Here is a 56548-nt window from a genome sequence, read left to right on the forward strand (position 1 = left end):
GACGTCGAAGGACTCCGGCGGCTCCGGGGCGACGGCCGCGCCGAAGGTCTCCGGGGCGGCGCAGAAGTCCGGGGACTCCCGGCGCGCCGCCCAGCTCGCCCGGCAGCGGGCCGCCATGGACACCGCCCGCCGGAAGCGGCTGCGGGACGCCGACCCCCACCGCCTCGGCCTGCGCCGGTCCGTGCTCGCCGAGGCGGGCGTCGCCGTCGTCCTGCTCGCCGTCACCACCGTGCTGACCCAGACCGAGCCCGGACGCACCGAGCAGGAAGCGCAGGCCGCCGGCCGGTCCTCCGTTGCCTCGTCCGCCGCGGCGTCGGGCGCCGTGACCCTGGACATGCCCTTCGACACCGGAAGCGCGAACGGCAAGGGCGTCGTACGGGTCGAGCTCGCCCCCGCCCGGGTCGGCGACAACGACCTGCACCTCTATGTCGAGGACCCCGACGGCCGTGCCGTCGACCTCCCCGAGGTCAAGATCGCCTTCACGCTGGAGGCCAAGGACCTCGGCCCCCTGCCCGTCGTCCCCGAACACATCACCACCGGACACTGGTCGGCGAGCGGAGTGCAGCTTCCGATGGCCGGCGACTGGAAGGTCGCCGTCACCGTCCGCACGTCCGACATCGACCAGGTGACCATCTCCAAGAACGCGCAGATCGGCTGAACCGCAACATGGCTGACCAGTCCACCCCGGAGACCCGCATCCCAGAGGCGACGCCCGGGGCATCCGCCGGGCCCGGCCCGTACGACGCCGGCGACGCCGAGCCGCGTGGGGGCATCTCACGGCGGCGGCTCCTCGGCACCGCCGGTGCCACCGGGCTCGCGCTCGGCGCGGCGGGCGGCGCCGTGGGGTACGCCGCCGCTCCCTCCTCCGCGGCCACGCCGCTCACCACGGTGGGCAGCGCGCAGGTGATGTTTCACGGGAAACATCAGCCCGGCATCACCACCCCGATGCAGGCCCGCGGGCACGTCGTCGCCTTCGACCTGAAGCCGGGCGCCGGGCGCAAGGAGGCCGCCGCACTGCTCCGCCGCTGGTCCGACACCGCCCGGCGGCTGATGGCCGGCGAACCGGCCGGAACCGGTGACACGGGCGTCGCGCTGGACGCCGGGCCGTCCTCCCTGGCCATCACCTTCGGCTTCGGCCACAGCTTCTTCGGCCGGACCGGGTTGGACGGTCAGCGCCCGGCCGCCCTCGACCCCCTGCCCGACTTCTCCTCGGACCACCTCGACAAGGCCCGCAGCAACGGTGACCTGTGGGTGCAGATCGGTGCCGACGACGCCCTGGTCGCCTTCCACGCGCTGCGCGCGATCCAGCGGGACGCCGGGGCGGCCGCGCGCATCCGCTGGCAGATGAACGGCTTCAACCGCTCACCCGGCGCCACCGCCCACCCCATGACCACCCGCAACCTCATGGGCCAGGTCGACGGCACCCGCAACCCCAAGCCGGCCGACGCCGGCTTCGAGGAGCGGATCTTCGTGCCCGAGAAGGGCGAGCCCGCGTGGATGGCGAACGGCTCCTACGTCGTCGTGCGCCGGATCCGCATGCTCCTCGACGACTGGGAGCGACTCTCCGCCAAGGCCCAGGAGGACGTCATCGGACGCCGCAAGTCCGACGGCGCCCCCCTGTCCGGAGGCACCGAGACGACCGAGATGGACCTCGAGAAAACGGACGGGTCCGGCAAGCTGGTCGTCCCGATCAACGCGCACGCCCGCATCACCCGTCCCGACCAGAACGGCGGCGCCACCCTGCTCCGCCGCCCGTTCTCGTACCACGACGGCTTCGGCACCGACGGCGTCCCCGACGCGGGCCTCCTCTTCATCTGCTGGCAGGCCGACCCCCTGCGCGGCTTCGTGCCGGTGCAGCGCAAGCTGGACCGCGGGGACGCGCTGTCGCGGTTCGTCCGGCACGAGGCCAGTGGCCTGTTCGCCGTCCCGGGCGGGGCCGCGGAGGGCGAGTACGTGGGGCAGCGACTGCTGGAGGGATGATCCGTCGCCCCGACGGGTCATCCCGTGGGGTGGCGGGCCAGGGAAGCGTGCTGGGCTTACGGCGAGGCCACTAAGGTGAGGCTCATGCCCGCCAGTTACGCGTATCTCGGTCCCGAAGGCACGTTCACCGAAGTCGCCCTGCGCACACTTCCCGAGACGGCGACCCGGGAACTGGTCCCCTACGTGTCCGTCCAGTCGGCGCTCGACGCCGTCCGCGTCGGCGAGGCCGAGGCCGCGTTCGTGCCGATCGAGAACTCCGTCGAGGGCGGCATCACCACCACCCTCGACGAGCTGGTCGCCGGTCAGCCCCTGATGATCTACCGCGAGGTGCTGCTGTCCATCACCTTCGCGCTGCTGGTCCGCCCCGGCACGAAGCTGTCGGACATCAAGACGGTCACCGCCCACCCGGCCGCCCAGCCCCAGGTGCGCAACTGGCTCAAGGCGCACCTGCCGGACGTGGCCTGGGAGTCGGCCGCCTCCAACGCCGACGGTGCCCGCCTCGTGCAGGAGGGCCGGTACGACGCCGCCTTCGCCGGCGAGTTCGCCGCCGAGCGGTACGGCCTCGAGGTCCTCGAGTCCCAGATCCACGACGCGGAGAACGCCCAGACGCGGTTCGTGCTCGTGGGCCGCCCCGCCCGGCCCGCGGCGCCCACCGGTGCGGACAAGACGTCCGTCGTCCTCTGGCAGCGCGACGACCACCCCGGCGGGCTGCGCGATCTGCTGGGCGAGTTCGCCACCCGGGGCATCAACCTCATGCTGCTCCAGTCCCGCCCCACCGGCGCCGGCATCGGCAACTACTGCTTCTGCGTCGACGCCGAGGGGCACATCTCCGACCGACGGGTGGCCGAAGCTCTGATGGGCCTGAAGAGGATCTGCCTCCAGGTGCGCTACCTGGGCTCGTATCCGCGTGCGGAGGTCGATGCGGCGGATCTGGCGCCGCTGCGGCGGGGAACCTCGGACGAGGAGTTCACCGCGGCGGCCGACTGGGTGGCGCGGTGCCAGGACGGCCGGTTCTGACCCGTCGTACCTGCCGATTTTCGTTATCCACAGAAGTTATCCACAGGCCCACTTCTCGACCTGGGGACAAGTCGACAACGAAGCACCCTTCGGTCGACAAATCACCCTACGGGCACCCACTTCGTCCACAGGGGGTCAAGTCACCCCTCGTTCACCTGTTTCTTGCCCTCCTCCCTCCGGAGTGCCCCCTTTCCACTCGAAAGTGCGCACGCAGGGAGTTTGGCGCGGGAAATTCTCGTCCCGCATGCCCACACATGCCCGATTAGGAATGATCACTTCCGGAGTCCACAGAACTTTCGCACAGGCTGTGGATAACTTTCCCCGACCCGCACCCCCTGTGGACAGACGAATCCCCAAGTGCCCTTCAGCGCAAGGAAGTCGGGTCAACCCGGCACCCGCCGCCTGCATCGTTCCAGGGAATGAGACGCCCTTTATTGACAGATGCGGCAGGAGGGAGCACAAGGCACCATTTCCCCCCTGTCCGAGCGCGCGGAACGCGGTCGGCAATAGTGAGTCGTGAGCCGTCACCGCGCACCGGTAGCCTTGACCGCGTGATTGACCTTCGCCTGCTCCGTGAGGACCCCGACCGTGTGCGTGCGTCGCAGCGCGCCCGTGGAGAGGACGTCGCGCTCGTCGACTCCCTCCTGTCTGCCGACGAACGGCGCAGGTCGTCCGGCGTCCGCTTCGACGAGCTGCGCGCCGAGCAGAAGGGCCTCGGCAAGCTCATCGGCAAGGCCACCGGAGACGAGAAGGCCGAGCTGCTGCAGCGCGCGAGCCGGCTCGCCGCCGACGTCAAGGCCGCCGACGCCGATCGCGACGCCGCCGACGCCGACACCCAGGAGCTGCTCCAGCGGCTCGGCAACCTCGTCCACCCCGACGTACCCGTCGGCGGCGAGGAGGACTTCGTCACGCTGGAGACGCACGGCACGCACCGCGACTTCGCGGCCGAGGGCTTCGAGCCCCGCGACCACCTGGAGCTGGGCCAGCTGCTCGGCGCCATCGACGTCGAGCGCGGCGCCAAGGTGTCCGGCTCGCGCTTCTACTTCCTGACCGGCGTCGGCGCGCTCCTGGAGCTCGCCCTCGTCAACGCGGCGATCGCCCAGGCGACGGCGGCCGGCTTCACGCCGATGCTGACCCCCGCGCTGGTGCGCCCGCAGTCCATGGCCGGCACCGGCTTCCTCGGCCAGGCCGCCCAGGACGTCTACCACCTCGACAAGGACGACCTGTACCTGGTCGGCACGTCCGAGGTGCCGCTCGCCGCGTACCACATGGACGAGATCCTCGACGCCTCCCGGCTTCCGCTGCGCTACGCCGGCTTCTCGCCCTGCTTCCGCCGCGAGGCGGGCTCGCACGGCAAGGACACCCGGGGCATCTTCCGCGTGCACCAGTTCGACAAGGTCGAGATGTTCTCCTACGTCCTCCCCGAGGACTCGCAGGCGGAGCACCAGCGCCTGCTGGAGTGGGAGAAGCAGTGGCTGACGTCGCTCGAGCTGCCCTTCCGCGTCATCGACGTCGCCTCCGCCGACCTGGGCGCCTCCGCCTCGCGCAAGTTCGACTGCGAGGCGTGGATCCCGACCCAGGGCAAGTACCGCGAGCTGACCTCGACCTCGGACTGCACCGAGTTCCAGTCCCGCCGCCTGTCGATCCGCGTCCGCGAGGACAAGAAGGTGCGCCCGCTGGCGACGCTCAACGGCACCCTGTGCGCCGTACCGCGCACGATCGTGGCGATCCTGGAGAACCACCAGCAGGCCGACGGCTCGGTGCGCGTGCCCGAGGTGCTGCGCCCGTACCTGGGCGGCCGGGAGGTCCTGGAGCCGGTGGCCAAGTGAGCGACACCGGTTCCGCCGGGGGGTTCCCCTACCGGCTGATCGCGACCGACCTCGACGGCACGCTGCTGCGCAGCGACGACTCGATCTCGCAGCGCACCCGTGAGGCGCTCGCCGCGGCCACCGCGGCGGGCGCGGCCCACATCGTGGTCACCGGCCGCGCGGTGCCGTGGACCCGCCACATACTCGACGACCTCGGGTACGACGGGCTGGCCGTCTGCGGGCAGGGCGCGCAGGTCTACCACGCCGGGGAGCACCGGCTGCTGACCTCGGTGACGCTGGACCGGCAGCTGGCCGGGGTGGCGCTGGCGAAGATCGAGGCGGAGACCGGCCCGCTGTACCTGGCGGCGAGCCGCGACGGGCTGGACGGCGACGTGCTGGTCGGCCCGGGGTACGCGGTCGGGGGCGACCTTCCGGCGGTGCCGTTCACCGATGCCTCGGACCTGTGGTCGGCACCGTTGAACAAGATCTACATCCAGCACCCGACCCTGTCGGACGACGAGCTGGCCGAGGCGGCCCGGCAGACCGCGGGCGGCTTCGTCACGGTCACCATGGCGGGTGCGGGCGTCGTCGAGCTCCTCCCGCTCGGCCTGTCGAAGGCCACCGGGCTGTCGCTGGCGGCGCGCCGGCTCGGTCTCAAGGCGGCGGACACGATCGCCTTCGGCGACATGCCCAACGACATCCCGATGTTCGGCTGGGCCGCCCGGGGCGTGGCGATGGCCAACGCCCACGCGGAGCTGAAGGCCGTGGCCGACGAGGTGACGTACTCGAACGACGAGGACGGGATCGCCGCGGTGCTGGAGCGGCTGGCGCTCTGACGGCCCGGGCGGTGGGCCACGGTGGACCCGTGCGGTGGCCGGCTGCGCCATGACGGCGCGGTGCCATGACGGCTCGATGCCGTCACGGCCCGGTGGCACGGTCCGGCCGGCGCCGGTGTCCCCTCGGCCGGCCCACGCGAGGCTCTCGCGTGCTCGAAGCGGCCGCCCGTGCGCCGGCGCCGGCCGGCCTCGTGCACGCATCACACTGCCGCCCCGGCACACCGGACGCCACCGAATAAGGCGTCCCGGCCCCGGTGTACCCGGGGCCGGGACGAACGCACCGTCAGGACCGGGGCCCGGTCACTCCTCCCCGGCGAGCGTCAGCGACCGCAGCTTCCGGCCCGCGTACCAGGTCGCGAGCACGGTGACCGCGACCAGCAGCACCGTCGCGGTCGGCAGCCCCACGTCGGAGGTCACCAGGTTCCCGTCGGCGACCTTCTGCGCCACGGCCAGCGACCACTGCTGGACGCTCAGGGTGCGGGCGCCGGGCACGAGGGAGCCGAACAGGGCCTCCCAGACGAGGGCGTAGACGAGCCCGAAGACCACCGCGTGCCGGGACACCGTGCCGAGCAGCAGGAAGAGCGCGGCGTAGGCGATGGAGGCGACCAGCGCGGCGATCGTGTAGGCGACGGCGACCTGCTGGCCGTTGCCGTTGAGGATCAGGCCGGCGAGCAGCGTGGGCACGGCGGAGAACACCATGGTCACGGCGACGGCGACGATCAGCTTGGTGAAGATGATCGTCGGCCGCTTGACGGGCTTGGACAGCAGGTACACGACCGAGCCGTCGTCGATCTCGGGGCCGATGGCTCCGGTGCCGGCGATGACGCCGATGATCGGCACCATGGTGGCGAGCGCGAACCCGCCGAGCACGTCGGAGGCCGTCTGGTCGTCGGCTCCGGCGAGGGCCCGCACCGCCACGGCGATGACGAGCAGCAGCAGGGGGAGGGCCCCGAGGATGAGGGCCCGGCGGCGGCCGAGCAGGGCCCGGTAGGTGAGCCGGGCGACTGTGGGGTCGTACATTCTTCGGCCTCCTACGCCGCGACGAGATACGAGAAGACGGACTCGAGGGACTCGTCGGACGGCGAGACCGTGAGCAGCCGGATGCCGTGGTCGCGGGCGACCCGGGGCAGCAGGGCCGTGAACCGGCCGAAGTCGACGGCCTGGACGCGCAGCGCGCCCTCGGCGAGGTCGACCTCGATGCCGGACGTCGACGGGTCGGCGATCAGCGCCGCCGCGAGGGCCCGGTCGTCGCTGGAGCGCACCAGGTAGCGGTGCGGCCGGTCGGTCATCAGGCGGCGGATCCTGCGGAAGTCGCCGCTGGCCGCGTGGCGTCCGGCGACGATCACCTCGATGTGCCGGGCGAGCTGTTCGACCTCTTCGAGGATGTGCGAGGAGAACAGCACCGTGCGGCCCTCGTCGCCCATGCGGCGCAGCAGGTCCATCAGCTGCATGCGCTGGCGCGGGTCCATGCCGTTGAACGGCTCGTCGAGCAGGAGCAGGGAGGGCTGGTGGACGAGGGCGGACGCCATCTTCACGCGCTGCCGCATGCCCTTGGAGTACGTGGCGATCCTGCGGTCCTGCGCGTACTCCATCTCGACCGTGGCGAGGGCCTGCTGGGCGGCCTTGGCACCCAGGCCGTGGAGTTCGGCGTTGGCGAGGACGAACTCGCGGCCGGTGAGGAAGTCGTACATCGCCTCGCGTTCGGGGACGATGCCGATGTGCCGGTAGATGGTCTCGTTGCGCCAGACCTGCTGCCCGTCGAGGGTGACGGTGCCGGTGGAGGGGGCGAGGAAGCCGCCCATCATGTTGATGAGGGTGGACTTCCCGGCTCCGTTGGGGCCGAGCAGGCCGGTGACGCCGGGGCCGATCGTCATCGTGATGTCGTTGACGGCGACCACGTTGCCGAACCAGCGGGAGACGCGGTCGATGGAGAGAGTGCTCATGGGCGCAGCCCGTTCCTCGTGAGGGTGGTGGCGGCCGACGGGTGGGGCGTGGTCACAGTCCCACCTTCTTGTAACGGCGCATCAGGAGCCCGTACGCACCGGCGATCAGACCCAGGGTGACGAGGAGGTAGACCGCGCCCTCCGCGGTGCCGGGGCCGGTCCCGCCGGGGAAGGAGGACGTGGCGCCCAGGAAGGCGGACTGCACGCCGTCGATGAGGGTGATCGGCGAGAACAGGCCGATCCAGGCGATGGAGCCGGAGCTGTCCTGGACTTCCGCGATGGCCTGGAGGGTGGAGACCGCGCCGTAGGTGATGGTCAGGACGGCGATGACGGCGGCGATGCCGAAGCCGCGGCGCGGCGTGACCGAGGCGATGACCAGGCCGAGGCCGGCGAAGAGCAGCGAGAGCAGTGCCACGGAGACGAGTCCCTGTGCGAATCCCTTGGTCTGGTCGGCGAAGTCGAGCTTGGCGAGCAGGGCGCCCACGTACAGCACCAGCAGGGGGGCGGCGGTGAGGAGGAAGAGCGCCGAGGCCAGGGCCGCGTACTTGGCGCGGACGTAGTCGGCGGTCTCGATGGGCCGTGAGAAGTAGAGCGGCACTGTCTTGAAGCGCAGGTCGCGCGAGACCGACTGGGGTGCCTGGGAGGCGACGTAGAGGCTGATGACGGCCTGGAGGACGATCGCGTAGCGCGTGTAGTCCAGGGGCAGGTCGTCGGCCTTGGTGGCGACGGCGACGGCGACCATGATGCCGGCGGGCAGGCACATCACCACGAACAGGAGCATCGGCAGGACCTTGGACTTGGCCGAGCGGCCGAGGCCGTAGGCGCCGCGCAGGGACTGCGAGTACAGGGAGCGGCGGGCGTAGGCGCGGCCGAGGCGGGGGCCGTCGTAGCTGCGGTAGCCGATGTTGTGGATGCGGGTCTGGTCGCCCGGCCCCGTGGCGGGTGCCGGCAGGGGCTGTTCAGTTGCCATGGCCGACCTCCTCCTTCCGTGCTGCGTCGCTGTCCTTGAAGACCTCCGAGATGTGGTGCCTGCGCTGCTCCATGCGCACCAGGCCCAGGCCGAGGTCCGCGATGACGTCCCGGACGAGGTCGTACGTCTCCTCGCCCGACGCGCTGAGCAGCAGGGTGTGGCCGGCGCCGGGAAGGCCGCTGCCGTCCTCGGTGGTCACCCCGCGCGCGTGGAGCGCGTCGCGCGCCGCGCGGGTGCCGTCGGGGTGCTCGTCGGTGTCGGTGACCTCGATGGCGAGGGTCGTCGTGGTCTGGGTGAAGTCGGTGGTGGAGCTGGAGCGCAGCAGCTTGCCGCCGTCGACGACGACCACGTGGTCGCAGGTGCGTTCCAGTTCGCCGAGCAGGTGGGAGGTGACGAGGACCGAGATGCCGAAGTCGGTGTGGACGCGGCGGATGAGGCCGAGCATCTCGTCGCGGCCGACCGGGTCGAGGCCGTTGGTCGGCTCGTCCAGGAAGACCAGTTGCGGGTCGTGGACGAGGGCCTGCGCGAGCTTCACGCGCTGCTTCATGCCGGTCGAGTAGCCGCCGATGGGGCGGTAGCGCTCCTCGTACAGCCCCACGTGGCGCAGTGTGTCGGCGGTCCGTTCCCGCGCGGCGGTCGGGGGCAGGCCGGACATGCGCGCCATGTGGACGACGAACTCGGTGGCCGAGACGTCGGGCGGCAGGCAGTCGTGTTCCGGCATGTAGCCGACCCGCTCGCGGATGTCGGCGCCCTGCGTGGCGACGTCGAGTCCGAGCACCCGGGCCCGGCCCTCGGTGGCGGGGGACAGACCCAGCAGGATCTTGATCAGGGTGGACTTGCCGGCGCCGTTGGCGCCCACGAGTCCGGTCACACCGGGTCCGATGTCCACGGAGAGCCGGTCGAGCGCGGTCACCCGGGGGAACCGCTTGCTCAGGCTTTCGGTCGCGATCACAGTCACATCCACGACGGTAGTGACGCCCGACACGCCGGTCGTCAGACCGGAGAGCCGTCTTCGGGTCAGACTCGAGTAGTACCCGCCCGTAGGGGATGCGGTACCTGAGGGTCACGGCCCGGGTTCCGGGGGCCGCGCCCCGGCCCTATTGACGCCGGGTCTAACAACTGGGAGATTCGGCGGCGTCACGGACGGGGATCTCCTGGTCGTCACCGACTCCGCGGGTCCCGGGAGAAGAGCCGTTCGTCCGGACGACGATCTGCCGCACGTGCGGCGCTGGGCGGAGGAGAGATGACGGTTCCGGACGGAGCACGGGAGCGCCGGGTGCGCTCGGGCGATGTCGAGCTGTGCGTGGCCGAGCTGGGTGACCCGGGGCAGCCGACGGTCGTCCTGGTACACGGTTACCCGGACAGCAAGGAGGTCTGGTCCGAGGTGGCCGCCCGCCTCGCCGGCCGGTTCCACGTGGTGCTCTACGACGTCCGGGGCCACGGCCGGTCCAGCGCGCCGAGCCCGCTGCGCGGCGGGTTCACGCTGGAGAAGCTGACGGACGACTTCCTGGCCGTTGCGGACGCGGTCAGCCCCGGCCGGCCCGTGCACCTGGTGGGTCACGACTGGGGCTCCGTGCAGGCGTGGGAGTTCGTCACGGTCAGGCGCACCGAGGGCCGCATCGCGTCCTTCACCTCGATGTCGGGGCCGTCCCTCGACCATTTCGGCCACTGGATCGGCCGGCGGGTCAGGCGGCCCACCCCGCGCCGCGTGGGCCAGCTCCTCGGCCAGGGCGCCAAGTCCTGGTACGTCTACCTGCTGCACACACCGGTCCTGCCCGAACTGGCCTGGCGCGGCCCGCTCGGCAAGCGCTGGCCGGGAATCCTGCGGCGCGTGGAGAAGGTGCCCGGCGGGGACTACCCGACCGCGTCCCTGCCGTCGGACGCCGCGCACGGAGCCTGGCTGTACCGGGACAACGTCCGGCCGCGGCTGCGGCACCCGCGCGAGGACGCCTACGCGCACGTGCCCGTCCAGCTCGTCACGCCCCTCGGCGACGCGTTCCTCTCGGAGCGGCTCTACGACGAACTGGAACGGTGGGCGCCGCGGCTGACCCGCCGCACCCTGCCCGCCAAGCACTGGGTGCCGCGCACCCGGCCCGACCGGCTCGCGGACTGGATCACGGAGTTCGTCACCGAGGTCGAGGGCGGACGGACCGGGGCGACGGCGGGCGGCAGGCACGCCGACCGCTTCGGCGGTCAGCTGGTCCTGGTCACGGGCGCGGGCAGCGGCATCGGCCGGGCGACGGCGTTCGCGTTCGCCGAGGCCGGCGCTCGCGTGGTGGCCGTCGACCGGGACGCCGCGTCCGCGGCCCGCACCGCGGAGCAGTCACGGCTGCTCGGCGCCCGGCAGGCCTGGGCGGAAACCGCCGACGTGTCCGACGAGCAGTCCATGGAGAAGCTCGCTGCCAGGGTCGCCGCGGAGTACGGCGTGGTGGACGTCCTCGTGAACAACGCCGGGATCGGCCTGTCGGGCTCCTTCTTCGACACCACGCCGGAGGACTGGAAGAAGGTCCTCGACGTCAACCTGTGGGGCGTGATCCACGGGTGCCGCCTCTTCGGCCGGCAGATGGCGGAGCGGGGACAGGGCGGCCACATCGTGAACACCGCCTCGGCGGCCGCCTTCCTGCCCTCCAGGGTGCTGCCCGCCTACAGCACGTCCAAGGCGGCCGTGCTGATGCTCAGCGAGTGTCTGCGTGCCGAACTGGCCGGGCAGGGGATCGGCGTCACGGCGATCTGCCCGGGCCTCGTCAACACCAACATCACCTCGACGGCGCGCTTCGCCGGGGTCGACGCGAGCGAGGAGAGGCGACGGCGGCAGCGCACCGCCCGGTGGTACGGGAAGCGCAACTACCCGCCGGAGAAGGTCGCCGCCGCGATACTTGAGGCCGTGGTGCACGACCGGGCCGTCGTCCCGGTCACACCCGAGGCACGCGGCGCCCACCTCGCGTCCCGCTACCTGCCGGGGGCGTTGCGCAGGCTCGCCCGGGTGTCGCCGCCGCTGTAACCGCCGCGGGAGCGTCCCCACGGGCCTGCGGACACCCTCGTACGGCCGTGGACCGCACCTCGGGCGGCAAAACCGTTCGCGCGACACGTGCCGCTCTCGGCACGCTGGTCGCATGGACGAAGAACAAAGGGACGACAGACGCACCGTGCGGGTGTCCAAGTACCTGTCGAAGCATCTACGGCACCAGCCGGACCGCATCGGGCTCACCCTCGACGAGGCCGGCTGGGTCGAGATCGAGGCGCTGCTCGCCGCGGCGGCCGCGCACGGCTTCCGCTTCACCCGGCAGGAGCTGGACCACGTGGTCGCCACCAACGACAAGCGGCGGTTCGCCGTCGAGGGCACCCGCATCCGGGCCAGCCAGGGCCACAGCGTCGACGTGGAGCTCGGACTGCCCGCGGCGGAACCGCCGGCGTATCTCCACCACGGGACCGTGGCCCGCGCCCTCGACGCGATCCGGGCCGAGGGCCTGCGCCCCATGAACCGGAACCACGTGCATCTCTCACCGGACCGGGAGACCGCCACCCGGGTCGGCGCCCGACGCGGCAGGCCGGTCGTCCTGTCGGTGGACGCCGCCGCCATGCACCACGACGGCCACGTCTTCCACGTCAGCGCGAACGGGGTCTGGCTGACCAAGGCCGTGCCTCCGCGCTATCTGCGTTTCCCCGGCCCGCACTGACACCATCCGATCGCGAGGTGGGGGACCAGTCGCACACGGTGACGCCGACGACCGTTTCACGTGAAACAGGGACCGGCCGCATAGGCTCGGAGGCATGAGCCTTCGCTTGAGCACTGTGATCCTTCCGTACCGCCGCTGGCACGAAGGCGGCCGTTCGGCCTGGACCCGGGCCGAGCAGCTCGGTTTCCACACCGCGTACACCTACGACCACCTGTCCTGGCGGAGCTTCCGTGACGGGCCGTGGTTCGGTGCCGTGCCGACGCTCACGGCGGCCGCCGCCGTGACCGAGCGCCTGCGTCTGGGCACCCTGGTCACCTCGCCGAACTTCCGGCACCCGGTGACGCTGGCCAAGGAGCTCATCTCCCTCGACGACATCTCCGGCGGCCGCATCACGCTCGGCATAGGAGCGGGCGGCACCGGCTTCGACGCCACCGCGCTCGGCCAGGAGCCGTGGACGCCGCGTGAGCGGGCCGACCGGTTCGGCGAGTTCCTCCCGCTGCTCGACCGGCTGCTCACCGAGGACGCCGTGTCGTACGAGGGCGACTTCTACTCGGCCCACGAGGCGCGCAACATCCCGGGCTGCGTCCAGCGGCCCCGGCTGCCGTTCGCGGTGGCCGCGACCGGCCCGCGAGGCGTGCGGCTCGCCACGCAGTACGGGCAGGCATGGGTGACCACCGGTGATCCGAAGCTGTACGAGAACGGCACCCCCGAGCAGTCGGACCGGGCGCTGCGAGCCCAGGCCGACAAGCTGGCCGACGCCTGCGCGGCGATCGGCCGTGAGGTCAGCGAGCTCGACAAGGTCCTGCTCAGCGGCTTCACCCCGGACCGCAGCCGTCCGCTGGAGTCCGTGGACGCCTTCGTCGACTTCGCCGGCCGCCACCGCGACCTGGGCTTCACCGAGCTCGTCGTCCACTGGCCCATCCCGGACTCGGACTTCACGGCGGACGAGAAGATCTTCGAGCGGATCGCCATGGAGGCCCCGGCGCAGTTGCAGGGATGAGAGCCGTGGCTCACAGATGTGCGGACTCCCGCACGGGCGTGCGGGCATATGCGTGACAATGGCCGGGTGACCTCAGCGACCCGACAGCCCGAGACCCCGGCCGCCGCCGTGCGCCCGCGACTGATCGCCACCGACCTGGACGGCACGCTGCTGCGCGACGACAAGTCGGTCTCCCCGCGCACGGTCGCGGCACTGGCGGCCGCCGAGAAGGCGGGGATCGAGGTCTTCTTCGTCACCGGCCGCCCCGCCCGCTGGATGGACGTCGTCAGCGAGCACGTCCACGGACACGGCCTCGCCATCTGCGGCAACGGCGCGGCCGTGGTCGACCTGCACGGCGGCCCCGGTGCCCATCGTTTCGTGAAGGTCCGGGAGCTGGCCCGCGAGAACGCGCTGGACGCCGTACGGCTGCTGCGCGACGCGGCCCCCGGCACGGTGTACGCGGTGGAGCAGACCTACGGCTTCCATCAGGAGCCGGCGTACCCGAAGCTGCATATCGAGGTGCCCGACACCCTCGCGCCCGCCGAGGAACTGCTGGCGCCGGGGGTCGACGGGGCCGAGCCGGTCCTCAAGATCCTGGCCTTCCATCCTGAACTGGAGCCCGACGCCTTCCTCACGCTGGCCCGCCTCGCCATCGGCGACCGCGCCAACGTCACCCGGTCCAGCCCCAGTGCCCTGCTGGAGATCAGCGGCCCGGAGGTCTCCAAGGCCAGCACGCTGGCCCTGTGCTGCGCCGAGCGCGGCATCTCGCACGAGGAGGTCGTCGCCTTCGGCGACATGCCGAACGACGTCGAGATGCTCACCTGGGCGGGGCGCTCGTACGCCATGGGCAACGCGCACCCGGAAGTGATCGCCGCCGCCTCGGGCCGGACGGTCGCCAACAACGACGACGGGGTCGCGGTGGTGGTGGAGCGCATCCTGGCGCAGACCCTGTGACGAGCGGGGCCCGTACGGGACCGCCGGCCGGCCCCTTCAGAGCGGCACCCCGTGCTCTTTCAGCCACGGCACCGGGTCCACGGCCGAGCCCGGCTCCGGTGTGACCCGCACCTCGAAGTGCAGGTGCGGCCCGGTGGAGTTGCCGGTGCTGCCCGACTGCCCGATCCACCGCCCCGGTCCGACCCGCTCGCCCCGGCGGACCGAGACGGCGGCGAGATGGGCGTACTGCGTGCAGTAGCCCCCCGGGTGCCGCACGACGACCTGCATGCCGAAGGCGCCTCCGCACGTCACCCTCACCACCCGGCCCTCGCCGACCGACCGCACCGGCGACCCGACCGGCACGGCGAAGTCCTGCCCGGTGTGGCGGTTCGCCCACCGCGCACCGCCGCTGCCGAAGGACGCCGACAGTCGGTACGTCTCCACCGGTGCGACCCACGCCCGCGAGGAGCGCGGCTCCGGCTGGTCCAGGCGGACCGCGCCGGGGCAGGAGCCGTCCGCCACCGACGCGTTCGCCTCCCCCGCCGGCCGGGACCGTGCCGCCAGCAGCTTGTGCTCGATCGTCTTCCTGAGGGCCGCCAGCTCACCGTTCCGTCTCTCCAGTGCCTGCCGGGCCGCGGTCGCCCGGGCCTCTTCGGCGGCGAACCGGGCCTCGGCCCGCCGGCTCCGGCCGAGGGCCCTGTCCACGGCCAGGTCGGCCCGTCGCAGCGCGTGCCGACCGCGCATCAGCTCGTCCGGGTCGTCGGCGAGGACCATCCGCGCGGTGAGCGGGAGGCCGCCTCCACCGCGGTACTGGGCGCGGGCGATGCTGCCCAGGTCCTCGTGCACGGCGACGACCTCCTGGCGTTGCCGGTCGAGCAGTTCGTCGTAGTGCCGGGCCCTGGACCGCTGCGCCTCGGCCTCGCGCCGGCCCCGCTCGTACTGTTCGGTGGCCTTGGCGGCCTCCTCGTACAGCCGTGCCACCCGCGCCGCGGCGGCGGTGCCGGACCCGCCGCTCCCGTCGGTGGCTCCGGCCGGACCGGTGGCGAGTACGGCGAGTGCGCACAGCACCACCGGGACGAGCAGCGGACGGCGGCGAGGTGAGAGCATGGCAGCGATCGTGGCCCGGACACGGGCGCGCGATCCCGTCCGTGTCGTACGGGAGGGGGACCGATTGCTGCACACGGCCCAGTGCCGTTGCTGCACACGGGTCAGCGCGCGCCTGACGGCTCCTCAGTACGGTGCCTCCCACAGCACCGTCGTCCCGTGGCCGTCCGCTTCCGGGCCGGGTCCGACGCGGCTCGCGCCACCGAGCGTCTCGGCGCGGCGCTCCAGATTGCGCAGGCCACTGCGCCTGCCGTCCTCGGGGATGCCGACCCCGTCGTCCGCGACGGTCAGCCGGACGCCCGGCCGCCCGTCCGGCAGCGTCACCTCCGCGTCGACGACCACGTCGATCCGCGTGGCCCGGGCGTGCCGGAAGGCGTTGGACAGCGCCTCGCGCAGGGCGGCGACGAGGTTCTTGCCGGTCAGGTCGCCGACCGCGCCGTCGACCGGGCCGACGAAGCGGTACGAGGGGGTGAAGCCCAACGGCGCGGACGCCATGGTGATCTCCCGCAGCACCTGGGCGCGCAGCCCCGCGGGAGCCTCGGCGGGCTGCTGCAGCGCGAAGATCGCCGAGCGGATCTCCTGAATGGTCACGTCGAGTTCGCCGACGGCCCTGCCCACTCCGTCGCGCACCTCGGGCACGAGCGGTCCGCGCTGGGCGCTCTCCAGCATCATGCCCGTGGCGAACAGCCGCTGGATGACGAGGTCGTGCAGGTCACGGGCGATGCGGTCACGGTCCTCGTACACGGCGAGCCGCTCCCGGTCCCGCTGCGCGTCGGCCATCATCAGTGCCAGCGCGGCCTGTGCGGCGAACTGGCCGCCGAGCGCGCGCTCCGTCCGCGTGAACGGGTGCCCTCCCCGCGCCCGGGGCATGACCAGGCTGCCGAGGATCCGTCCGTGGCTGCACAGCGGCAGGAGCATGATCGGTCCGTAGGCCCGCACCGGCCCGGTGTCCAGTCGCGGGTCGGTGGCCGCGTCGTCGACGAACACGGCTCGCCCGGCACGGAGTTCTGCGATCACCCCGTTGTCCGGCGGGACGACCGTGCCCAGCGCGTCCGTGGGGCGCGGCGCCGCGACGGCCGCGATCTCCATGCCTCCCCCGTCGGCGGTCAGCAGCACGATTCCGGCAGCCGCCCCGGAGAGCCGGCGGGCCTGTTCGGCGACGACCTGGAGGGCGTCGTCGGTGTCGCCGCCGGACAGCAGCGCGGTGGTCACGGCGACCGAGCCGTCGATCCACCGCTCCCGCTGCTGCGCGGACTCGTACAGCCGCGCGTTGCTGATGGCGATGCCCGCCTCCGTGGCGAGGACGCGGACCATGGCCAGGTCGTAGTCGTCGAACGACTCGGCGTCCCGCTTGTCCGTCACGTAGAGGTTGCCGAAGATCTCCCCCTGCACACGGATGGGCACCCCGAGGAAGCTGCGCATCGGCGGGTGGTGCTCGGGGAAGCCGCAGGAGCGCGGATCGCCGGTCAGGTCCGTGAGCCGGACCGGCTCGGGGTCGCGGACGAGGGCGCCCAGCAGGCCCTTGCGGCCGTCGGGCAGGTGCCCGATCCGGCGGACGGTCGCCTCGTCGATGCCGTGGTGCACGAAGTCGGCGAGACCGTCGCCGTCCTCCGCGACGACGCCGATGGCCGCGTACCGGGCGTCCGCGAGCTCGGCCGCGGTCTCGCAGATCCGGTTCAGCGTGGAGTGCAGCTCCAGCCCGGTGCCCACCGACCGCATCGCCTCCAGCAGCTTCGGCACGCGCGCCAGGAGCTCGGCCGACACTCCGTCGCGGGAAGGCGGACGGCCGGGGGACGGGGCTGCGGACATGAACCGAGCCTAATCAGACGGTTTTATTCAGGAAAGTCGGAATAGCAGCATTTTTTGCGCACTGTCCCGCCGTCACCGCGCTCCGACCAGCAGCTCCGACGCCGCCTCCCGCTCGGTCATCGTCCGCAGCGGCCCCTCCACGGCCGCCAGCTCCGCGTAGGTGCCGCGCTGTACGACCCGGCCGCCGTCCAGCACCACCACCTCGTCCACCGCGTCCAGACCCGCCAGCCGGTGCGTGATGAGCAGGGTCGTCCGGCCCTCGGTGGCGGCCAGCAGATCGGCGGTGAGCGCGTCGGCGGTCGGCAGGTCGAGGTGCTCGGCCGGCTCGTCGAGCACGAGTACGGGGAAGTCGGCGAGCAGCGCCCGGGCCAGGGCCAGCCGCTGCCGCTGACCGCCGGACAGCCGTGCCCCGTGCTCTCCGACCAAGGTGTCCAGGCCGTCGGGCAGGCCCTCGGCCCAGTCCAGCAGGCGGGCCCGCGCCAGCGCGGCGCGCAGCTCCCGCTCCGTGGCGTCCTTCCTGGCCAGCAGCAAGTTCTCGCGCACCGAGCTGTCGAAGAGGTGCGCGTCCTGCGCACACAGTCCGACGAGCCGCCGCACGTCGTCGCCGGCCAGGGCGGTGGCGTCCGCACCGGCCAGTGTGTAGGAACCCCCGTCGGAATCCAGGAACCGCAGCAGCACCTGGGCCAGCGTCGTCTTGCCGGATCCGGACGGCCCGACCACGGCGACGCGGCGGCCCTCCGCCAGCGTCAGATCGAGTCCCGCGAGGGCGTCCCGGTCCTGCCCCGGGTGGCGCGCGGTCAGCCCCTCGAGGACGACCGGGAACGGTGACGCGGGCGCTGCCTGCGGCCGCTCCGGTTCACGTACGGGCTCCGGCGCGTCGAGGACTTCGTACACCCGCTCGGCACTCCTGCGCACGCGTTGGCGGTACTGCACGGCCGACGGCAGCCCGAGGACCGCCTCGAACGCGGTCGGCGGCGTGAGGACCACGACGGCCACGGCCACTCCGGCGAGCCGGCCGTCGGCCACGGCCTGCACGCCGGTGAGCGCGGCGCCGGCGACGGTCAGACCGGAGATCAGGGCGACGAGGCCGTCGCCCAGCGCGGTGGCCGTGGCCGCGCGCGAGGCGATCCGGGTGAGCGTGCCGTCGGCCCGACGCGCCTCGGCGGCCCGCCCCGGCAGGGCGCCGGCGACGGTCAGTTCGGCGGTGCCGGTGAGCAGGTCGGTCACCCGGGTGGCCAGCACGCCGCGAGCGGGGGCCAGCCTGGATTCGGCCCACCGTGCGACGGCCCCGGTGATCAGTGGGACGCCGGCTCCGGCCGCGAGCAGTCCGGCGGCGAGCACGGCTCCGGCCTCAGGAAGCAGCCAGGCCGTGAAGCCGACCGACACGGCGGAGACGGCCACGGCGGTCGCGGCGGGCAGCAGCCAGCGCAGCCAGTAGTCCTGCAACGCGTCGACGTCCGCGACGAGCCGGGACAGGAGGTCGCCCCGCCGGCTGCGGCGCAGGCCCGCGGGCGCCAGCCGCTCCAGCCGCCGGTAGACGGCGACCCGGGTGTCGGCCAGCATCCGCAGCACGGCGTCGTGCGAGACGAGCCGCTCGGCGTAGCGGAACACCGCCCGCCCGATCCCGAAGGCGCGCGTCGCCGTGACGGCCACCATCAGATACAGCACCGGCGGCTGCTGCGAAGCCCGCGAGATGAGCCACCCGGAGGTGGCCATGAGTCCCACGGCGCTGCCGAGGGCGAGGCTGCCGAGGAGCAGCGCGAGGCCGAGGCGCCCGCGCCGGGCGGCGGACATCGCGCGCACCCTGGCGAGGACGCCGGCCGGAGAGCCCGGCACCGCGTCCGGCGTGCCCGGGCCGTCGGCCGGAGCCGGAGCAGTGGCACCCGGCGTCGCCTCGGCCGGGCGCTCCGCCACGGGCCCCGGGACCCCGGCGACCGTCGGGGCGGACGCGGGTTCGTCCAGGCGCACCACGCGGTCGGCCACCTCCAGCAGGGCCGGCCGGTGCACCACCAGCAGTACGGTCCGTCCGGCCGCCAGCCTGCGCACGGCGGCCACGACCTCGGCCTCCGTCGCCCCGTCCAGGGCGGCCGTCGGCTCGTCGAGCAGCAGCACCGGCCGGTCCGCGAGGAACGCCCGCGCCAGTGCGAGCCGCTGCCGCTGCCCGGCGGACAGCCCGGAGCCGTCCTCGCCGAGCACGGTGTCCGTTCCCTCCGGCAGCGCGTCCACGAACTCCAGCGCGCCGGCGTCGCCCAGCGCCCGCCGCACGGCCCTGTCGTCCGCCTCGGGACGGGCCAGCCGTACGTTCTCGGCGACGGTGCCCGCGAACAGGTGCGGACGCTGCGGGACCCAGGCGACGCGGGCGTGCCACTGCTCCGGGTCGAGGCCGGCGAGATCGGTCCCGCCGATCGTGATCCGCCCGCGGGACGGACGGACGAAGCCGAGGAGAGCGTGGAGGAGCGTCGACTTGCCCGCTCCGCTCGGTCCGACGAGCGCCACCGTCTCGCCCGACCGGACGACGAGGTCCACGTCCGCCACGGCGTCCGCGGCGCGCCCGGGGTAGCGCACGGTCACGCCTTCGAAGGACAGGGCCCCGGCCGCCGGCACCGGCCCGCTCCCGGGTGCCCGCGCGGGCGTCTCCAGCACCGAGAAGATCTCCTCGGCGGCGGCCAGCCCTTCGGCCGCCGCGTGGTACTGCGCCCCCACCTGCCGCAGGGGCAGGTAGGCCTCGGGCGCGAGCACGAGCACGACCAGGCCGTCGTACAGGGCCATGTCGCCGTGGACGAGCCTCATGCCGATGGTCACGGCGACGAGCGCCACCGAGAGCGTGGCGAGCAGTTCCAGGGCGAAGGACGACAGAAAGGCGATCCGCAGGGTCCGCACGGTGGCCTGCCGGTACTCACCGGTGATGCGTTTGATCGACTCGGCCTGCGCCTTGGCCCGTCCGAACACCTTCAGCGTCGGCAGTCCCGCGACCACGTCCAGGAAGTGCCCGGAGAGCCGGGACAGCAGCCGCCACTGCCGGTCCATCCGCGCCTGCGTGGCCCAGCCGATCAGCATCATGAAGACCGGGATGAGCGGCAGGGTGGCGACGATGATGGCCGCCGAGACCCAGTCCTCGGTGACGATCCGGGCCAGCACCGCCACCGGCACGACCACCGCCAGACCCAGCTGCGGCAGGTAGCGCGAGAAGTAGTCGTCGAGGGCGTCGACACCCCGGGTGGCCAGGGTGACGAGCGATCCGGTGCGCTGTCCGCCAAGCCAGCCGGGTCCGAGCGCGGTCGCCCGCTCCAGCAGCCGGCCCCGCAGCTCCGACTTCACGGCCGCACTCGCCCGGTGGGCGGCCAGCTCGGTGAGCCAGCCGACCAGAGCCCGGCCGCAGGCGACGGCCACCAGGAGCAGCAGTGGGGTGCGGAGTTCGGCGGCCGTCATGCCGTGCTGGAAGGCGCCCACCACCGTTTCCGCGATGAGCATCGCCTGGGCGACGACCAACCCGGCCCCGACGCCCCCCAGGACGACGACCGCCGCCAGGAAGAGCCGGGTGGCACGGGCGTACCGCAGCAGCCGTGGATCGATCGGTTTCACGTGAAACACACCCTGCCGGAGTCAGTGCGCGGGTTCGGCGATGTGCTGGGTGCCGATCCGCTTGCGGAACACCCAGTACGTCCACCCCTGGTAGAGGAGGACGACCGGCGTGGCGATCACGGCCAGCCAGGTCATGATCTTCAGCGTGTAGGGGCTGGACGAGGCGTTGGTGACGGTGAGGCCCCAGTCCGCGTCGAGCGTGGACGGCATGACGTTCGGAAAGAGCGTCAGGAAGAGCATCGCCACGGCGGCCACGATGGTGATGCCGGACAGCGCGAACGCCCATCCCTCGCGGCCCGCCTGATTCGCCGCCAGCGCGACGACCAGTGAGGCGACGGCCACCACCAGCGCGACCAGGCTCTTGCCGTCGCCGCTGTGGGCCTGCGTCCACAGCAGGAAGGCGAGCGTCGGCACCGCGGTGACGATACCCAGCCTCATTGCCAGGGCCCGCGCCCGTTCGCGGATCTCCCCGACGGTCTTGAGCGCGGTGAACACCGTTCCGTGGAAGGTGAACAGGGTCAGCGTGACCAGGCCGCCGAGGAGGGCGTACGGATTCAGCAGGTCCCAGACACTGCCGACGTACTCCAGGTCACGGTCGATCTTCACCCCGTGGACGATGTTGCCGAAGGCGACGCCCCACAGGAACGCCGGGATCAGCGAGGTCCAGAAGATCGCGTTCTCCCAGTTGCGCTGCCAGCGCTCCTCGGGCCGCTTCACCCGGTACTCGAAGGCGACACCCCGGACGATCAGGCAGAGCAGGATGACCAGCAGGGGCAGGTAGAAGCCGGAGAAGAGGGTGGCGTACCACTCGGGGAAGGCGGCGAAGGTCGCACCGCCGGCCGTCAGCAGCCACACCTCGTTGCCGTCCCAGACAGGGCCGATGGTGTTGATCAGCACCCGCTTCTCGGCCCGGTCACGGGCGAGCAGCCTGGTGAGCACGCCGACCCCGAAGTCGAAGCCCTCCAGGAAGAAGTAGCCGGTCCACAGGACGGCGATCAGGACGAACCAGACGTCGTGAAGTTCCATGACTGTGCAGCTCCCTCGGCCTAGTAGGAGAAGGCCATCGGCTTGTCGGCGTCACGGGAGTCGCCGCCGATCTTCGTGGGCGGGTTGAGGTCGGCCTCGGTGAGCTCGGGCGGACCGGCCTTGACGTACTTCACCAGCAGCTTGACCTCGATGACGGCCAGGACGGCGTAGAGCAGGGTGAAGGCGATCATCGATGTGAGGACCTCGGTCGTGGAGACGCCGGGGGAGACCGCGTCGCGGGTCTGGAACAGGCCGTAGACGACCCACGGCTGCCGGCCCATCTCGGTGAAGATCCAGCCCCAGGAGTTGGCGATCAGCGGGAAGGCCATCGTCCAGACCGCCGCCAGCCAGTACAGCCGGGAGAACTTCGACCCGAGCGGCTTCTTCAGCAGCACCAGATGGGGCACCTCGTCGTCACCGGTCCTCCAGGCCGCCGGCAGCATGAACCTCTTCCGGGTCAGCCAGAGCCCCAGCAGACCGAGCGAGAACGAGGCCATACCGAAGCCGATCATCCACCGGAAGCCCCAGTAGGCGACTGGGACGATGGGCTTGTAGTCGCCGGGCCCGAACTTCTGCTGCTCGGCCTTGTTGGTGTCGTTGATGCCGGGCACGTACGAGTCGAAGTCGCTGTGGGCGAGGAAGGACAGCAGGCCGGGGACCTCCAAGGCGACCTCGTTGTGGCCCTTGTCGACGTCGCCGTAGGCGAAGACCGAGAAGGGCGCCGGCTTCTCGCCGTCCCACAGGGCCTCGGCGGCGGCCATCTTCATCGGCTGCTGCTCGTACATGACCTTGCCGAGGGTGTCGCCGCTGACGGCGGTGAGCAGGCCGCCGACGGCCAGGGTGACCAGGCCGAGCCGCAGCGAGGTCCGCATGACGGGGATGTGCTTCTTGCGCATCAGGTGGAAGGCGGCGATGCCCACCATGAAGGCGCCACCGGTCAGGAAGGCGGCCGAGAAGCTGTGGAAGACCTGGTTGAGCGTGGTGTTCTGGGTGAGCACCTGCCAGAAGTCGGTGAGCTCGGCGCGGCCCTTCTCCTCGTTGATCCGGTAGCCGACGGGGTGCTGCATCCAGGAGTTGGCGGCGAGGATGAAGTACGCCGACAGCAGCGTGCCGATCGAGACCATCCATATGCAGGCCAGGTGGATCTTCTTCGGCAGCTTGTCCCAGCCGAAGATCCACAGGCCGATGAAGGTCGACTCGAAGAAGAAGGCGATCAGCGCCTCGAACGCGAGCGGTGCGCCGAAGATGTCACCGACGAAGCGGGAGTAGTCGGACCAGTTCATGCCGAACTGGAACTCCTGCACGATGCCGGTGACGACACCCATGGCGATGTTGATCAGGAAGAGCTTGCCCCAGAACTTCGTCGCCCTGAGGTACTTCTCCTTCTCCGTACGCACCCAGGCGGTCTGCAGCCCGGCTGTGAGAGCGGCCAGGGAGATCGTCAGCGGTACGAAGAGGAAGTGGTAGACGGTCGTGATGCCGAACTGCCATCGCGCCAGTGTCTCCGGCGCCAAAGCCATGTCCACGTCGTCGGCCTCCTTGCATCGCCGCGGTTCAGGCAGTTTGTGCGTGTCTGGGCCACCGATCCCGGGACCAAACAGACGAGCTTGTGAACGCGTTCACATTCACAAGCAATTATGACCTACAGCTTTTCGACACCGGAAGGGGGGTCGGGTGTGACGTCAACCCCCCGCCCACGACCCACCCGCGCGCCGTCGGCCGGCGACGGTGCGCGAGGTCGCCCCGGTACGCGCGGAGGCGGTGGACGCCAAGCGTCCACCGCCTCCATGGAAGTCCGACGTCCGCCTTCGGTCCGCCTTCCGGCGAACGCCTGACGTCGTCGCGTCGTCAGATCTCCTTGCGGAACCCTTCCGTCACCTTCAGGAAGATGTCGTTCGCCTCGCTCTCCCCGACCGTCACCCGCACACCCTCACCCGGGAACGGACGCACGACCACGCCGGCCCGCTCGCACGCCTCCGCGAAGGCCACCGTGCGCTCCCCCAGACGCAGCCACACGAAGTTGGCCTGGGTCTCCGGCACCCTCCAGCCCTGCCCGCGCAGGGCGTCGACCACACGGATGCGCTCGCAGACCAGCGAGCCGACCCTGCCGATCAGCTCGTCCTCGGCCCGCAACGAGGCGATCGCCGCCTCCTGGGCGATCTGGCTCACCCCGAAGGGCACGGCCGTCTTGCGCAGCGCCGCCGCCACCGGCTCGTGGGCGATCGCGAAACCGACCCGCAGCCCGGCGAGACCGTACGCCTTGGAGAAGGTCCGCAGCACGCAGACGTTGGGCCGCTCCCGGTAGAGCTCGACGCCGTCGGGCACCTCGGGGTCGCGGATGAACTCGCGGTAGGCCTCGTCGAGGACCACGAGGACGTCACTCGGCACACGGTCGAGGAAGCGCTCCAGCTCGGCCCGCCGCACCACCGTGCCCGTCGGGTTGTTGGGGTTGCAGACGAAGATCAGCCGCGTCCGGTCGGTGATCGCGGCGGCCATGGCGTCCAGATCGTGCACGTCGCCCGGCGTCAGCGGCACCTTCACGGACGTCGCACCGCTGATCTGCGTGATGATCGGGTACGCCTCGAAGGAGCGCCAGGCGTAGATCACCTCGTCGCCGGGACCGGAGGTCGCCTGGAGCAGCTGCTGCGCCACACCGACCGACCCCGTACCGGTGGCCAGGTGGGAGACAGGGACGCCGAACCGTTCCGACAGCTCGTTCATCAGACCCGTGCAGGCCATGTCCGGGTACCGGTTGAAGGACGAGGCCGCGGCCGCGACCGTCTCCATCACACCCGGCAGCGGCGGGTACGGGTTCTCGTTGGAGGACAGCTTGTAGGCCACCGGCCCGTCCGCCGCGGCGGGCTTGCCCGGCTTGTAGGTGGGAACTCCCTCCAGCTCGGCGCGCAGCTTGGGGCTCGTCTCGCTCACCGCAGTCCTCCTCGTGACCTACCACCGGCATCGAATACTCCTCACCTTAAGAGGATTCGGCGCCGCTGCGAATAGGTGCGGCCCGACCTCATCCGTCACACCGGCATCAGTGGTATCGGGGCACGAAGGCGCACGATTCGGGGGGCGCGCTGCACATATATCTACGCGCCGGTGGCTCGCTCCGTGGCGCGCATCCCTCGTGCAGGTGAGTTGAGACCTCTTCGCAACATCGACCGGTCGGCAGGCCCCCGCTCGCCGACACGCAAGGTATTGGGCTGAGGGCGGCCAACTTCCTTGTTTTCGCAGGCGGTTAGGTTTCCATGATCATGCAGAAACGTGCCTGTCAACGCGTGCATATGCATCCGCCCTACCCCACCGCATGAGCCCTACTATCGGCTCGCCATGACAGCAGCAGGGAAGCACCAGGTGAGCCGCGCGGAAACCTCACGTCGAGGCAGCCGGCCGGGCCGGGCGGGTATCAGAGACGTGGCCGCCGCCGCCGGAGTATCCATCACGACCGTCTCCGACGCCCTCAACGGCAAGGGCCGTCTCCCGGATGCCACCCGGCGCCATGTACGCGAGGTGGCCGACCGGCTGGGCTACCGGCCGTCGGCCGCCGCCCGTACGCTGCGCACCGGCAAGTCGGGGCTCATCGGCCTGACCGTGACGACGTACGGGAATGAACCTTTCACCTTCACCGAGTTCGCGTACTTCGCCGAGATGGCGCGCGCCGCCACCTCCGCCGCGCTCGCCCGCGGCTACGCCCTCGTCATCCTCCCGGCGACCTCCCGCCACGACGTGTGGTCCAACGTCGCGCTGGACGGCACGGTCGTCATCGACCCCTCCGACCAGGATCCGGTCGTCAGCGAACTGGTCCGCCAGGGCTTACCGGTCGTCTCCGACGGCCGCCCGGCCGGCGCGCTTCCCGTGACCGCCTGGGTCGACAACGACCACGAGGCCGCCGTGCTCGGCATCCTCGACCACCTGGCCACCGCCGGCGCCCGCCGGATCGGCCTGCTCACCGGCACCACGACCGACACGTACACCCACCTGTCGACCACCGCCTACCTGCACTGGTGCGAGCGCGTCGGACAGGACCCGGTCTACGAGGCCTACCCGGCACACGACCCGTGCGCCGGGGCGGTGGCCGCCGACCGGCTGCTCGCCCGGCCCGACCGGCCCGACGCCGTGTACGGCCTGTTCGACCCGAACGGCACCGACCTGCTGGCCGCCGCCCGCCGCTACGGACTGCGCGTCCCGGAGGACCTGCTGCTGGTCTGCTGCAGCGAGTCCACGGTGTACGCCAGCACCGAGCCACCCATCACCACGCTGTCGCTGAAGCCACGCCGCATCGGCACGGCTGTCGTCCAGCTCCTCATCGACGCGATCGAGGGGCTCGACTCGGACCGGACGGTCGAGCAGGTGATACCGACGGAGCTGATGGTGCGGACGTCCTCGCAGCGCCGTCCGCCCCGGACGACGGTCAGCCCGCCGCGGTCACCCGAGCGCGAGTAGCGGCCGGGCCGCCCGGAGCGCGGCCCCGACCGGAGGAAAACAGGCCGGACGGTACCCGATCGGTGAAGATCACGCCGACGTCACGGACGGGCGAAGCCCGGCCCAATCGGGGCGAAAGACGCGGTGAACCGGGCTCCTGCTCCGATTCACCACCCCTGGGTCATCACACAGAGCGATCCGCATTCCTATGATGGGCCCACACACCGCGGGCCGCTGCGACCAGGCAGTCCGAAGCGGTGCAGATGCGGCGCGATGGTGGAGGGGTCGATGACTCAGGGGGCCGGTCAGGGACCCGAGGTGGAGCGGACGGCGACGGTGCGCGACTTCCGGGTGCCCGCGTACGTCCACGAGGCCGCTCCGTACGCCGCCCCCGTCCCGCACGCGGGCGAGGCCGCTCCCCCTTCCGGGAAGGGGTACGAGGAGGGCTATCCCGAGGGATACACACCCACTCAGCGCGATCTGCCGGTCATCCGTAGGGGTGACACGGTGCAGGTGACCGTCGACCCCGAGCAGGCCCCCGCGGCGCAGCCCGCCACGGGCCAGGGACCGCTGTTCGTCGTCGGCGACGTGCACGGCTACCTGGACCAGCTGATCGCCGCCCTCCAGGAGAAGGGCCTCGTCGACTCCGCCGGCCAGTGGTGCGCGGGCACCTCCCGCCTGTGGTTCCTCGGTGACTTCACCGACCGCGGCCCGGACGGCATCGGTGTCATCGACCTGGTGATGCGGCTGTCCGCCGAGGCCGCCGCGGCCGGCGGCTACTGCAAGGCGCTGATGGGCAACCACGAACTGCTGCTGCTCGGCGCCAAGCGGTTCGGCGACACCCCCGTCAACTCCGGCGCGGGAACCGCCACCTTCCAGGCGGCCTGGCTGCTGAACGGCGGCCAGAAGACCGACATGGACCGGCTCCAGGACCACCACCTGCAGTGGATGTCCCGCCTCGACGCGCTCGAAGAGGTCGACGGGCACCTGCTCGTCCACTCGGACACCACCACCTACCTCGACTACGGCCGCTCGATCGAGGAGGTCAACGACACCGTCCGCGAGACGCTCACGCGCAACGACGCGGAAGAGGTGTGGGACCTGTTCCGCAAGTTCACCAAGCGCTTCTCCTTCCGCGACGAGGGCGGTGCCGACGCCGTGCGCTCACTGCTGGACACCTACGGCGGCACCCGCATCGTCCACGGCCACAGCCCCATCCCCTACCTCCTGGGCGAGGTCGGCTCCGAGGACGGCGAGGACGACACCCGCACCGCCGTCGAGGGTCCCCACGTCTACGCGGACGGGCTGGCCATCGCGATGGACGGCGGTGTGACCATGGCCGGAAAGCTGCTGGTCCAGCAACTCCCACTGGACGCCTGACCGTTCGCGAGGCCGCCGTCGTCCCGGCGGCGGGCCCGCGGCTCGGCACCCAATTTCCGGAAACCCCCTGTCACCGCGCGCCGTCACCGCTCTACCATCGGCTTATCCGTAGCAGGCTCCCCTCCGTTTCTGCCCGACGGCTCGTTGGCATGCGAGCCCCAAGCCCTACGGAGCATCGGGGGATGCACATGAACAGCGTTCCGCAGCATCTGTCGAACGAGGACCGCCAGGAGTACGAGCGGATCCTCGGCGAGGCGCTGCGCTCCGCACCACACCGCCCGGAACTGGCCGCTGTCGGTCAGCGGCTCAACGCCGAACAACTGCGCACCATGGCACTCGACGCCACCGCACTGATCACGGCGGCGGCCGGCACCGAGTACCAGCACTATGTGAAGGTCCGCGAGGAACTGCGCCGTCCGGCGCCGGCCGCCCCGTCGTCCGCGCGCGGCTCCGGCTCCGACGAGCCGGGTACGGGCGCGCTGGGTCTCGCCGCCACCGTGGGGGAGGCCGCGGAGGCCGCCGGCGCGGGCGCCGGCGCGGTCGTCGCTGTCCTGGCGCCCGTCCTGGCGGGCACCGCCGCGGCGATCTTCCTGCTCGTCGGCTACGTCCTGAGGATGGTCGCCCCGGGGCAGGCGTTCGCGCGGACCATGCTCACCACGGGGTGGGTGTTCGGCGGTGTGGCCGCCGTCGCCATCCTCGTCGCGGGCGTGGGGCTGCTGCTCACCGCGCTGCGCAACCGGCCCTCCGCCGAGTCCGGCCGCTACGGCGAACTCGACGGGGAGGTGGCCCGGGCCAGGGAGGCATGGCACGACGCCCTGCTCGAACGCGGCATCCTGCCGTTCCTGCGGGAGGCGCTCACCGACCCGGACGCGGCGGTCGCTCTGCACCCTACGGGGCCGGCGCCCGTGAGCCGGATGCCGCACCTCGGCTACGACCGCCCGGGGTTCACGAGTCCCGGCGACGACCGGGAGGGCCCGCGCCCGAGCTACTCGAGCCCGGACTACAGCAGCCCGGACTTCGGCGGCCCGGAACACCGACCGGAGTAGCCACCGGCCGGGGCGGGCACGTCAGAGGATGCCCGCCCGGCCGGCGGCTGCGATCCAGGACGGGAACTCGGACAGCAGGCGGTCGTACAGCTCCTGGTCGGGGACGGTGCCGATGTCGTCCACGGCGAAGAAGCCGACGTTGTCCACGCGGCGGCCGGGCAGGGTGTCGAACCGCTCGAGCACCCCGTAGTTGGACCGGCCGAGCCCCACGAACTGCCAGAAGACCGGTTCCTCCACCGCCTCCCGCAGCTCCCGCTCGATCTCGTCGTTGCGGTAGACACCGCCGTCGGAGAAGAACAGCACCAGGGTCGGCGCCTGTGCCGGGTTGTCCCGGACGAAGGCCCGGACCTCGGCGATCACCTTCTGCTCCTCGTTCTGGATGCCGACCGCCCGCATGTCGACCTGGTCGTCGTGGAGCCCCTTCTTCCGTCCCCGGCGGAAGAGGCCCACCTCGCCCACCCGCACGTGCAGCCGCAGCCACTCGGGGAGGTCGCCCAGTGTCAGGTCGGGCAGCCGTGCCGGGTTCGAGGCGAAGGTCCAGGCCTGCATCTCACCGTCGTCGTCGAGCTGTGCGGCGACGGCGGCCATGCGTTCCACCACGTCCGCCACCACGCCCTTGGAGTAGAGGAAGGACATGGACCCGGAGGCGTCGAGGACCAGGACGACGCGTGCCGTGACACCGGTGGCGCCGTGTTTGCTCAGGCTGACCGCGACCTGCTCCTTGCGCAGGGACAGCCGCTTGCGCATGTCGACGGGGAGGCGCTCCTCCCCCTTGGTGAGCCGGGGCCCGGGCACCGCCGGAGGGGCCGCCGGTGCGGGCGGCACCGTGGGTGCCGCCGCCGGTGGAGCCTGACGCGGGGTTCCGGCGTGCGGTGCGGGAGGCAGGGGGGTGGAGGGTGCCGCGGCGGTCGGGGCGTCGTCGACCGTGATGCCGAAGTCGGTGGCCAGCCCCGCGAGACCGGCGGCGTAGCCCTGCCCGACCGCCCGGAACTTCCACTTCCCCTGGCGCAGGTACAGCTCGCCGCCGACCAGCGCGGTCTCGGTGCCGGCCGCCATGTCGAAGTGCGCCAGCCCGGCCCCGGTGGCGGCGTCCAGCAGCCGCAGTGACAGCCCCGGCACCTGGCCGAACGTCCCGCCGTCGGAGGAGGCGCACAGGACGATGCGCTCGACGGCGGGCTCCAGCGCGCGCAGGTCCACCTCGACGGTGTCGGTCGTGACACCGGAACCGGACCCGCTCTCCTTGCCCAGGTGCCGCACCGCCCCGGACGCGTGCCGGGGCTGGTTGTAGAAGACGAAGTCGCCGTCGTCCCGTACGCGTCCGGCCGAGGTGAGCAGCAGCGCGGAGGCGTCCACCTCGGGCACACCGGCGCCGGCGGACCAGCTGAGTGCGACCCGCACCGCGGGGGAGTCGACGGCGACATTGGCGCCCTTGCTCAGGGATGTGGCTGTCATGGGCCCAGTCTGCCGAGGCGCGCTCCCCGGCGGGAGGGGGCGGGCCCCGTGCTCCGTCCCTTCTCCCGCTCGCCCGGTTCCCCGCCGGGTACCAGACGCTGCAGCTCGGCACCGGTGGTGTACAGGGCGACCAGCAGCGGCCGCAGGGACCGGCCCGCCTCCGTCAGGTCGTAGCGGGTGCGTACGGGAAAGCCCGGCAGCCGTTCCGCGGTCACCAGGGCCCTCTCCCGCAGCGCCGTGAGGCGTTGGCTGAGCACCTTCGCCGACAGTTCGGGCAGCAGCGTCCGCAGCTCCGTGAAGCCGCGGGGGCCGCCCATCAGCTCGCGGAGCACCAGGGTGGTCCAGCGGCCCGAGACCGCCGCGAGGGCGGCCTCCACGGGGCAGCCGGCCTCGGGGCGGCGGGTGCGACCCCGCGCATCGGGCACCAACTCCTCGTCCCAGGCGTGGCTTTCCGTTTGGTGACCTGCGCTGACGGGCTGTTCGCTTGTCACATGACACATCCCACCAGTGTGCCGCCGGCCACCAGCGCGGCCGAGCTTCCACACGTCTTCGCGCGAGCCTTCAACACCTTCGACCCGCAGGTCCTGGACCAGGTCTACGAGCCCGGAGCCGGCTTCGTCCCCGAACCCGGCCGGCTGGTCACCGGGACGGGCCGGATACGGGCCAACGACGAGTTCCTCCGGCTGCGCGTCCCGATCCGGGTGGCGCCCCGGCACACCTACGTCGTCGGCGATCTGGCCCTGCTGATCGTCGACTTCGCCATCGACGGCGTCGCCGCCCACGGCGGCCACGTCCACATCGAGGGCACCGCGACCGACGTGGCCCGTCGCGGGCCCGACGGCTGCTGGCGCTACGCGATCGACAACCCGTTCGGAGTGGCGACCGCGCCCGAGGCGGCCCCGGCGCCCCGCTGAGCCGGGCGGCCCCGGCGAGGGACCGCCCGGCGTGGAGCCGGTGACGGAGGTTCAGTCGGCCAGCGGGAGGTACACCCGGTTCCCGGCGGCGGCGAACTCCTTCGACTTCTGCAGCATGCCCTCGGCGATCTCGTCGGGAGAGGCGCCTTCGGCGGCCGCCCCGCCGAACCGCTCGTTGATGCTCTGGCTGATCTTCATGGAGCAGAACTTCGGTCCGCACATGGAGCAGAAGTGGGCCGTCTTGGCGGGCTCGGCCGGCAGTGTCTCGTCGTGAAACTCCCGCGCCGTGTCCGGGTCGAGAGCCAGGTTGAACTGGTCCTCCCACCGGAACTCGAACCGGGCGTCCGACAGGGCGTCGTCCCACTCCTGTGCGCCCGGATGTCCCTTGGCGAGGTCGGCGGCGTGGGCAGCGATCTTGTAGGTGATGACGCCGGTCTTGACGTCGTCGCGGTTGGGCAGGCCCAGGTGCTCCTTGGGCGTGACGTAGCAGAGCATGGCCGTGCCCCACCAGGCGATCATCGCGGCACCGATGCCGGAGGTGATGTGGTCGTACGCCGGTGCGACGTCCGTCGTCAGCGGGCCGAGTGTGTAGAACGGAGCTTCGTCGCAGATCTCCTGCTGAAGCTCGATGTTCTCCTTGATCTTGTGCATCGGGACGTGCCCCGGGCCCTCGATCATGGTCTGCACGTCGAACCGTTTGGCGGTCCGGTTGAGCTCCCCGAGCGTGCGCAACTCGGCGAACTGCGCCTCGTCGTTGGCGTCCGCGATCGATCCCGGCCGCAGGCCGTCGCCGAGGGAGTACGTGACGTCGTAGGCGGCGAGGATCTCGCAGAGCTCCTCGAAGTTCTCGTACAGGAACGACTCCTTGTGGTGCGCCAGGCACCAGGCGGCCATGATCGAACCGCCGCGCGAGACGATGCCGGTCTTGCGGTTCGCGGTCAGCGGCACGTAGGCCAGGCGCACGCCCGCATGGACGGTCATGTAGTCCACACCCTGCTCGGCCTGCTCGATCACCGTGTCCTTGTAGACCTCCCAGGTCAGTTCCTCGGCCTTGCCGTCGACCTTCTCCAGGGCCTGGTAGAGCGGCACGGTGCCGATGGGCACGGGGGAGTTGCGCAGCACCCACTCGCGGGTGGTGTGGATGTTGCGACCGGTGGAGAGGTCCATGACCGTGTCGGCGCCCCAGCGGGTCGCCCAGGTCATCTTCTCGACCTCCTCCTCGATGGAGGACGTCACCGCCGAGTTGCCGATGTTGGCGTTCACCTTCACCAGGAACCGCTTGCCGATGATCATCGGCTCGATCTCCGGATGATTGACGTTGGCCGGCAGCACGGCCCGGCCCGCGGCGATCTCCTCACGGACCACCTCTGGCGCGACGTTCTCCCGGATGGCGACGTACTCCATCTCGGGCGTGATCTCGCCCCGGCGGGCGTACGCGAGCTGCGTCACCGCCGTGCCGCGGCCGCGGCGCGGCTGACGCGGGCGCCCGGGGAAGACCGCGTCCAGATTGCGCAGGCCTCCGCGTGGCGAGGTGTGCTTGATCCCGTCGTCCTCGGGCCTGACGGGCCGGCCCGCGTATTCCTCCGTGTCGCCACGGGCGACGATCCAGTTCTCCCGCAGTGCCGGCAACCCCCGGCGGACGTCGGTGTCGACGAGCGGATCGGTGTACGGGCCCGACGTGTCGTAGAGCGTGACCGACTGCCCGTTGGTGAGGTGCACCTGGCGGACCGGCACCCGCAGGTCGGGGCGCGAACCCTCGACGTACGCCTTGTGCCAGCCGATGGACTTCCCGGTCTCCGCGGACTCCGCCTCGGCGGAGTGCTGGGTGGAGACAGGCGTGCGTGCGTCCTTGATGGTCATGAGACCTACTCCCTACGCCGGCATTACCCGGTAACAGGTTCAGCGGTCGACGCAGCCGTTTCCGTCCGGCGATGCCTCGTGGTCAACATCACTCGACTTCGGTGATGTTTCCCGTGAAACATCGCTGGGACGGAGGTCAGCGCCCTCTCAGCCCGGTGCTCCGAGCTCCCGCGTGTACAAAGGTGCCCCCACGCTAGCGTCGATTCGGGCGCGGTGAACAGGGGGCCCCTCTCGTTCTTGCGATGATCGGTCGGTGACCACGACCCAGCAGCCCCCCTACCCGCCGCACGAACCCCGCCGCGGCCCGGGCGCGCCGTCGGGCGACGGGCGTGTACACGACCCTGCCCCCGGTGGGGAGCACTCCGGCAGCGGCGGGCACGGCGGCAGTGGGGGGCACGCACACGGACACGGACACGGGCCCGCGGCTCCCGTCTCGCGGCATCTGCGGAAGGTCATCGCGGCGGTCCTCATCCCCTTCGCCGCCGCGGTGCTGGTCGGGCTCGCCGTGCTCTGGCCGGGCGGCGCGCCACCGCACGAACGCACCGGGGTCGGCTTCGACCGGCAGACGCAAGAGGCCACGGTCACCAAGGTGGACAGGCTGAGCTGCCAGTCCGTCAACGCGTCGGGGGGCGTCCCGACCGGCGACACCTCCACCGCGGAGGGCTCCTCCGCGGCGCAGCAGGCGAAGGGCGACTGCAAGCGGGCGACGATCCGCGTCGACACCGGCGGGGACAAGGGCCGCACCTTCCAGGAGATCGTGCAGCCGGACCAGACACGCCAGTTGCACGAGGGCCAGAAGGTGGTCGTCGCCTACGAACCCTCCGCGCCGAGGGACCTGCAGTACTCGGTGACCGACATCGACCGCGGCTTTCCGATGGCCCTGCTCGCCGGCATCTTCGCGCTGGCCGTCGTGGTCGTCGGCCGGCTGCGGGGTCTGATGGCCCTGGTCTCGCTGGCCATCAGCTTCGTGCTGCTGAACTTCTTCATCCTGCCCGCCATCCTGCAAGGCTCGAATCCCCTGCTGGTGGCGGTGATCGGGTCCAGCGCCATCATGCTGATCGCGCTGTATCTGTGCCACGGGCTGTCGGCGCGGACCTCCGTGGCGGTGCTCGGCACCCTGGTCTCCCTGCTGCTGATCGGTGTCCTGGGGTCGCTGTTCATCGGCTGGGCGGCGCTCACCGGCAACACCGACGACAACACCGGCCTGATCCACGGCCTGTATCCGTCGATCGACATGAGCGGCCTGCTCCTCGCCGGGGTCATCATCGGTTCGCTCGGTGTCCTCGACGACGTGACGGTCACCCAGACGTCGGCTGTCTGGGAGCTGCACGAGGCCAATCCGACGATGGGCTGGCGCGGCCTGTACCGCGCGGGCATCCGCATCGGCCGCGACCACATCGCCTCCGTCGTCAACACCCTCGTCCTCGCGTACGCGGGCGCCGCGCTGCCGCTGCTGCTGCTCTTCTCGATCGCGCAGAGCAGCGTGGGGACGGTCGCCAACAGCGAGCTGGTCGCGGAGGAGATCGTGCGCACGCTGGTGGGCTCGATCGGCCTGGTGGCGTCCGTGCCGGTCACCACCGCCCTCGCGGCCCTGGTCGTCTCGGCCGACCGTCCGGCGGGGCTTACGGCCGGGCAGAGCGCGGGGGCGGCGGACACGGGCCGGGCGCCGGCGCGGGGCGGGCGGGGCCGCCGCCGCAAGCGCTGAACCGCCCGTGGGCCCACTCTCTGCAGGTGGGCCCACTCGCAGTCCGTGAACCTGTTCGTACCTAGCCGGCCCGCGCCTGAAGAAGCGTTCCTGCACAGGCGGACAACCCACCGAGGCGTCGAGCCACCGACCGGGGGCCGCCGGAACGGTTCAGCCCGCGCTCTGCTCTTCCGCGAGGATGCGGTCCAGGGCCTCGTCGAGGTGGGCGTCGAAGTCGGCGAGGGCGCCCTCCTGCCCCAGCGGCACCAGCTTGTCGGTCCGGTCGAGGAAGGCCACCAGCGGCGCCGCCGAAGAACGGAACAGCGCCTGGTCACTGCCCACCTGAAGGCGGATCAGCACCTCGGCCGGCGGGCCGGGGTCGACGGGTGCGATGCGCACGTCGCCGTCGCCGCACGGCGTACCCACCCCGTCGACCAGCAACTCCCGTCCGAAGGCCCAGGTCACCGGGGCATCGCCGGGCAGATGGAAGGTCAGCCGCACCGCGTAGGGATCACAGGTCTGGTAGCGCAGCTCCACCGGGATGCGGAAAGAGAGCTCCTCCGACACGAGAAAGCTCATCATGACCTCTGCCTGTACGGACTCGCCCATCGCCTACCCCGTCATTCGCCGTCGACTGTCCGGGAATCAAACCTCTAACACTGGTGGCATCTTGCTCAACGTACACACCAGATCACAAGGAGTGAGTTTTCAGATACTGATAGAGAGCGCGAGCGACCCCAGGAACCGTCCCATCTCGCCCTGCAGTCGCTGCGCCGCGGGCAGCAGCCGGTCGGCCTGGTGGGCGGGCAGCGAGAGGGCCATCGTCGCGGCCGTGGTGCCCATGGTGATCGGAATCGCCGCGCAGACCGTCCCCAGGGCGTATTCCTGGCGCTCGGTGACCGGCGTCATCCGCCGGGTGCGTTCCAGTCGTTTCATCAGACCGACCTCGTCCCGCACCGTGTACGGCGTCACGGGGTTCACCGGATAGCGGTCGAGGTGATCACGGCGGGCGGCCTCGTCCAGCTGTGACAGCAGGCATTGCCCGATGGCGTGCGCGTGCCCGGTCTCGCGGAAGTCCGCCCACTCCTCCACCGCGGGATTGCCCGGGGTGTCGGAGACGCACAGGATCTCGATCTCGCCGTCGCGGTACATGGCGTAGTAGACGGGCACGCCGATCGCGTCGCGCCAGCGCGCCAGTGCGTCGACGACCGTGCTGCGACGTTTCTGCTCGGCCCCGCTGCTGCTCAGCCGCTCGGCCGCCTCCCCGAGGAAGAACAGGCCCTTCTCGCGGCGCAGATATCCCTCGTGCACGAGGGTGCGCAGCAGGTGGTACGCCGTGGGCAGCGCCAGCCTCGTCTCCCGGGCCAGCTGCTTCGCGGGGGCTCCGTACTCGTGCTCCGCGACGCACTCCAACAGGCGCATCGCGCGCTGCACCGAGCCGATGAGGGTGACCGCGGGCGGCGGCGCGGCCGCGGCGGGGGGTGTCCGGGGTGCCGAGCGGGGCTGCACGGGCAGTGCGTGCGGCGGTACGAATGCGGTGTCGGCCGTGGCCAAGGGTCACTCCCGGAACGCGAGGGGGCAGCCCGTGCGGGGAGACACGGGTGGGGTACGCCGCTCGCGGGGTCGCCCCCGCGTGGAGTTCCGGACTCTAACCGCCGGTCACCGCGTGCCGACGGCCCGTCCGGAAAACTTCCCCCGCGCGAGGGAACCGGTGATTCCTGTTACCGGCCCCGGTGCCCCGCGGCCCTCACCAGTCGCTGCGTGACGAGGAGCTCGACATGAACTTGCGGACTACGTAGATCAGTCCGCCGACGAGCGCGACGAAGACGAGCAGCTTGAACAGCAGTCCGATCACGAAGCCGACCACGCTGGCGATCAGCCCGCCGAACACGACCAGGGCGATGACCGGCACCGCGATCCACTTCACCCACCACGGCAGTCCCGTGAAGATCTCTCGCATCGCCCTCGTCCTTACCTCTCCGCCCGTCCGGGTGCCGGGCCCTTGGGCGGCCCGGCACCCCGCGGGGAATTCCTGAAGTCCTGCACTCGATGCTAGGGCCGCGAGGGCCCCGGCAGGACTCTCGCAGCCCTTGTCTCCCCCTGACCGATCCCCTAGGGAACCCCGGGGCGGCGGGTCAGCTCTCCGGCGGAGAGAACACCACGAGCACCCTCAGGTCCTCGCTGATGTGGTGGAACTTGTGGGCGACTCCGGCCGGCACGTACACCACGCTGCCGCGGGCGACCTCGGTGGTCTCCAGCCCCACGGTGATCGCGGCGCGGCCGCTGACCACGAAGTACACCTCGTCCTGCTCGTGCGGCTTCTGCGGATCGGCCGTGCCCGCGTCGAGCGCGTACAGGCCGACGGACATGTTCCGCTCGCGCAGGAACTGCAGATAGGCACCGTCGTTGGCGGCACGCTCCGCCTCCAGTTCGTCCAGCCGGAATGCCTTCATCGCCTCGTCCGCCCCTGCCTCGCCGTTCGATTCCGATCGCGTCTGCCACGATCAGACACATGAAGAATTTTCTAGTCAAGACGGTCGCCAACGCGGGCGCCCTGGCGGTCGCCGTGTGGCTGCTCGACAAGATCACCCTGACCGGGGGCGGCACCGGCGAGAAGGCCGCCACGCTGATCGTGGTCGCCCTGGTGTTCGGGGTGGTCAACATGCTGGTGAAGCCGATCGTGCGGGTGCTGACCTTTCCGCTGTTCGTCCTCACCCTCGGCCTGTTCACGCTGGTGGTCAACGCGCTCATGCTGTTGCTCACGTCGTGGCTGGCCGACGTTCTCGACCTCAGCTTCCACGTCGAGGGCTTCTGGACGGCCGTCCTGGGCGGCCTGATCATCTCGGTCGTGTCCTGGGCCCTCAACGCGTTCCTGCCCGACAAGGACTGAGCCCATGACCTACCGCGTCTGTTTCGTCTGCACGGGCAACATCTGCCGCTCCCCGATGGCCGAGGCCGTCTTCCGCGCGCGCGTGGCGGAGGCCGGGCTCGAGGGCCTCGTCGAGGTCGACAGCGCCGGCACCGACGGATGGCACGAGGGCGAGGGCGCCGACCCGCGCACCATGGCCGTCCTGGAGGAGAACGGCTACGGCCTCGACCACACGGCCCGCCGGTTCCGGCCCTCCTGGTTCGGGCACCTCGACCTCGTCGTCGCCCTCGACGCGGGTCACCTGGGGGCGCTGCGGCGGCTCGCGCCCACGGAGCAGGCCGCGGACGCGGTACGGCTGCTGCGGTCGTACGACCCCGCCGCCGGCAGCGGGGACCTCGACGTGCCCGATCCCTATTACGGGGGTGCCGACGGCTTCGAGGAATGCCTTGAGATGGTGGAGGCGGCGAGCGACGGACTGCTCGCCGCCGTACGTGAGCACATGAAGGGACGGGCGGCATGAACGATTCCGCTGTCGACAACGGGGGAGCACCGGGCGAGGACGCGTCCGCCGGGGACGGCACGCGCGCGGTGCGCGCCGGGCTGCCCGAACCGGTCAAGCACGAGCCGACCCTGCCCGGGCCCGTGTTCGCCGCGCATTTCCACCTCCCGGGCGACCCCACCGGTCCGTACACCTACGGCCGCGACGAGAACCCCACCTGGACCCACCTCGAGCGCGCCATCGGCGAGCTGGAGGCCCCCGGGCGGGACGACACCGAGACGCTCGTGTTCGCCTCGGGCATGGCCGCGATCTCCTCGGTGCTCTTCTCCCAGCTGCGCGCGGGGGACGTGGCCGTACTGCCCGACGACGGCTACCAGGCACTGCCCCTGGTCCGCGCCCAGCTGGAGACGTACGGCATCGAGGTGCGCACCGCGCCGACCGGCGGTGACGCCCAGCTCGGCGTCCTGGACGGGGCGAAGCTGCTGTGGATCGAGACGCCCTCGAACCCGGGGCTCGACGTGTGCGACGTCCGGCGGCTCGTCGAGGCGGCGCACGTCGGCGGCGCCCTGGTGGCCGTCGACAACACGCTCGCCACTCCGCTGGGGCAGCGCCCGCTGGAACTCGGGGCCGACTTCTCCGTGGCCAGCGGGACCAAGCAGCTGACCGGGCACGGCGACATCCTGCTGGGGTACGTCACCGGCCGCGACACCGAGGCCATGGCCGCGGTACGACGCTGGCGCAAGATCGTCGGCGCCGTCCCCGGGCCCATGGAGGCCTGGCTCGCGCACCGCTCGATCGCCACCCTCCAGTTGCGCGTCGAGCGGCAGAACGCCACCGCGCTGAAGGTGGCCGAGGCCCTGCGGGAGCGGCCCGAGGTGACCGGCCTGCGGTATCCGGGACTGCGCGACGACCCCGCGCACGAGGTCGCCGCGCGGCAGATGCGGCGCTACGGGTGCGTCGTCTCCTTCACGCTGCCCTCGCGCGCGCGTGCCGATCGTTTCCTCGAGGCCCTGCGGCTCGTGGACGACGCGACGAGCTTCGGCGGGGTGCGGTCCACGGCCGAGCGGCGCGGACGCTGGGGCGGCGACGCGGTGCCGGAGGGCTTCATCCGTCTCTCGGTCGGCGCGGAGGACCCCGAGGACCTGGTGGCGGACCTGCTGCGCGCGCTGGACAAGTCGGCGGGCTGAACCCCGGCGCCCAGCCGCCGGGCGGTGTCCGGCCGCACACGGCGGACGGTCCGAGCCTCCCCCCTCGTGGCTCGGACCGTCCTCTCGGTTCCGCGCGCGAAGAACCGCGTGAGCAAGGCTAGTTGACTCTGTGTCAGTGTCCAATCACGGTAGCGACAGCGACCTATCGACATATTTATGGTTGAGGACGGCCGGGGCGTCGGGAACGGCGGAGAAGGGGGAGGTCGTCCGTGGATCTGGCCTTGCTGCGCACGTTCGTGACCGTCCACCGGGCCGGCAGCTTCACCCGTGCCGCCGCTCTGCTGGGTCTCTCCCAGCCTGCCGTGACCTCACAGATCCGGACCCTGGAGCGACAGCTCGGCCGGCCCCTGTTCCTGCGGCAGGCCCGAGGCGTGACCCCGACGACCATCGGCGACGAACTCGCCCACAAGGCCGCCCCGCACCTCGACGCGCTGGTGGAGATCGCCGAGACCGGCGCCGACGACGAGTTCCTGGTGCGGACCCTTCACCTCGCCGGACCCCCCGAGTTCACCGCCGAGCGGGCACTGCCCGCGCTCACGGAGCTCACCCGGGAGGACGGACAGGGTTTCGCGCTGCGCGCCGTCTTCGTGAACGCCGAGGAGGCACTGGAGGGCCTGGCCGCCGGACATCATGATCTGGCCATCGGTACCGCCCGGCCGCGCGGCGCCCTGCTCACGGCGACTCCGCTCTGCGACGAGGAGCACGTCCTGGTCGCCGCGCCTCGCTGGGCCGCGCAGACCGGCGCCGGAGAGCCCCGCCGCGCCTCCGCACGGGGCCTGGCGCATGTGCCCGTGGTCGAGGTGCACGAGTCGCTGCCCTTCGTCACCCGGTACTGGGCGTCCGTCTTCGACACCTGCCCGGCCACCCCGGGGACCGTCGTCGTTCCCGACCTGCGTGCGGTGCTCACCTGCGTGATCGCGGGTGCCGGGCTCGCGGTGCTGCCCCGCTACCTGTGCGCCGGCGCCCTGTTACGCGGGGACGTCGTCGCCCTGCACGATCCGGCGGTGCCGCCGCTGCGGACGTACTTCCTGGTGGTGCGCACCGGCACCCTGGCGTTGCCGCACATCGCCCGGGCCCACGAGTGGCTGCTGCGCGCGGCGGGGGACTGGAACTGAGCAGAAGCGCACGTCTGCGATGTTTCACGTGGAACCAACCGGGCCACATTTCTCCCATGACCGTCCGACCCGTGGTCAAGCGCACCGCCCGCGCCGTCCTCCTGGACGGCGGTGATCTGATCCTGATCAAGCGCACCAAGTCCGGTGTCGATCCCTACTGGGTCACTCCCGGGGGCGGGGTCGAGCCCGAGGACACGACTGTCGTCGACGCCCTGCACCGCGAGGTGTACGAGGAACTGGGCGCCAAGATCACCGACGTGGTTCCCTGCTTCGTCGACACCGTGGAGCACATCGGCGAGGACGGCGGGGCGACCGGCGTGAAGGTGCAGCACTTCTTCGTCTGCCGCCTGGAGTCCATGGATCCGGCCCTGCGGCACGGTCCCGAGGTCGACGAGCCCGCCGGCGAGTACGAGATCGTCCGGATTCCCTTCACCCGGGTCGGTATCGCCTCCGTTCACCTGGTACCGCTGTCGTTGCGGCACTATCTGGACGGCAACATCGAGGGCGTACGCGCGATGCACGCCCCCGACCTCGGCTGAAGCCCACGACGCCGCGCGCCGGACACAGAACATCCACCGCCTGCCGGGACGTCGCACGCTCTGCCATGACATGGCCAAAAGCTCACACGTCCCATGGCAAACAGGTGGACGCGGACGGCTCCCGTCGGACAGCCTGACCTGCGTGGTGACTCCTTCCCTCTCCTCCTTGCCGATCCGCCGTCTGACGCTCCGCGATCTCACCGCCTGCGCCGACTTGTCCGAGGACCGGGGGTGGCTACGCGAAGAACACAAGTGGGGCTTCCTTCTCACCGCCGGGAAGGGGTACGGCATCGACGACCCCGAAGGCGGTCTCGTCAGTGCCTGCACCGTCACCGAGTACGGCCCCGTCGAGCGGCCGTCCCTCGCCGCCATCGGCATGGTGCTGGTCGCCGAGCGGCATGCCCGCCAGGGGATCGGACGCCGGTTGATGCGGCACATCGTCTCGGCGCAGGGCACCACTCCCCTGACGCTGCACGCGACCCCCAACGGCCGCCCGCTCTACGAGGAGCTCGGCTTCAAGTGCACGGGCCGGGTGGAGATGATGCGCGGGCGCTTCACCCCGGGCGGGCCCGAGCCGCGGATCGCCACACGGGCGGCCACCGCGGAGGACCTCTCCGCCATCCTCCGGCTCGACGAGGAGGTCTTCGGCGCCGACCGCACCCACATCATCACGCGCCTGCCCGCCTTCGCCGACCAGCTGTGCGTAGCCGAGGAGGGCGGCCGGCTCATCGGGTACGCCGCCGCCTGGCCCAACATGGACACCCACGTCGTGGGGCCGCTGATCGCCCGCGACACCGAGACGGCCAAGGCGCTCGTCACCTGGCTCGCCGCCCGCACCGACCGGCCGCTGCGCACCGACATCGACGTACGGCACGAAGAGCTGCTGGCATGGGCGCACGAGCGCGGCCTCGCCCCGGTCTTCCCCAGCGCGGTCATGACGTACGGGATCACGGAGCTGCCCGGGGACTGGACCCGGCGCTTCGCCCCCCTGACCGTGGCGGCGGGCTGACCGCTGCGGGCCGGGTACGGAAGGGATCTCCCGTCGAACGGGGGGACGGCCCTTCGCTCCCGGGACTAAATAGTTGCACGCGCTTGTTACGAGCAAACGCCAGAAATTGTGTGCCTGGTCTACCCTTGTCTCAGCCGCTCCGGGACGGAGGAACCACATGACAGCGACGGACCCCGCGCTCACCGCCCTCTCCCAGGGCTGGTGCGCCCTTTCCCTGCTGCACGGGAGGATCGAGGCCCGTATCGAGCGCGCCCTGCAGTCCGGGCACGACCTGAGCGTGCGTGAGTACTCCCTGCTCGACGTGCTCAGCCGGCAGCACGACGGCGACGGAGGTCATCTGCAGATGAAGCAGGTCGCCGACGCCGTCGTCCTCAGCCAGAGCGCCACCACCCGCCTGGTCACCCGCCTCGAGGACCGCGGCCTGCTCGAACGCTACCTGTGCCCCACCGACCGTCGCGGCATCTACACCAACGTCACCGCCGAGGGCCTGAAGCTACTGAACGAGGCCCGGCCCACCAACGACGCCGCCCTGCGCGAGGCTCTCGACGAGGCGGCCAGGAACCCCGAGCTGGCTCCGCTGGTCCGGGCGGTGGAGACGCTCAAGGCACCGGTGGCCGCATGACCGAAGCCGGCGCGGGCGTGTCCTCGCCGGCTCTCCCTGCGTAAGGTGCGGCCATGGGAGATCTTGAAATACGCCGCACCGTCCAGGACGACATTCCCGCGATCGTCGCGATGCTCGCCGACGACCCGCTGGGCGCCCGGCGCGAGTCACCGGACGACCTGAGTCCCTACCTGGCCGCCTTCGAACGGCTCAGTACCGATCCCCACCAGCACCTGGTCGTCGCCGTCCGCGAGGGCCGCGTCGTCGGCACGCTCCAGCTAACCGTCGTTCCCGGACTCTCCCGGCGCGGCGCCACACGCTCGATCATCGAGGGCGTACGCATCCACGCCGACGAGCGGGGCACCGGACTGGGCACCCAGCTCATCGAGTGGGCCGTCGCCGAATCGCGTCGGCTGGGGTGCCGTCTGGTCCAGCTCACCTCGGACAAGACCCGTACGGACGCCCACCGCTTCTACGAACGCCTCGGCTTCTCGGCCTCGCACACGGGCTTCAAGCTCGAACTCTGATTCCGGCGTGTGCGTGGCGGGGCGCTGTTTCACGTGGAACAGCGCACACCGCGGCCCCGGCGCCCCTAGCCGATGCCCCGCCACCCTTCCGGGTCCACCCCTCCCGGTACGGAGGCTCCTTCGTCGTAGGGCCGGCGCGTGAGGACGAACGAGCCGAGGTCCAGATGGCTCACGGTCCCGTCCTGGCGCCGTACGGCCCGCAGAAGCTCACCGGCGTAGTAGCCCTCCAGCCCCGTCCAGGTGCCGTCGCCGTTCGCCCGGAAGCGCGAGCGGCGGCCCTGGCCCGACAGCGGCTCCAGCGAGACGCCCCCGGCGGGGGTCAGCCGCAGCGCGAAGGCCTGGGTCCCCCAATACCACTGCCCGGTCAGCTCGAGCACGGAGGCGTCGACGTCCGGCAGCGGCCGCCACGGCTCCGGGATCCGCGGTTCGGCCTCCGCGACGATCCGCACGAGGTCCGCCCCCACTGCGGATGTCAGCGGCCCGGATGTGCAGTTGGTCAGCACGACCGCCGCCACGTCGTCCTCGACACCGATGGTCAGGTTGGCCAGGAAGCCCGGCAGGGAGCCGGAGTGGCCCACGAGCAGCCGTCCGTCCCGGTACTGGATCTGCAGACCCAGTCCGTACGTCACGCCGTCCGCGACATCAGCGGCCTCGGCCGGCGCCGCGGGCGTCCGCATCTCCCGCACCGTCTCGGCGCTCAGCACCTTGTCGTCGCCCCTCGTCAGGAAGACGGCGAACCGGACCAGGTCCCCGGTCGTGGACCAGAGCTGACCGGCGGGAGCCATCCGTCCGAGGTCCTCGACGGGCTCCGCCAGCATCACGTCGGCCCACGGATGCACGGCCCAGCCGCCGGCGTGAGGCGCCTGCGGGCGCGTGGTCGTACGGTTCAGACCCAGCGGCTCCAGCACCTCCCGGCGCAGCACCTCTTCCCAGGGAGCACCGCGCAGTCGCTCGACCAATGCGCCGAGCAACGTGTAGCCGGGGTTCGAATAGTGGTGCCGACGGCCGACCGGATGCAGAAGAGGCTGCTTGCCCAGCACGTCGGCCAGCTCGGGGCGCAAGGAGCCGGGGGTCCGTTCCCACCAGGGCGCGGGGGACTCCGCGGCCAGTCCTCCGGTGTGCGCGAGAAGACCGGCGATCGTGGCCTCCCCCGCTCCCGTGCCCGGCAGATGCTCCTCCAGCCGGTCCCCGAGGTCGAGCAGACCCTCGTCGCGCAGCCGCAGGACGAGCACGGCGGTGAAGGTCTTGGTGATCGAGCCGATCCGGTACTGCACGTTCTCGTCCGGCCCGTGCCCGTCGACCGATGTCCGCGCCCCGTGCCACACGGCCCGTCCGTCCCGCACCACGGCAGCGACGAGCGAGGGCGTACGCCCTTCGATCTGGGCGACGGCGATCCGGTGCAGCAGCGCGCGGCGAGTGGCGGGAAGCAGTTCTTCCTGAGGTGTCGTCATGCCCCCAGTCCAGCGGGCCGCACACCCCGCGTCGAGTCGATTTCCCCTGGCGGGCGGGTCAGGTCTGCGCCATGTCCACGAAGCGCGAGTAGTGGCCCTGGAAGGCGACGGTGATGGTAGCCGTCGGACCGTTTCGGTGCTTGGCCACGATCAGGTCGGCCTCGCCCGCGCGCGGGGACTCCTTCTCGTAGGCGTCCTCACGGTGCAGCAGGATCACCATGTCGGCGTCCTGCTCGATGGAGCCGGACTCACGCAGGTCGGACACCATCGGCTTCTTGTCGGTGCGCTGCTCGGGGCCACGGTTCAGCTGGGAGAGCGCGATGACGGGAATTTCCAGTTCCTTGGCCAGGAGCTTGAGGTTACGGGACATGTCCGAGACCTCCTGCTGACGGCTCTCGGCGCGCTTGGACCCACCGGACTGCATCAGCTGGAGGTAGTCGATGACCACCAGTTTGAGATCGTTGCGCTGCTTGAGCCGACGGCACTTGGCGCGGATCTCCATCATCGACAGGTTGGGGGAGTCGTCGATGTAGAGCGGCGCGGCCGAGACGTCCGGCATCCGGCGGGCCAGACGCGTCCAGTCGTCGTCCGTCATGGTGCCGGACCGCATGTGGTGCAGGGCGACACGGGCCTCGGCGGACAGCAGTCGCATCGCGATCTCGTTGCGTCCCATTTCGAGCGAGAAGATGACGCTCGGCAGGTTGTTCTTGATGGAGGCGGCCCGCGCGAAGTCCAGCGCGAGCGTCGACTTGCCCATCGCGGGACGCGCGGCGATGACGATCATCTGGCCCGGGTGCAGGCCGTTGGTGAGCGAGTCGAAGTCGGTGAATCCCGTGGGCACGCCGGTCATCTCACCGCTGCGGGAACCGATCGCCTCGATCTCGTCGAGCGCGCCCTCCATGATGTCGCCCAGCGGCAGGTAGTCCTCGCTGGTGCGCTGCTCGGTGACGGCGTAGATCTCGGCCTGGGCGCGGTTGACGATCTCGTCCACGTCGTCGTCGGCCGCGTATCCCATCTGGGTGATCCGGGTGCCGGCCTCCACCAGGCGGCGCAGCACGGCACGCTCGTGCACGATCTCCGCGTAGTAGGCGGCGTTCGCGGCCGTGGGCACGGTCTGGACGAGCGTGTGCAGGTACGAGGCACCGCCGACCTTGTTGATCTCGCCGCGCTTCGTGAGCTCGGCGGCGATCGTGATCGGGTCGGCCGGCTCCCCCTTGGCGTAGATGTCGAGGATCGCCTGGTAGATCGTCTCGTGGGCCGGCTTGTAGAAGTCGTGGCCCTTGAGGATCTCGACGACGTCCGCGATGGCGTCCTTGGAGAGCAGCATGCCGCCGAGAACGGACTGCTCCGCCTCGAGGTCCTGCGGAGGCACCCGCTCGAACGCGGAGGGTCCCGCGCCGTCCCACGCACCGTTGTCCCGGCCGCGCTCGTGCTGGTCGTCACGGCTCCTGGCGCTGTCACCCCGACGGCGGGAAGCGGGCAGACGATCACTGGGACCGCTGTCGGCCCACGGGTCGTCCAAGGGCTCGGAAATGCTCACCGAGCCACCTCCTCCCGTCCGCCGCGCGGACCTCGCCGTGCTCCTCAGTTCTACGACACGGCACTGACAAATAAGACGCCCAACTCCGGTTCTGAGGCGTCGGTTTTGTGATGGTTCACAAGCCGTCGGACGGAGCAGGCGCCGGACCACCGTAGGCCCGCGGGCACCGTCAGCCAATCTGGTTATCCACAGGCCATGTGGACGACTGGCCAGATGCTGTGGACAACTCCTCCAAAGCTGTGCACGACTCGGTGGACAGCCCTGTGAACAAGCGCTCCCCAACACCTAGGACATGCCTCTGACCTGCGACTTCACCCATCCACGGGCTGTGCAGAAGAAAAACTTTCCCCGGCGGACCAAGATCATCAGCAACCGCACACAAGTGCACACCGGATGAGCGGGAAAGTAAGGGGTACTCGGGCTTTGCATCTCTTACCTGTGGACGATTAGATTGGTGCTCATGACACAGGCCCCCGTGCGCTCCCGCACCGCCCGGCGCCGGCACGACCGAGAGATCGTCGCGCTGGCCGTCCCGGCCTTCGGCGCGCTCGTCGCCGAGCCGCTCTTCGTCATGGCCGACAGTGCCATCGTCGGCCATCTCGGTACGGCACAACTCGCCGGACTCGGCATCGCCTCGGCTCTGCTGACCACAGCCGTCAGCGTGTTCGTCTTCCTCGCCTACGCCACCACTGCGGCCGTCGCCCGGCGCGTCGGGGCAGGTGATCTGCAGTCCGCCATCCGGCAGGGAATGGACGGAATCTGGCTGGCCCTGCTGCTCGGCGCGGCCGTCATCGCCGTCGTCCTGCCCACGGCCCCTTCCCTGGTGGACCTGTTCGGCGCCTCCGAGACCGCCGCTCCGTATGCCGTGACCTATCTGCGGATCTCCTCGCTCGGTATCCCGGCCATGCTCGTCGTGCTCGCCTCGACCGGTGTCCTTCGAGGACTGCAGGACACCCGGACCCCGCTCTACGTGGCCGTCGCGGGCTTCGTCGCCAACGCCGTTCTCAATGTCGCGCTCGTCTACGGCGCCGGCCTCGGCATCGCGGGCTCCGCCTGGGGAACGGTCATCGCCCAGCTCGGTATGGCCGCGGTGTACCTAGGGGTGGTCATCCGCGGAGCACGCCGGCACGGTGCGTCGCTGCGCCCGGACGCCGCCGGCATCCGGGCTTCCGCACAGGCCGGGGTACCGCTGCTCGTCCGCACCCTCTCGCTGCGGGCGATCCTCATGATCGCCACAGCCGTGGCGGCTCGTCTCGGAGACGCCGACATCGCGGCCCATCAGATCATCCTGTCCCTGTGGAGCCTGCTGGCCTTCGCCCTCGACGCGATCGCCATCGCCGGGCAGGCCATCATCGGGCGCCACCTGGGAGCCGGTGACACCCGAGGTGCCCGGGAAGCCTGCCGAAGGATGGTCGAATGGGGCATCGCGGTCGGATTCCTTCTGGGCCTGCTCGTGGTGCTGGCCCGGCCGGCGTTCCTGCCCCTGTTCACCAGTGACTCCTCCGTCAAGGACACTGCCCTGCCCGCACTGGTGATCGTGGCCCTCTCCCAGCCGGTCTGCGGTGTGGTCTTCGTCCTGGACGGGGTGCTGATGGGCGCGGGGGACGGCCCGTACCTCGCCTGGGCGATGCTGCTCACCCTGGCGGTCTTCACCCCCGCCGCCCTCCTCGTCCCGGTCCTCGGTGGCGGGCTCACTGCGCTGTGGGGGGCCATGACCTTGATGATGACGATGCGCATGCTGACGCTGTGGTGGCGTACGCGCTCGGGCGACTGGATCGTCACCGGCGCGACGCGCTGACCGTTTCACGTGGAACACGTCGTTTCACGTGAAACTGCGCCCGGCCGCCGACTCAGCGGCTGTCATGACAATGGGGCCGTACTCCCAACCGGGAGTACGGCCCCATGTCATCGCTTCAGCGAGAGCCAGGCTCAGGCGGAAACAACCTCGAGGCTGACCTTGGCGGCAACCTCGGGGTGCAGACGCACGGACGTCTCGTGAGCGCCCAGGGTCTTGATCGGCGAGCCGAGCTCGATGCGGCGCTTGTCGACCTCGGGACCACCGGCGGCCTTGATCGCCGAAGCGACGTCGGCCGGGGTGACGGAACCGAAGAGACGACCGGCGTCGCCGGAGCGGACGGCCAGGCGGACCTTGACACCCTCGAGCTGGGCCTTCACCTGGTTGGCCTGCTCGATGGTCTGGATCTCGTGGATCTTGCGAGCACGACGGATCTGCTCGACGTCCTTCTCGCCGCCCTTGGTCCAGCGGATGGCGAACTTCCGCGGGATCAGGTAGTTGCGAGCGTAGCCGTCCTTGACGTCCACGACGTCGCCCGCGGCACCGAGGCCGGAGACCTCGTGGGTGAGGATGATCTTCATGAGTCGGTCACCCTTCCCTTATCGCGCGGTGGACGTGTAGGGCAGCAGCGCCATCTCACGGCTGTTCTTGACGGCCGTGGCGACGTCACGCTGGTGCTGCGTGCAGTTGCCGGTCACGCGGCGGGCACGGATCTTGCCGCGGTCGGAAATGAACTTCCGCAGCATGTTCGTGTCCTTGTAGTCCACGTACGTGACCTTGTCCTTGCAGAAAGCGCAGACCTTCTTCTTCGGCTTGCGCACAGGCGGCTTAGCCATGATGTTTCTCCTGTGTGATCAAGAAGTGTGGGTGGAGCCCGCCCTAGAAGGGGGGCTCGTCCGAGTAGCCGCCACCGCTGCCGGAGCCACCGCCCCAGCCACCGCCGCCGCCCTGGTTGCCACCGGCGGGAGCGCCCGTGGCCCACGGGTCGTCGGCGGGAGCGCCGCCGCCCTGCTGGCCACCGCCGGGGCCGCCGCCCCAGCCGCCGCCACCCTGGCCCTGGCCCTGGCCGCCACCACCGTAGCCACCCTGGCCACCGCGGCCCGAGGTCTTGGTGACCTTGGCCGTGGCACTGCGCAGGCTGGCACCGACTTCGTCGACGTCCAGCTCGTAGACCGTGCGCTTGACGCCCTCACGGTCCTCGTAGGACCGCTGCTTCAGCCGGCCCTGCACGATGACGCGCATGCCTCGCTGGAGCGACTCGGCGACGTTCTCCGCCGCCTGGCGCCAGACCGAGCAGGTCAGGAAGAGGCTCTCGCCGTCCTTCCACTCGTTCGTCTGGCGGTCGAAGGTGCGGGGGGTCGACGCGACACGGAACTTCGCGACGGCCGCACCGGACGGGGTGAAGCGCAGCTCGGGGTCGTCGACAAGATTGCCGATGACCGTGATGACGGTCTCGCCTGCCATGGGGGAACCTCTCGGCGGGTTTGCTGCTGGCTGCTTGTGCTGCTACTCGAATCCCGGATTCAGCTGAGCGGAAGGCTCAGTGCATCTCGGGACGGAGGACCTTGGTCCGGAGGACCGACTCGTTCAGGTTCATCTGGCGGTCGAGCTCCTTGACGACCGCAGGCTCGGCCTGCAGGTCGATGACCGAGTAGATGCCCTCGGGCTTCTTCTTGATCTCGTACGAGAGACGACGACGGCCCCAGGTGTCGACCTTCTCGACCTTTCCGCCGCCGTCACGGACGACAGAGAGGAAGTTCTCGATCAGCGGGGAGACAGCACGCTCCTCGAGATCGGGGTCGAGGATGACCATCACCTCGTAGTGACGCATGTGGAACCCACCTCCTTTGGACTCAGCGGCCACGGTCGTTCCGTGGCAGGAGGGTTGCGATGCGTTGGCACCGGCATCAGCGAGTAAACCAGGCCCCACTGACAATCGGCCTTCTCCGAGGAGGCGGCCCGGCCGGGGTCTGGCAGCAGACACCAGTGCAGAAGGTACAGAGTACCTGGCCCATGGCTCGCGGTTGAAATCCGGTCGCGAGGGGACCCAATCTGTACACAACGGACATGCAGGGCGAAGACGGACCGCCTTCGGCTGGAGGTTCCCCATGGCACAGATCACGCGACCCGCCAAACCCAGGACCGGCCTGCTGGCCACGGACGGCAAACGGCACCCGCTCCAGGACACGCTGATGGCCGTGACCCTGGCGCTCGGCGTCATCTCCCTCGTCACCGCGGGCTTCCCGGGACTGCACCTCCTGACCTCCTGGGCCGGACTGGCCGGTGTCCTGACCGGCGGGTACGGCCAGTTCATCTCCGTGACGACCCGAGAGCGCTTCGGCCTGGTGCTGGGTATCGGCGCTTCCGCGGTCGGCCTCTACTTCGGCATGGCCCACGGCGGGCTGTTCGGCTCCTTCGGGGGGTTCGTCGGCGGCTGATCCACGGACCGCGCCGGCCCGCGCGGGACGGCGCGGTCCCCCAGTACGCCGGACGGGGCGCTCACAGGGCGCAGTAGGCTTCGCGCGAGAGCCGGAGCCCCTGAACCCATGGGGACACACCAGCCCGAGGAGCGCCCCGAATGAGCCTGACCCTGAGGACCATCAGCCGCGAGCAGCATCTGGCCTACATCCAGAGCCTGCCGGCGGCGAGTCACATGCAGGTCCCGGCCTGGGCGGACGTAAAGGCGGAATGGCGCTCGGAGAACCTCGGCTGGTTCGACGACCGGACGGGTCAGCTCGTCGGCGTGGGCCTGGTGCTGTACCGGCAGCTGCCCAAGATCAAGCGGTACCTCGCATACCTTCCCGAGGGCCCGGTCATCAACTGGTACGCGCCCAACCTCCAGGAATGGATGGAGCCCATGCTGGCGCACCTGAAGCAGCAGGGCGCCTTCTCGGTGAAGATGGGCCCGCCGGTGATCATCCGGCGCTGGGACGCCGCGTCGATCAAGAAGGGCATCCAGGACCCCGACGTCAAGCGGCTGCGCGACATAGAGGCCGACCACATCGAGCCGCGTGCCTTCGAGGTGGCCGACAAGCTGCGCCGCATGGGCTGGCAGCAGGGCGAGGACGGCGGCGCGGGCTTCGGTGACGTACAGCCCCGCTACGTCTTCCAGGTGCCGCTGGCCAACCGGTCCCTCGAAGAGGTCCACAAGAACTTCAACCAGCTGTGGCGCCGCAACATCAAGAAGGCCGAGAAGGCCGGCGTAGAGGTCGTCCAGGGCGGTTACCACGACCTCGAGGAATGGCAGCGCCTGTACGAGATCACGGCCGTGCGCGACCACTTCCGGCCGCGTCCGCTGTCGTACTTCCAGCGCATGTGGGCGGCCCTCAACAACGAGGACCCCAACCGCATGCGGCTGTACTTCGCCCGGCACAACGGCGTGAACCTGTCCGCGGCGACGATGCTGGTCGTCGGCGGGCACGTCTGGTACTCGTACGGCGCCTCCGACAACATCGGCCGCGAGGTCCGGCCCTCGAACGCGATGCAGTGGGCGATGCTGCGGGACGCCTACGCCCTCGGCGCCACCGTGTACGACCTGCGAGGCATCTCGGACTCCCTGGACGAGAGCGACCACCTCTTCGGCCTGATCCAGTTCAAGGTCGGCACGGGCGGGCAGGCGGCGGAATACCTCGGGGAGTGGGACTTCCCGCTGAACAAGCTGCTGCACAAGGCGCTCGACATCTACATGTCGCGCCGCTGAACCACACCCCCCGCTCCAGTAGCGTCGGGAGCGGCTCCACAGCTCCGACGCGTTCCCTTCCCTTTGACACACCGCAGCCACCAGAAAGGTTCCAGGTCCGGCCATGGCGCTCACGCTCTACGTCGACACCGCGCGCTGGCGGGCGCACCACAAGCACGTGCAGGAGCAGTTCCCCGGGCTCGTCCCGGTCTGCAAGGGCAACGGCTACGGCTTCGGACACGAACGACTTGCGGAGGAGGCCACGCGCCTCGGTTCCGACGTCCTCGCCGTGGGCACGACCTACGAGGCCGCCCGGATCAAGGACTTCTTCGGCGGCGATCTGCTGGTGCTGACGCCGTACCGGCGTGGCGAGGAGCCGGTGCCGCTGCCGGACCGGGTCGTGCGCTCCGTCTCCTCCATCGACGGCGTGTACGGCCTGGTGGGCGCGCGGGTGGTCATCGAGGTGATGTCCTCGATGAAGCGGCACGGCATCAGCGAGCAGGACCTGCCGCAGCTGCACGCCGCCATAGAGAACGTCCGGCTGGAGGGCTTCGCCATCCATCTGCCGCTGGACCGCACCGACGGCTCGGACGCCGTCGAGGAGGTCATCGGGTGGATGGACCGGCTGCGTGCGGCCCGTCTGCCGCTGCACACGATGTTCGTCAGCCACCTCAAGGCCGACGAACTCGCCCGCCTCCAGCAGCAGTTCCCGCAGACCAGGTTCCGCGCGCGCATCGGGACGCGGCTGTGGCTGGGTGACCACGAGGCCACCGAGTACCGCGGCGCCGTGCTGGACGTCACCCGCGTGGCCAAGGGGGAGCGCTTCGGCTACCGGCAGCAGAAGGCGGCCTCCGACGGCTTCCTGGTGGTCGTGGCGGGCGGTACCTCCCACGGCGTGGGCCTGGAGGCGCCGAAGGCGCTGCACGGTGTCATGCCGCGTGCCAAGGGCGTCGCCCGAGCGGGTCTGGCCACGGTCAACCGGAACCTGTCGCCGTTCGTCTGGGGCGGCAAGCAGCGCTGGTTCGCGGAACCGCCGCACATGCAGGTGTCGATCCTCTTCGTGCCCTCGGACGCACCGGAGCCGAAGGTCGGTGACGAGCTGGTGGCACATCTGCGCCACACCACCACGCAGTTCGACCGCATCGTCGACCGCTGACGGTCGCGGAGCCGGAGCCCCGGAGAACCCCGGAAGGGCCGTACACGGTTGCCCGTGTACGGCCCTTCTCACGGTCCGGAGAACCGTCGGCGGCGAGCACCCGCCGGCCCCGGTTCGCTCAGAGCGAACCCCCCGGCTGCCGCCCGGCGCCCCATTCCACCAGGGAGCCCTCGAGGTGATCCGTGGGCTGTGGCGGACGAGCCGCGGGACCGAGGACGAAGACGTCCTCGGCGCCGTCCAGCACACCGCCCGAGGGATCGTCGTCGCCGGTCCGCCGGACCGGGTCCCGGTCGGGCAGGAGGATGTCGCGGACGACCATGACGCACAGGTACAGCGTCCCCAGCAGATGGATGCCGATGGTCCAGTGGTAGCCGTCCGTCGGCAGGCCCTTGTGGGCGTCTCCGCTGGTGGTGTAGGCGAGGTACATCCAGATGCCCAGGAAGTAGGCCACCTCGCAGGCCTGCCAGATCAGGAAGTCCCGCCACTTCGGCCGGGCCAGCGCGGCGAGCGGCACGAGCCACAGGACGTACTGCGGCGAGTAGACCTTGTTGGTGAGGACGAACGCCGCGACGATGAGGAAGGCGAGCTGGACGAACCTCGGACGTCGCGGGGCCGTTAGCGTGAGCGCGGCGATGGCGCCGCAGCACAGCAGCATCAGGAGCATGGCCAGTGTGTTGACGGTCTCGGTGCTGGGCGGGTCGTCCGTGTTCTGGACGATGATCAGCCAGAAGGACCCGAAGTCGACGCCGCGTTCCTGGCTGAACCGGTAGAACTTCGACCAGCCGTCGAACGCGAAGAGCATCACCGGCAGGTTCACCAGGAGCCAGGCGCCGGCCGCTCCCCCCAGAGCCTTGCCGAACTCCCGCCACTTGCCCGCACGCCAGCAGAGCACCAGCAACGGGCCGAGGATGAGGAAGGGGTAGAGCTTGGCGGCCGTGGCCAGCCCCAGCAGCACACCGAAGGCCACGGCACGCCCCCGCGCCCACATCAGGATCGCGGCGGTCGTCAGGGCGACGGCCAGCAGGTCCCAGTTGACGGTCGCGGTGAGCGCGAGCGCGGGCGCCAGCGCGACCAGCAGGCCGTCCCAGGGGCGCCTGGTGTGCATGCGGGTGACGCAGACGGCGATGACGGCCGCGCACACCATGAGCATCCCGGCGTTGACCATCCAGTACCACTGTTCCTGGTCCTGGACGGAGCCGCTGCCCGGGGTGAGCCAGGACGCCACTTCCATGAACAAGCCGGTCAGCACCGGGTACTCGAGGTACTCCATGTCGCCGGGGAGCTTGTCGAAGTAGGGCACGAGCCCGTCGACGAACCCACGGCCCTGGTAGAGGTGCGGAATGTCCGAGTAGCAGGCATGCGTGTACTGGGAGCTGGCACCGAAGAACCAGGCCCCGTTGTAGCAGGGCGCCTTCTGGACCAGGCCGAGGGCGAACATGCCGATCGCCACGAGCGCGATCACGCGCACCGGGGTCCACCAGGATGTCCCGAGCAGGGCACGCCGGCCGAGAGGGCCGCCGATCAGCTCACTGCCTGCCGCGGCGACCGCGTCCTCCCTGCTCGGCGGCACCCGATCCGGTTCGTGCACGCTCGGTGGCGTCGATTCTGCACTGGGCATGGGGCACATCCTGCCGTACGCGCCTGGGAAAACGGCGGGGCCGCCGCACCCCGACGGGTGCGGCGGCCCCTGTTTCACGTGAAACAAGCGGGTGTTTCACGGGAAACACGCACACCGGGCATATGGGCGGCTATCCGCTCGAACCCCAGATGGTGCCACCACCGGGCCCATTGTTACCGGGGTCTCCCTCCGTCGCACTGGTCGAGGGCGAGGGCGACGGACTTCCGTCCCCGCCGGCGGTGTCATTGCCGCCGTTCTTGTTGCCGTTGTTGTCCCCGTTCTCGCACTGCCAGTCGAAGACGCCACAGGTGTCGGTCGGTGTGGGCGACGGACTGGTCGGGGTCTGGCTCGGCGACGGGCTCGGCGACGGGCTCGGCTTCTCCGTCTTGGAGGGCGTCGGAGACGGGCTCGGCGGCGGAGTGTCGTTGATGACCTCACCGATGGGTTCCGGAGTCGGGAACTTCTTCGCCGGCTGGCCCTTCAGGGCCTGCTCCATGTAGTCGTGCCAGATCTCCGACGGGAACGACGCACCGTGGATCTTGTCCTGGTCACCCGTTCCGTACATCTCCAGGAACGTGCGGTTCTTGATGGACTCGTCGTCCGGGTAGCGGAACATGCTGATCGCGGTCGACAGCTGCGGGGTGTACCCGACGAACCAGGCCGACTTGTTGCCGTCCGTGGTACCGGTCTTGCCCGCCACCTCACGGCCCGGCAACTGGGCGTTGGAACCCGTGCCGTCCTCGACGACGGTCTTCAGGACGTCGGTGACGTTGTCCGCGACCTTCGCGGTGAAGGCCTGCTCGACCTTCGCCTTGTCTTCGTGCGAGTAGATCTGCTCGCCCTCCCGCACCACCTTCGTGACGGAGAAGGGAGCACGCTGCTTCCCGCTGGCCGCGAAGGTGGCGTACGAGCCCGCCATGCGGATCGCGCTGGGGTCCGAGACACCGATGGAGAACGACGGGTAATTGGTGCCCGTCAGACTGTCCTCCAGGAGGCCGGCACTGACCGCGGCCTCCTTCACCTTGTCCAGGCCGACGTCCATTCCGAGCTGCACGTAGGCGGAGTTCACCGACTCCCGCATGGCCTCGCGCAGGTCGATCTTGTAGTCCGGCGGATCACCGAGCGAGTCCTTGCCGTCGTTCTCCTGGCGCCACTGCTCGCCCTTCTCGTTCGTCCAGATCGTCCCGTCGTAGTTCTTGATCTTGAGGTCGTTCTGGCCGCTGTAAAGGCTCTTCGGGGAGACGACCGTGCGCTCGTCCTGGGGCTGGTCCTCGGGGCCGTCGGGATCGCGTACGCCCCACTTCATCGCCGCCGCGAGCACGAACGGCTTGAACGTCGAACCGACCTGCGCACCGGTCACGTCGGCGTTGTTGGTGAAGTGCTTGGTCGCGTCGGCGCCGCCGTAGATGGCTTCGATGGCACCCGTCCCGGGGTTCACGGACGCCCCGCCGAACTGCACGTGGGTGTCGGTCTTGGGACGCTTCTCGGGCTTGATGTTCGCCTTGTAGACCTTCGTGACCGCGGCTTCGAGGTCCTGGACCTTCTTCTTGTCGAAGGTCGTGTGGATCTCGTAGCCGCCCTGGTCCAGCTGGTCCCGCGTCGCGACGCCTTCCTTGATCAGGGACGCCCTGGCGAGGTCGACGAGGTAGCCGATCTGGCCGCCCAGCTGGGTGTTCGACCGCGGGTTCTGCACCGTGGGGAGCTCGGTGTACTTGTCGCGCTCCGCCTGTGCCAGGTGCCCGTACTCGACCATCTTGTCGAGGGTGTCCTGCATCTGCGTGAACGCGCGCTTCCTGTTGGCCGCGGGGGTGGCGGCCGGGTCGATCGACGTGGCACCCGCGGGGTCGTAATAGGTGGCGCCCTTGAGGACGGCCGACAGCAGAGCGCACTCGCCGGGACTCAGGTCGACGGCGTCCTTGTTGAAGTACGCCCGCGCCGCGGCCTGGATGCCGTAGGCCCCGCGGCCGTAGTAGGCCGAGTTCAGGTAGCCCTCGAGGATCTCGTCCTTGTCGACCTCGGCACCCACCTTGACCGAGACCAGGATCTCCCTGACCTTCCGGGACACCGTCTGCGACTGGTCCTCCAGCATCGCGTTCTTGACGTACTGCTGGGTGATGGTCGATCCACCCTGCGTCTCGCCGCCCCGGGCCATGTTGAACACGGCACGGGCGATGCCCTTGGGGTCGATGCCGCTGTCGGAGTAGAACGTCTTGTTCTCCTGGGAGATGACGGCGTTCTGCATCGCCTTGGGGATCTGGGAGAGCTTGATCACCTGACGGTTGCGCTCACCACCGGTGGCGACCATCACCTCGCCATTGGCCCAGTAGTACACGTTGTTCTGCGCCTTCGCCGTCTTGGCGACGTCGGGGATGCCGACCATGGCGTACGCGATGCCCGCGACGGCCACCAGGCCGCCGAAGAACGCGATGCCGAGACCCGAGACGAGCTTCCAGGACGGCACCCAGCGCTGCCATCCGTCCCGGTCGCCCCGGGGGTAGTCGATCGGCCGCTTCTTGCCCG

The 56548-nt window shown here is 70.8% G+C and carries 51 protein-coding genes and 1 pseudogene (2 of these 52 only partly in view); 27 read left to right on the forward strand and 25 right to left on the reverse strand.

Features of this window, described 5'->3' with window-relative positions:
- From AC0VYN_RS34905 to AC0VYN_RS34925, 5 genes are all read left to right on the forward strand, one after another.
- A protein-coding gene (locus AC0VYN_RS34905; protein ID WP_475534185.1) for a copper resistance CopC/CopD family protein crosses the window boundary here: on the forward strand, positions 1-658 show its end. 1331 nt of this gene lie to the left of the window's left edge; only the last 658 of its 1989 coding nucleotides appear in the window; its start codon lies off the left edge, out of view; the stop codon is at positions 656-658.
- A gap of 8 nt (positions 659-666) precedes the next feature.
- Entirely contained in the window at positions 667-1980 is a 1314-nt protein-coding gene (efeB, locus tag AC0VYN_RS34910; protein WP_475534186.1) for an iron uptake transporter deferrochelatase/peroxidase subunit, read from the forward strand.
- An 84-nt stretch (positions 1981-2064) separates the two neighbouring features.
- A complete protein-coding gene (pheA, locus tag AC0VYN_RS34915; protein ID WP_385459188.1) occupies positions 2065-2997 on the forward strand; it encodes a prephenate dehydratase in 933 nt (310 codons plus the stop codon).
- A 551-nt stretch (positions 2998-3548) separates the two neighbouring features.
- Positions 3549-4826 carry a serine--tRNA ligase gene (gene serS, locus AC0VYN_RS34920; RefSeq protein ID WP_385459190.1) on the forward strand — a complete coding sequence of 426 codons (1278 nt, stop codon included), beginning with the start codon at positions 3549-3551 and terminating at the stop codon, positions 4824-4826.
- Positions 4823-5641: an HAD family hydrolase gene (locus AC0VYN_RS34925; RefSeq protein WP_475534187.1), complete on the forward strand. Its 819-nt coding sequence runs from the start codon at positions 4823-4825 to the stop codon at positions 5639-5641. The genes serS and AC0VYN_RS34925 overlap by 4 nt, the downstream gene beginning before the upstream one ends.
- Before the next feature lie 300 nt (positions 5642-5941).
- Here AC0VYN_RS34925 and AC0VYN_RS34930 read toward each other — a convergent pair whose 3' ends face one another.
- From AC0VYN_RS34930 to AC0VYN_RS34945, 4 genes are read right to left on the reverse strand one after another with little or no spacing between them, the layout of a single operon-like run.
- On the reverse strand, positions 5942-6661 hold the full coding sequence (locus tag AC0VYN_RS34930) for an ABC transporter permease subunit (RefSeq protein WP_475534188.1): 720 nt from the start codon (positions 6659-6661) through the stop codon (positions 5942-5944).
- 11 nt (positions 6662-6672) lie between these two features.
- Complete coding sequence (locus tag AC0VYN_RS34935; protein ID WP_385459194.1) at positions 6673-7584, reverse strand: ABC transporter ATP-binding protein; 912 nt, start codon at positions 7582-7584, stop codon at positions 6673-6675.
- Positions 7585-7636: 52 nt separating this feature from the next.
- Positions 7637-8554 (reverse strand): ABC transporter permease, encoded by a 918-nt coding sequence (locus AC0VYN_RS34940; RefSeq protein ID WP_475534189.1) that lies wholly within the window; start codon positions 8552-8554, stop codon positions 7637-7639.
- A complete protein-coding gene (locus AC0VYN_RS34945; protein WP_475537046.1) occupies positions 8544-9506 on the reverse strand; it encodes an ABC transporter ATP-binding protein in 963 nt (320 codons plus the stop codon). Before AC0VYN_RS34945 ends, AC0VYN_RS34940 begins: the two co-directional genes overlap by 11 nt.
- A gap of 196 nt (positions 9507-9702) precedes the next feature.
- Between AC0VYN_RS34945 and AC0VYN_RS34950 the strand changes: the two are divergent.
- The 5 genes and pseudogenes from AC0VYN_RS34950 to AC0VYN_RS34970 all read left to right on the forward strand — a co-directional run.
- Positions 9703-9801, forward strand: a pseudogene (locus tag AC0VYN_RS34950) (M24 family metallopeptidase); the annotation flags it as partial.
- The gene (locus tag AC0VYN_RS34955) at positions 9798-11555 is read left to right on the forward strand and encodes an SDR family oxidoreductase (RefSeq protein WP_475534190.1); all 1758 of its coding nucleotides are present in this window, start codon (positions 9798-9800) and stop codon (positions 11553-11555) included. The pseudogene AC0VYN_RS34950 and the gene AC0VYN_RS34955, both read left to right, overlap by 4 nt.
- A 112-nt stretch (positions 11556-11667) precedes the next feature.
- The gene (locus AC0VYN_RS34960; protein ID WP_475534191.1) at positions 11668-12231 is read left to right on the forward strand and encodes an RNA 2'-phosphotransferase; all 564 of its coding nucleotides are present in this window, start codon (positions 11668-11670) and stop codon (positions 12229-12231) included.
- A gap of 94 nt (positions 12232-12325) precedes the next feature.
- Positions 12326-13231 (forward strand): LLM class flavin-dependent oxidoreductase, encoded by a 906-nt coding sequence (locus AC0VYN_RS34965; RefSeq protein ID WP_475534192.1) that lies wholly within the window; start codon positions 12326-12328, stop codon positions 13229-13231.
- A gap of 48 nt (positions 13232-13279) precedes the next feature.
- Positions 13280-14164: a Cof-type HAD-IIB family hydrolase gene (locus tag AC0VYN_RS34970; protein WP_475534193.1), complete on the forward strand. Its 885-nt coding sequence runs from the start codon at positions 13280-13282 to the stop codon at positions 14162-14164.
- A gap of 36 nt (positions 14165-14200) precedes the next feature.
- Here AC0VYN_RS34970 and AC0VYN_RS34975 read toward each other — a convergent pair whose 3' ends face one another.
- The 6 genes from AC0VYN_RS34975 to hisC all read right to left on the reverse strand — a co-directional run bounded on the left by AC0VYN_RS34975 (position 14201) and on the right by hisC (position 24592).
- A complete protein-coding gene (locus AC0VYN_RS34975) occupies positions 14201-15250 on the reverse strand; it encodes a M23 family metallopeptidase (RefSeq protein WP_475534194.1) in 1050 nt (349 codons plus the stop codon).
- Between the two features lie 123 nt (positions 15251-15373).
- Positions 15374-17056 (reverse strand): sensor histidine kinase, encoded by a 1683-nt coding sequence (locus AC0VYN_RS34980; protein ID WP_475534195.1) that lies wholly within the window; start codon positions 17054-17056, stop codon positions 15374-15376.
- A gap of 72 nt (positions 17057-17128) precedes the next feature.
- On the reverse strand, positions 17129-20638 hold the full coding sequence (cydD, locus tag AC0VYN_RS34985; protein ID WP_475534196.1) for a thiol reductant ABC exporter subunit CydD: 3510 nt from the start codon (positions 20636-20638) through the stop codon (positions 17129-17131).
- 21 nt (positions 20639-20659) lie between these two features.
- Positions 20660-21664: a cytochrome d ubiquinol oxidase subunit II gene (gene cydB / locus AC0VYN_RS34990; RefSeq protein ID WP_475534197.1), complete on the reverse strand. Its 1005-nt coding sequence runs from the start codon at positions 21662-21664 to the stop codon at positions 20660-20662.
- Between the two features lie 20 nt (positions 21665-21684).
- A complete protein-coding gene (locus tag AC0VYN_RS34995; RefSeq protein WP_475534198.1) occupies positions 21685-23190 on the reverse strand; it encodes a cytochrome ubiquinol oxidase subunit I in 1506 nt (501 codons plus the stop codon).
- A gap of 322 nt (positions 23191-23512) precedes the next feature.
- Positions 23513-24592 carry a histidinol-phosphate transaminase gene (gene hisC / locus AC0VYN_RS35000; RefSeq protein ID WP_475534199.1) on the reverse strand — a complete coding sequence of 360 codons (1080 nt, stop codon included), beginning with the start codon at positions 24590-24592 and terminating at the stop codon, positions 23513-23515.
- A gap of 402 nt (positions 24593-24994) precedes the next feature.
- On the opposite strand from hisC, the gene AC0VYN_RS35005 reads away from it, so the two are divergent.
- The 3 genes from AC0VYN_RS35005 to AC0VYN_RS35015 all read left to right on the forward strand — a co-directional run bounded on the left by AC0VYN_RS35005 (position 24995) and on the right by AC0VYN_RS35015 (position 28512).
- Complete coding sequence (locus AC0VYN_RS35005; protein ID WP_475534200.1) at positions 24995-26107, forward strand: LacI family DNA-binding transcriptional regulator; 1113 nt, start codon at positions 24995-24997, stop codon at positions 26105-26107.
- A gap of 252 nt (positions 26108-26359) precedes the next feature.
- Positions 26360-27466: a metallophosphoesterase gene (locus AC0VYN_RS35010; RefSeq protein ID WP_475534201.1), complete on the forward strand. Its 1107-nt coding sequence runs from the start codon at positions 26360-26362 to the stop codon at positions 27464-27466.
- 182 nt (positions 27467-27648) lie between these two features.
- Positions 27649-28512, forward strand: a complete 864-nt coding sequence (locus AC0VYN_RS35015; protein WP_475534202.1) for a hypothetical protein — start codon at positions 27649-27651, stop codon at positions 28510-28512.
- A gap of 21 nt (positions 28513-28533) precedes the next feature.
- On the opposite strand, the gene AC0VYN_RS35020 is transcribed toward AC0VYN_RS35015, so the two are convergent.
- Complete coding sequence (locus tag AC0VYN_RS35020) at positions 28534-29964, reverse strand: VWA domain-containing protein (protein WP_475534203.1); 1431 nt, start codon at positions 29962-29964, stop codon at positions 28534-28536.
- Entirely contained in the window at positions 29961-30389 is a 429-nt protein-coding gene (locus tag AC0VYN_RS35025) for a winged helix-turn-helix transcriptional regulator (RefSeq protein ID WP_475534204.1), read from the reverse strand. Before AC0VYN_RS35025 ends, AC0VYN_RS35020 begins: the two co-directional genes overlap by 4 nt.
- A gap of 66 nt (positions 30390-30455) precedes the next feature.
- Between AC0VYN_RS35025 and AC0VYN_RS35030 the strand changes: the two genes are divergently transcribed.
- A complete protein-coding gene (locus tag AC0VYN_RS35030; RefSeq protein WP_475534205.1) occupies positions 30456-30878 on the forward strand; it encodes a YybH family protein in 423 nt (140 codons plus the stop codon).
- A 51-nt stretch (positions 30879-30929) separates the two neighbouring features.
- Here AC0VYN_RS35030 and thiC read toward each other — a convergent pair whose 3' ends face one another.
- Positions 30930-32738, reverse strand: a complete 1809-nt coding sequence (gene thiC, locus AC0VYN_RS35035; RefSeq protein ID WP_475534206.1) for a phosphomethylpyrimidine synthase ThiC — start codon at positions 32736-32738, stop codon at positions 30930-30932.
- A 253-nt stretch (positions 32739-32991) separates the two neighbouring features.
- On the opposite strand from thiC, the gene AC0VYN_RS35040 reads away from it, so the two are divergent.
- A complete protein-coding gene (locus tag AC0VYN_RS35040; RefSeq protein ID WP_475534207.1) occupies positions 32992-34443 on the forward strand; it encodes a YibE/F family protein in 1452 nt (483 codons plus the stop codon).
- Between the two features lie 150 nt (positions 34444-34593).
- Here AC0VYN_RS35040 and AC0VYN_RS35045 read toward each other — a convergent pair whose 3' ends face one another.
- The 4 genes from AC0VYN_RS35045 to AC0VYN_RS35060 all read right to left on the reverse strand — a co-directional run bounded on the left by AC0VYN_RS35045 (position 34594) and on the right by AC0VYN_RS35060 (position 36875).
- Complete coding sequence (locus AC0VYN_RS35045) at positions 34594-35031, reverse strand: SsgA family sporulation/cell division regulator (protein WP_385459233.1); 438 nt, start codon at positions 35029-35031, stop codon at positions 34594-34596.
- Positions 35032-35130: 99 nt separating this feature from the next.
- Entirely contained in the window at positions 35131-35856 is a 726-nt protein-coding gene (locus AC0VYN_RS35050) for an IclR family transcriptional regulator (RefSeq protein ID WP_475537047.1), read from the reverse strand.
- Between the two features lie 313 nt (positions 35857-36169).
- The gene (locus AC0VYN_RS35055) at positions 36170-36382 is read right to left on the reverse strand and encodes a DUF5326 family protein (RefSeq protein ID WP_007388908.1); all 213 of its coding nucleotides are present in this window, start codon (positions 36380-36382) and stop codon (positions 36170-36172) included.
- A 175-nt stretch (positions 36383-36557) separates the two neighbouring features.
- Positions 36558-36875, reverse strand: coding sequence for a cupin domain-containing protein (locus tag AC0VYN_RS35060; RefSeq protein ID WP_385459235.1), 318 nt, complete (start codon positions 36873-36875; stop codon positions 36558-36560).
- Between the two features lie 59 nt (positions 36876-36934).
- Here AC0VYN_RS35060 and AC0VYN_RS35065 point away from each other — a divergent pair, with 59 nt between their 5' ends.
- From AC0VYN_RS35065 to AC0VYN_RS35100, 8 genes are all read left to right on the forward strand, one after another.
- Complete coding sequence (locus tag AC0VYN_RS35065) at positions 36935-37312, forward strand: phage holin family protein (RefSeq protein ID WP_475534208.1); 378 nt, start codon at positions 36935-36937, stop codon at positions 37310-37312.
- Between the two features lie 4 nt (positions 37313-37316).
- A complete protein-coding gene (locus AC0VYN_RS35070) occupies positions 37317-37811 on the forward strand; it encodes a low molecular weight protein-tyrosine-phosphatase (RefSeq protein WP_475534209.1) in 495 nt (164 codons plus the stop codon).
- Positions 37808-38977, forward strand: a complete 1170-nt coding sequence (locus tag AC0VYN_RS35075; RefSeq protein ID WP_475534210.1) for a cystathionine gamma-lyase — start codon at positions 37808-37810, stop codon at positions 38975-38977. Before AC0VYN_RS35070 ends, AC0VYN_RS35075 begins: the two co-directional genes overlap by 4 nt.
- A gap of 230 nt (positions 38978-39207) precedes the next feature.
- Positions 39208-40113 (forward strand): LysR family transcriptional regulator, encoded by a 906-nt coding sequence (locus tag AC0VYN_RS35080; protein WP_475534211.1) that lies wholly within the window; start codon positions 39208-39210, stop codon positions 40111-40113.
- A gap of 56 nt (positions 40114-40169) precedes the next feature.
- Entirely contained in the window at positions 40170-40652 is a 483-nt protein-coding gene (locus AC0VYN_RS35085; protein ID WP_475534212.1) for an NUDIX domain-containing protein, read from the forward strand.
- A 142-nt stretch (positions 40653-40794) separates the two neighbouring features.
- Positions 40795-41661, forward strand: a complete 867-nt coding sequence (locus AC0VYN_RS35090) for a GNAT family N-acetyltransferase (protein ID WP_475534213.1) — start codon at positions 40795-40797, stop codon at positions 41659-41661.
- Between the two features lie 157 nt (positions 41662-41818).
- Positions 41819-42283, forward strand: coding sequence for a MarR family winged helix-turn-helix transcriptional regulator (locus AC0VYN_RS35095; protein ID WP_385459248.1), 465 nt, complete (start codon positions 41819-41821; stop codon positions 42281-42283).
- Positions 42284-42336: 53 nt separating this feature from the next.
- Positions 42337-42789 (forward strand): N-acetyltransferase family protein, encoded by a 453-nt coding sequence (locus tag AC0VYN_RS35100; RefSeq protein ID WP_475534214.1) that lies wholly within the window; start codon positions 42337-42339, stop codon positions 42787-42789.
- Positions 42790-42854: 65 nt separating this feature from the next.
- Here the strand turns inward: AC0VYN_RS35100 and AC0VYN_RS35105 are convergent, their stop codons facing one another.
- On the reverse strand, positions 42855-44240 hold the full coding sequence (locus tag AC0VYN_RS35105) for a serine hydrolase domain-containing protein (protein WP_475534215.1): 1386 nt from the start codon (positions 44238-44240) through the stop codon (positions 42855-42857).
- A gap of 58 nt (positions 44241-44298) precedes the next feature.
- On the reverse strand, positions 44299-45780 hold the full coding sequence (gene dnaB / locus AC0VYN_RS35110; protein WP_385459254.1) for a replicative DNA helicase: 1482 nt from the start codon (positions 45778-45780) through the stop codon (positions 44299-44301).
- A gap of 460 nt (positions 45781-46240) precedes the next feature.
- Between dnaB and AC0VYN_RS35115 the strand changes: the two genes are divergently transcribed.
- Entirely contained in the window at positions 46241-47578 is a 1338-nt protein-coding gene (locus AC0VYN_RS35115; RefSeq protein WP_475534216.1) for an MATE family efflux transporter, read from the forward strand.
- A 131-nt stretch (positions 47579-47709) separates the two neighbouring features.
- On the opposite strand, the gene rplI is transcribed toward AC0VYN_RS35115, so the two are convergent.
- From rplI to rpsF, 4 genes are all read right to left on the reverse strand, one after another.
- Positions 47710-48156, reverse strand: a complete 447-nt coding sequence (rplI, locus tag AC0VYN_RS35120; protein WP_385459258.1) for a 50S ribosomal protein L9 — start codon at positions 48154-48156, stop codon at positions 47710-47712.
- A gap of 18 nt (positions 48157-48174) precedes the next feature.
- Complete coding sequence (rpsR, locus tag AC0VYN_RS35125) at positions 48175-48411, reverse strand: 30S ribosomal protein S18 (RefSeq protein WP_003949403.1); 237 nt, start codon at positions 48409-48411, stop codon at positions 48175-48177.
- Between the two features lie 43 nt (positions 48412-48454).
- Positions 48455-49039: a single-stranded DNA-binding protein gene (locus AC0VYN_RS35130; protein WP_475534217.1), complete on the reverse strand. Its 585-nt coding sequence runs from the start codon at positions 49037-49039 to the stop codon at positions 48455-48457.
- A 76-nt stretch (positions 49040-49115) separates the two neighbouring features.
- Positions 49116-49406, reverse strand: a complete 291-nt coding sequence (gene rpsF, locus AC0VYN_RS35135) for a 30S ribosomal protein S6 (RefSeq protein ID WP_077798159.1) — start codon at positions 49404-49406, stop codon at positions 49116-49118.
- A gap of 277 nt (positions 49407-49683) precedes the next feature.
- Between rpsF and AC0VYN_RS35140 the strand changes: the two genes are divergently transcribed.
- From AC0VYN_RS35140 to AC0VYN_RS35150, 3 genes are all read left to right on the forward strand, one after another.
- Entirely contained in the window at positions 49684-50013 is a 330-nt protein-coding gene (locus AC0VYN_RS35140; RefSeq protein ID WP_475534218.1) for a hypothetical protein, read from the forward strand.
- 140 nt (positions 50014-50153) lie between these two features.
- Positions 50154-51275 (forward strand): peptidoglycan bridge formation glycyltransferase FemX, encoded by a 1122-nt coding sequence (femX, locus tag AC0VYN_RS35145; RefSeq protein ID WP_127444086.1) that lies wholly within the window; start codon positions 50154-50156, stop codon positions 51273-51275.
- A 103-nt stretch (positions 51276-51378) separates the two neighbouring features.
- A complete protein-coding gene (locus tag AC0VYN_RS35150; RefSeq protein WP_385459265.1) occupies positions 51379-52410 on the forward strand; it encodes an alanine racemase in 1032 nt (343 codons plus the stop codon).
- Between the two features lie 118 nt (positions 52411-52528).
- On the opposite strand, the gene AC0VYN_RS35155 is transcribed toward AC0VYN_RS35150, so the two are convergent.
- Both AC0VYN_RS35155 and AC0VYN_RS35160 read right to left on the reverse strand, forming a co-directional pair.
- Positions 52529-54037 carry a glycosyltransferase family 87 protein gene (locus AC0VYN_RS35155; protein ID WP_475534219.1) on the reverse strand — a complete coding sequence of 503 codons (1509 nt, stop codon included), beginning with the start codon at positions 54035-54037 and terminating at the stop codon, positions 52529-52531.
- Between the two features lie 121 nt (positions 54038-54158).
- Positions 54159-56548: the 3' portion of a transglycosylase domain-containing protein gene (locus AC0VYN_RS35160; protein WP_475534220.1), read on the reverse strand. Its footprint extends 295 nt past the window's final position; only the last 2390 of its 2685 coding nucleotides appear in the window; its start codon lies off the right edge, out of view; the stop codon is at positions 54159-54161.

It is taken from the genome of Streptomyces sp. 63XJN7_1_ISO-PGPR-S23-121, from assembly GCF_056173025.1.

What these genes read in the sequence shown, in the direction of transcription:
- AC0VYN_RS35095 (WP_385459248.1), top strand. Translation starts at nt 41,819, where the DNA reads ATGACAGCGACGGACCCCGCGCTCACCGCCCTCTCCCAGGGCTGGTGC.
- AC0VYN_RS34935 (WP_385459194.1), bottom strand. Translation starts at nt 7,584, where the DNA reads ATGAGCACTCTCTCCATCGACCGCGTCTCCCGCTGGTTCGGCAACGTG.
- rplI (WP_385459258.1), bottom strand. Translation starts at nt 48,156, where the DNA reads ATGAAGATCATCCTCACCCACGAGGTCTCCGGCCTCGGTGCCGCGGGC.
- AC0VYN_RS34940 (WP_475534189.1), bottom strand. Translation starts at nt 8,554, where the DNA reads ATGGCAACTGAACAGCCCCTGCCGGCACCCGCCACGGGGCCGGGCGAC.
- efeB (WP_475534186.1), top strand. Translation starts at nt 667, where the DNA reads ATGGCTGACCAGTCCACCCCGGAGACCCGCATCCCAGAGGCGACGCCC.
- AC0VYN_RS35030 (WP_475534205.1), top strand. Translation starts at nt 30,456, where the DNA reads ATGACACATCCCACCAGTGTGCCGCCGGCCACCAGCGCGGCCGAGCTT.
- AC0VYN_RS35060 (WP_385459235.1), bottom strand. Translation starts at nt 36,875, where the DNA reads ATGAAGGCATTCCGGCTGGACGAACTGGAGGCGGAGCGTGCCGCCAAC.
- AC0VYN_RS35085 (WP_475534212.1), top strand. Translation starts at nt 40,170, where the DNA reads ATGACCGTCCGACCCGTGGTCAAGCGCACCGCCCGCGCCGTCCTCCTG.
- AC0VYN_RS34930 (WP_475534188.1), bottom strand. Translation starts at nt 6,661, where the DNA reads ATGTACGACCCCACAGTCGCCCGGCTCACCTACCGGGCCCTGCTCGGC.
- AC0VYN_RS35055 (WP_007388908.1), bottom strand. Translation starts at nt 36,382, where the DNA reads ATGCGAGAGATCTTCACGGGACTGCCGTGGTGGGTGAAGTGGATCGCG.
- AC0VYN_RS35100 (WP_475534214.1), top strand. Translation starts at nt 42,337, where the DNA reads ATGGGAGATCTTGAAATACGCCGCACCGTCCAGGACGACATTCCCGCG.
- AC0VYN_RS35070 (WP_475534209.1), top strand. Translation starts at nt 37,317, where the DNA reads ATGACCTACCGCGTCTGTTTCGTCTGCACGGGCAACATCTGCCGCTCC.
- AC0VYN_RS35075 (WP_475534210.1), top strand. Translation starts at nt 37,808, where the DNA reads ATGAACGATTCCGCTGTCGACAACGGGGGAGCACCGGGCGAGGACGCG.
- AC0VYN_RS35155 (WP_475534219.1), bottom strand. Translation starts at nt 54,037, where the DNA reads ATGTGCCCCATGCCCAGTGCAGAATCGACGCCACCGAGCGTGCACGAA.
- AC0VYN_RS35150 (WP_385459265.1), top strand. Translation starts at nt 51,379, where the DNA reads ATGGCGCTCACGCTCTACGTCGACACCGCGCGCTGGCGGGCGCACCAC.
- AC0VYN_RS35020 (WP_475534203.1), bottom strand. Translation starts at nt 29,964, where the DNA reads ATGACAGCCACATCCCTGAGCAAGGGCGCCAATGTCGCCGTCGACTCC.
- cydB (WP_475534197.1), bottom strand. Translation starts at nt 21,664, where the DNA reads ATGGAACTTCACGACGTCTGGTTCGTCCTGATCGCCGTCCTGTGGACC.
- AC0VYN_RS35115 (WP_475534216.1), top strand. Translation starts at nt 46,241, where the DNA reads ATGACACAGGCCCCCGTGCGCTCCCGCACCGCCCGGCGCCGGCACGAC.
- AC0VYN_RS34975 (WP_475534194.1), bottom strand. Translation starts at nt 15,250, where the DNA reads ATGCTCTCACCTCGCCGCCGTCCGCTGCTCGTCCCGGTGGTGCTGTGC.
- AC0VYN_RS35015 (WP_475534202.1), top strand. Translation starts at nt 27,649, where the DNA reads ATGCACATGAACAGCGTTCCGCAGCATCTGTCGAACGAGGACCGCCAG.
- AC0VYN_RS35140 (WP_475534218.1), top strand. Translation starts at nt 49,684, where the DNA reads ATGGCACAGATCACGCGACCCGCCAAACCCAGGACCGGCCTGCTGGCC.
- pheA (WP_385459188.1), top strand. Translation starts at nt 2,065, where the DNA reads ATGCCCGCCAGTTACGCGTATCTCGGTCCCGAAGGCACGTTCACCGAA.
- AC0VYN_RS35005 (WP_475534200.1), top strand. Translation starts at nt 24,995, where the DNA reads ATGACAGCAGCAGGGAAGCACCAGGTGAGCCGCGCGGAAACCTCACGT.
- AC0VYN_RS35105 (WP_475534215.1), bottom strand. Translation starts at nt 44,240, where the DNA reads ATGACGACACCTCAGGAAGAACTGCTTCCCGCCACTCGCCGCGCGCTG.
- AC0VYN_RS34980 (WP_475534195.1), bottom strand. Translation starts at nt 17,056, where the DNA reads ATGTCCGCAGCCCCGTCCCCCGGCCGTCCGCCTTCCCGCGACGGAGTG.
- AC0VYN_RS35130 (WP_475534217.1), bottom strand. Translation starts at nt 49,039, where the DNA reads ATGGCAGGCGAGACCGTCATCACGGTCATCGGCAATCTTGTCGACGAC.
- AC0VYN_RS34960 (WP_475534191.1), top strand. Translation starts at nt 11,668, where the DNA reads ATGGACGAAGAACAAAGGGACGACAGACGCACCGTGCGGGTGTCCAAG.
- AC0VYN_RS34970 (WP_475534193.1), top strand. Translation starts at nt 13,280, where the DNA reads ATGCGTGACAATGGCCGGGTGACCTCAGCGACCCGACAGCCCGAGACC.
- AC0VYN_RS35010 (WP_475534201.1), top strand. Translation starts at nt 26,360, where the DNA reads ATGGTGGAGGGGTCGATGACTCAGGGGGCCGGTCAGGGACCCGAGGTG.
- rpsR (WP_003949403.1), bottom strand. Translation starts at nt 48,411, where the DNA reads ATGGCTAAGCCGCCTGTGCGCAAGCCGAAGAAGAAGGTCTGCGCTTTC.
- AC0VYN_RS35045 (WP_385459233.1), bottom strand. Translation starts at nt 35,031, where the DNA reads ATGGGCGAGTCCGTACAGGCAGAGGTCATGATGAGCTTTCTCGTGTCG.
- thiC (WP_475534206.1), bottom strand. Translation starts at nt 32,738, where the DNA reads ATGACCATCAAGGACGCACGCACGCCTGTCTCCACCCAGCACTCCGCC.
- rpsF (WP_077798159.1), bottom strand. Translation starts at nt 49,406, where the DNA reads ATGCGTCACTACGAGGTGATGGTCATCCTCGACCCCGATCTCGAGGAG.
- AC0VYN_RS34955 (WP_475534190.1), top strand. Translation starts at nt 9,798, where the DNA reads ATGACGGTTCCGGACGGAGCACGGGAGCGCCGGGTGCGCTCGGGCGAT.
- femX (WP_127444086.1), top strand. Translation starts at nt 50,154, where the DNA reads ATGAGCCTGACCCTGAGGACCATCAGCCGCGAGCAGCATCTGGCCTAC.
- AC0VYN_RS35065 (WP_475534208.1), top strand. Translation starts at nt 36,935, where the DNA reads ATGAAGAATTTTCTAGTCAAGACGGTCGCCAACGCGGGCGCCCTGGCG.
- AC0VYN_RS34965 (WP_475534192.1), top strand. Translation starts at nt 12,326, where the DNA reads ATGAGCCTTCGCTTGAGCACTGTGATCCTTCCGTACCGCCGCTGGCAC.